We start from the raw sequence: 56,684 nt of genomic DNA, 5'->3' as shown, positions 1-56,684 counted from the left end.
GACCTCAGTCGAGAGGACGGTAGTTCACGCCGATGCGCTCGATGCGGGCCAGGTGGGGGCGGAGGCGGGTGAGGAATTCGTCGTACGACGACGTCCGCGGGGAGCCCCAGGCGCGTTCGGCGAAAGCGGACAGGCGCGGCAGGAGCATGTAGCCGACCTGCTGCTCGTCCGGCATGTACTCGGTCCAGATCTGGCACTGGGTGCCGACGATCAGGGCCGCCTCCTCCTCGGTGAGCGAGGCCGGGATCACCTCGAAGTCGTAGACCTTCTCCAGCGGGATGAAGTTGCCGATCGCGAGCGGCTCGGTCGCCGGGTCGCCCTGGTAGTAGTCGAAGTACACCGACTCGCACGGCGCCATCACGGTCTGGTGGCCGGCCTTCACCGCGACCTCACCGCGCTGAGCGCTCCGCCACGCCATGATGACCGCGTCCTTCGGGCAGTCGGTCTCGACCATCTCGTCCCAGCCGACCAGCCGGCGGCCCTCCTCGGCCAGCACCGACGCGACCTGCTCGGTGAACCAGCCCTGCAACTGCCCCGGCTCGGTCAGCCCGAGCTCGGCCTGCCGCTTCTGCGCCTCCTCCGAGACGCCCCACTGCACCGACGGGCACTCGTCGCCGCCGAGGTGGATGTACGGACTGGGGAAGATCTCCAGCACCTCGCGCAGCACGGTCTTGACGAACTCGACGGTCGCGTCGTTCACGTTCAGTACGTCGTCGCTGATGCCCCAGTACTGACGGACGGTCAGCTGGGTGTCCGGGTTGTTGCCGAGCTCCGGGTACGCCGCGATCGCGGCCTGCATGTGGCCCGGCAGGTCGATCTCCGGGACCACGGTGATGCCGCGCTCGGCGGCGTACGCGACGATCTCGCGCAGGTCGTCCTTGGTGTAGAAGCCGCCGTGCCGCTGCCCGTCGTACTCGAAGTCCTTCTGGCCGCGCGACATCTTTCCGACCATGGTCTCGTCCCGCCACGCGCCGATCTCGGTCAGCCGCGGGTAGGCCTCGATCTCGACCCGCCAGCCCTGGTCGTCGGTCAGGTGGAAGTGCAGCGTGTTGAGCCGGTGCAGGGCGAGCACGTCGATGACCTTGAGCACGAACTCCTTCGGCATGAAGTGCCGGGCGACGTCCAGCATCATGCCCCGCCAGGCGAACCGTGGCGCGTCGGCGATCCGCACCGCCGGCACCGCGACCTTGCCGTCCGCGGCCGGCTCGGCGGCGTCCAGCAGTTGCGCGTACGTCGACTCCGCGTGCCGGAGCGCGTCCTCCGAGCCGGCCGACAGGCGGGCACCGTCCGCGGTCACGTCGATCCGGTACTCGGTCTCGCCGAGGTTCTCGACCACGTCCCGGATGGCTTCGCCGGCGGGATCCCCGCTCACCCACTGGCCTTCGTCGACGGTGAGTTCACGCGGGGCAGGGACGATCGCGATGTCGGGCATCCGGAACTCCAAGGCAGGGGGTGGAATTACGTCAGGACGATTCTATAAGCGAGCATATCGAGCTGCCTTACCGGTCAGCTTGATGAGAAGGTGAGCCCGTGACCGCAGACACCAGACCCGCCGAGCTGCAACGAACGACGCTGCGGGTGCTCGTGGTGAGCAACGTCGTGGGTGGCGTGGCGGTCGCGAGTGGGTTCGCGGTCGCGGGATTGCTGGCCGAGAGCATCTCGGGGTCCACGTCGATGGCCGGACTGGCCGCGACGTCGACCACTCTGGGCGCCGCGATGCTCGCCGTACCGCTGGCTGGGCTGGCCAGGACGCGCGGCCGGCGGGTGTCGTTGGCGGTCGGCTACCTGATCGCTACAACCGGTGCGCTCCTGAGCATCGTGGCAGCCCAGATCGACTCGCTCGCACTGCTCCTGCTGGCCGGCTGTCTGTTCGGCAGCGGGTCCGCCTCCAACCTGCAGTCCCGGTACGCCGCCACCGACGCGGCGGACCCAGCACACGTCGCCCGCTCACTGTCTTTGGTCGTCTGGGCCACGACGATCGGCGTGGTCGTCGGGCCGAACCTCACCGGTGTCGGCGGCGCTGTGGGTACGTCGCTCGGAGTCATGGCACTCGCCGGCCCGTACATCTTCTCGGTCATCGCCTTCGCGATCAGTCTGGCCACGGTGTGGTTCGGGCTGCGGCGGCTGCACCAGAGCACCCCCAGAGCCAAGGTCGAACGGCAGCCACTCGCCTCCACGTTCCGGACCGTGATGTCGATCCCCCATGCTCGGCTGGGTTTGCTCTCCATCGCGGTCGCCCATGCGGTGATGGTCGGAGTCATGTCGATGACATCGGTGCACCTGCGCCACCACGGCGCTTCACTCACCATCGTCGGCTTCGTCATCAGCGGTCATGTGGCCGGCATGTACGCCCTCTCCCCCGTGATGGGCTGGATGGCGGACCGCCTCGGCCGCATCCCGACCATCGGCATCGGCCTGGCATTGCTTGCTTCAGCCATGACAGTGGCGGCGCTGGCTCCGGACGGCGCACACGGCCTGACCGCGGCCGCACTGGCCTTGCTGGGACTCGGTTGGTCGGCCTGTCTGGTCGCAGGCTCCACACTGCTCACCCGCTCGGTGCCGGCGGACATCCGCACGTCGGCTCAGGGCCTGTCCGACCTGACCATGGGTGCATTCGCCTCGATCGCCGGTACGGCAGCCGGCCCGATCCTCGCCGTACTCGGCTTCCACTGGCTCGCCGTCCTCTGCGGGATGCTCCTGATCCCGATCGCACTCCTGGCCGCCACGACCAGACCAGTGCCGGCAGCAACTAGTGTCTAGCGGTGTGAGCATCGCGGAAGGTGGGATTCCGAGTCCCAACATCTGGCATCACCCGAAGGTCTACGAGGTCGAGAACCGGGCCGTCGATCCTGGCGGGGTGATCGAGCCGGCCATGCGGGCGATCCGGGACTGGGGCGGCGCGACGCTGCTCGACATCGGATGCGGCACCGGGTTCCACCTGCCGACGTTCGCGGCGACCGCGGGCCGGGTCATCGGAGTCGAGCCGCATGGTGCACTGGCCGACGCGGCCAAGCGCCGTACCAAGGACCTGCCGAACGTCGAGGTCCGGCAGGGTACGGCGCAGCGGCTGCCGGTGCTGGACTCGACGATCGACGTGATGCACGCGCGCTGGGCGTACTTCTTCGGGCCGGGCTGCGAACCGGGGCTGGCCGAACTGGACCGGGTGATGCGGCACGGCGGGACCGCGTTCGTGATTGACAACGACGGGAGCCGGTCGACGTTCGGGCGCTGGTTCACCGAGTCGTACCCGAAGATCAAAGCGGCAGAGGTGGAGGCCTTCTGGACCGCGCGCGGCTGGCAGCGGACGCAACTCGACATGGGCTGGCGGTTCGAACGCCGGGAGGACCTCGAGGCGGTGATCCGGATCGAGTTCACGCCGGCCGACGCGGAGCGGATCATCGCATCGCATGCGGGGGTCGAGGTCGACTACGCGATCAACCTGTGGAGCCGGACCTTCTGAACCTCTTCTGAAACGACACCCGGACGGCCCTGCGAACCGACCTCCACTCCCCATAGGGTTGACGAACCACTCGACGGGTCTTCTGGGGAGGCGCCAGCCAGGGATGGACGGTCTGCTGCTCGAACAGGTCCCCGGCTTGCCGGAGAAGGTCCGGATCGACGTAGGCGAGCAGCGAGCGCTGGTGATGCCGTCGGCCGCTGCGGCACGCCGGCTGGTCGATGTACTGACCGGTGCGGACGATCCACCGGCCGATGCAGTCGTGAAGATCGGCGATCCGGTCCGGTTGGTGCCTGCCGAAGGGGGACTGCTGCCACACCTGACGGTGCTCGGCAACATCGTCCACGGCCACATCGTGAGGCACCGCGTGACCCGCAAGGCCGCGGAGGAGGAGAGCCTCGTCACCGCAGGAGACTGCGGACTGGACGACGTACTGGATCGCTATCCGCACGAGATCACCCCAGGCCGTCGCCGGCTGGCCGGTGTGGCCCGTGCACTCCGCGCACACCCGAGGCTGATCGTGCTGGAGGACGCAGCCGGCCTGCCGACGTGGGGATCGCTGCTCCGGCTTCACCACCCGCCCGAGGAACCACCCCCTGAGCTGTACGGAGCCGCAGTGCTGCTGATCACCACCGACTCCGGCCGTACGACGGGCTTCCGCGATGCCTAGTAGCCGCAGAGCGTTCCTGGGAGCCGCCGCGACGCTTATGGTCGCGGGCTGTTCGAACGACGTGCTGGGACTCCGGCGCAGTGTGCGGGTGGCGGTGAGTTGGAGCGGTCAGGAGCTGCACGCGTTCCACGACGTACTCGACGGTCTGGGCAAGCTGGACTATCCGGTGGAGGTCGTGCCGCTGGGCGACGACATCTCGACTGCGTTCGGGGCCCGCTCCGGGCGGCGGCCGGACATCGTGATGCTGCCGCAGCCCGGACTGGTCCCGCGCGAACGCAACGAGCGCAACGACCTCCAGGCCATCCCGGACGAGGTGGCGGACCCCGGCCGGGCACGACTCTGGAAAGACCTGCTCGTGTACGACGGCAAGACGTACGGCGTCCCGTTCAAGACGGCACACAAGTCAGCGGTCTGGTACCGGCCCTCGGTGTTCCGGGAGGTCGGTGTGGAGCCGCCACAGCTCTGGTCGGACTGGCTGACGCTGAACAAGACACTGTCGGATGCAGGTGTCCGGCCACTCTCGCTGGCCGCGGGCGATGGGTGGGTGCTCACCGACTTTCTCGAGAACGTCCTGCTGGGCATAGCGCCTGCCGTCTATGCAGGGCTGGCGACAGCGACGGAGCCGCGGCCGTCACGACGACCCGAGTTCGCCGCAGCCCTTCGTTTGCTGGGATCCATGTGGTCCGCTCCGGGTGCGCTGGCCGGCGGTGTGAAGCGCTCACTCGTGCAGCAGTTCCCGGACGCGATCGTCGAGGTGTTCGGCCATCGCCGTGCCGCCATGGTGTTGGCGTCCGACTTCGCTGAGCCGGTAGTGCGTTCGTTCGCGGCCGATCCGGACGACATCGGAGTGTTCACGTTCCCCGCACTCGCGCCGGGCGCCGCCGCGCCGGTCGTGGTCGGAGGCGACGTGATGGTGCTGCCGAAGCCTTCCAGCGACGACGCGGTCGATCTGGTCCGCCGCCTGTCCACACCGACCGCGGTGGACCCGTGGATCAGACAGGGCGGCTTCCTGGTCGACGGACGGGTGTCGGGCTACTCCCCCGAGCTGACCAGGCTGGCCGAACAACTGACCGCGCCGAACGGACTTCTCCAGTTCGACCTGTCCGACCAACTCGGACCCGTTGGTGGCATCAACGGACTGTGGCGAGTGCTCACCGACTTCCTGATCAGGATCGGCGATCGCGGCAGTGCCGTCGTACCGCGGGCTGTCGATGACGCGGTGAACGAACTGCGTGAGGTGGAGAGCTGATGGGCTTGCAGACGAACGGCCTGTCACTGGAGATCGTCGGCCGCGAGGTGAGCGGCCGTCCCGTGGCCGGCAAGCCGCGGCGACCGGCCGGACCGTATCTGTTGGGGCTCCCCGCACTGTTGCTCAGCTGCCTGCTGCTGATCCCGATCGGGGTGACTGTGGTGGCGGCGTTCCGGACCACCAGCGGCTTCGGGTTCGGCAACTTCGCGGTGATGGGCGACCCCGGCGCATTGCGTGCCGTAGGCAACAGTCTGGCCTGGGTGCTGGTCGCGTTCACGCTGGTCGTGGTCGGGTTCTTCCTTGCCCTGTTGAGTTATCGGCTGCCCGGCCTGACGTCGTTCCTGCAGCCTGCGCTGGTGATCCCATTTGCGGTGTCCGTGCTGGTGTCGGGCGCGACGTTCCGGTTGATCTTCGACCCGGCACCGGAGCGCGGCACGGTGACCGCGGTCTGGACGCGGCTGTTCGGCACGAGCCCGGTGTGGCTCGGCCCCGGCCTGTTCTGGCTCGTACTGGTGTCCGCCTTCGGCTGGACCTGGCTCGGGTACGTCGTCTCGCTGTTCCGCGCCGGCCTGGACGCGATACCGGACGACGTCACCCGCACGATCGCCGCCGAGGGTGTCACCGGCTGGCGACGACTGTTCGCGTTGGAGATCCCACTGCTCCGGCCGATCACCGGTGTAGTGACGCTGACCCTTGTCATCGCGGCGGTTCGGGTCTTCGACCTGGTCCTGATCGTCGTACCTGGTTCCATGCAAGGCTCCGCGGACGTGCTCGGCCTGAACTGGTGGCGTGCGAACGCGAATGGAGCCGACTCGGGGCGCACGGCGGCGCTGGGTGTGGTGCTGTTCGCGATCGTGGCAGCTGTCGCCGTGATCGGCGTACGCGGCCTGCGCCGACGCCGCTGGGCGATGCCGGTCTCTGTGGTGACTCCGGATCCGACGCTGGGCCGTCCGAAACCCAGCAAGCTGGTACGCCGCTTCGGGTGGATCGTCGGCTTCGCAGTCAGCCTGGTGTGGATCTTCCCTGCTGTGGTGCTGGTCGCCACTGCTCTCCACTCCCCACGCGAGGCCGGTCTGCACGGGTGGTGGTCGGTGTCCGGTCTCGGCTTCTCGTCGTTCAGTGCTGCCGCGAACATCGGGCTGTTCCGGGCCTTGCTGTCGACAGTCCTCATTGCCGGCGCAGCCACAGCAGTTCTCCTGGTGATCGCCGTACCGACGGCCTATCTGGTCGCGTGGGGCGGTCTACCGCAGTGGCTGGGCCGTGTGGTGATGGCCGTGTTCGTCGTACTCGCGGTGACCCCGGTTCAGATGTACGCCGCTCCGTTGCAGGATGCGATCGGTGCAGCGGGGTTGGCCGGGTCGCGGATCGCGTTGGCACTGGTCCATGCGGCCGCCGGTCTGCCGTTCGCTGTCCTGCTCCTGCGGTCCGCGTTCGCCTCTGCTCCACCGGCCCTGGTTTCTGAGGCATTGCTGGGTCCTGCGCGACAGAGCGCCGTACTGGCAACGGTGCAGCGGACCTATCGGCCGGCGTTGATCGCTGTGGCGGTGCTGGAGTTCGCACTGGTGTGGAACGACTTCATCGTCGGGTTCCTGATCAGTGGTCCTGGTACGACGCCGTTGTCGCTTGTGTTGTGGGGCGAGGCTCGGCAGTTCTCCGCGTCCAGCGGGACTGTCGCTGCTGCCGCTGTGGTCGCGTCTGTTGTGCCCGCCGTACTGATGCTGACGTTCTGGCAGAAAGTGGTGCGTGGACTGACCGCAGGGAGTCGGCCATGACACCTGGCGACCAGCAACCGAAGCCGGAGAACAAGCCGCGCCCCGGCAGGCGGCGGGGTGACTTCTTCGGGATCAGCGCACTCGCCTCGGCGTTGCTGTCCGGTCTTGCGGGCGAGCGGTTGTCGCAGAGTCTCGACAGCGGCGGCTGGGTCCGTGTGGTCGGCCTGTCGCTGACCTTCCTGTTCCTGCTCATCTGGGCGGCGTACTACGCGCCGACCGTGCTGGCGGCGTACAAGCGACGGCGGCAGGAGGCTGTCGCAGTCGTCGCGGCGCCGGAGCTGCGCGCAGCGGCGGAGGAGGCCGAGCAGTGGATGATCGCGCTCGGCTCCGACACCGGCGGTCTGGCGGCGGCCGAGTGGTACTCACTGAACGAGCCGCAACTGCGCGAACTCCTGCAGGCCGAGAAGCCACGCGAAGGCATCGCGGACGACTTCGCCCGGATCTGCGACGCACTGGAGGTCTGGTACCTGCGCCGGTCCGAGCCCCTCCCGTTGCTGGAGCTCAGCGAACTCCTGTCGGCCGTTGCCGAGGCATGCGGCCGCCGCGATCTCGCGGAACTCGCTGCGGCTCGCGAGGCGACGGCGTACCGACTGCTCGGTGATCTGGAGAGCGCGACCACACGGCTGGGCGTCTCGGACAACGTGGCGACCCACAGCCGGACCGCGGCGGCGCTGACGACTCGCCGGCAGGTCGAGCGGGCGCTGCTGCACCTGGCCCGCGCGGAACAGTCGCCGGCGGGCAACGACCGGGTCGAGGCGGTGCTGAACGCGCGGGACCGGTTGGACGACGCGCGCCTCAACCGGCCGGGCCCTGACCTGGCTGCCGAGGTGGCGATCCTCATCAACCGCGCGATCGTGAACCTGTACCAGCTGGAGCCGGAAGAGGCACTCGACCAGCTCCGGCCCGCCGTCGCACGTGCCCGCGCGGCCGGCGACATCAGCGGCCAGGCACACGCGTCCGAGCTCATGGGGGTAGCGGCCTGGATGCAACGCAGTCCGCACGAGGCCAAGCGGATGTGGCGACATGCGGAACACCTCTACTCGGAGATCGACGAAAGCGAAGGCCGCGCCCGGTGCCTGCAGCACCTCGGATCGGCCGAGGTCGTGGCCGGCCGGAAGAAGCAGGCCCGGGCGTTGCTCGAGCGAAGCGCCGACCTCCGGACGTCGGAGAGTGAACTGCTGACGAAGTACCTCGAAGCCGCGCAGGAGGACGGTCAGCCGCCCGAGGTCGACGACGACGGTGGGGCCGGGGTCACGGCCAGCCGGATCCGCCGGCTGCTCGACCGGGTCCGGGATCACTTCACGCTCAGCCGCTGACGTTTTGTCGGCGGGTTCGCCTAGGTTGTTCCGCATGGCGAAGGTGACGGGGACGACGAAGGCGAAGCCGCAGTTCGCGTGCACCGAGTGCGGGTGGACCTCGGCGCGCTGGATCGGACGCTGCGGTGAATGCCAAGCCTGGGGCACGGTCGCCGAGGTCGGCGCGCCGAAGGCCTCCCGGATCAGCGCCGGGCCGGTGTCGTCGCCGGCCATGCCGATCGCGAAGGTCTCGGTCATCGAGGCCGAGTCCCGCCCGACCGGCATCGCAGAGCTCGATCGCGTTCTCGGTGGCGGCGTCGTGCCGGGCGCCGTCATCCTGCTCGCCGGCGAGCCCGGGGTCGGCAAGTCGACGCTGCTGCTCGAGGTCGCCGCGCAGTCGGCCCGCCGCGGGCAGCGCACGCTCTACGTGTCGGGTGAGGAGTCGGCCGCCCAGGTGCGGCTGCGAGCCGGCCGGACCGATGCGCTGGTCGACGAGCTGTACCTCGCGGCCGAGACGGACCTGTCCGCGGTGGTCGGCCAGGTGGACGCGGTCGAGCCGACGTTCCTGGTGATCGACTCGGTGCAGACAATGGCGCATCCCGAGGTGGACGGCGCTCCCGGCGGCGTGACCCAGGTGCGTGAGGTCACCGGTGCGCTGGTGCGGCTGGCCAAGGAGCGGCACATCGCCGTCGTGCTCGTCGGCCACGTCACCAAGGACGGGGCAATCGCGGGCCCGCGGATGCTCGAGCACCTGGTCGACGTCGTCCTGGCCTTCGACGGCGACCGGCACTCCGGGTTCCGGATGGTGCGAGCGACGAAGAACCGGTTCGGTCCGTCCGACGAGGTCGGCTGCTTCGACATGGTCGACACCGGAATCGTCGAGGTGAGCGATCCGACCGGCCTGTTCGTCTCCGAGCACGCCGAGCCCGTCGCCGGGACGTGCGTGACCGTGATGATGGAGGGCCGCCGGCCGCTGCTGGCCGAGGTCCAGGCGCTGGTCGGCCCGTCCGCCGCGCCACAGCCGCGGCGGACCACCTCCGGACTCGAGTCGTCCCGGGTCGCGATGGTTCTCGCCGTCCTCGGCAACCGGGTCGGCCTCAAGCTGACCGACCAGGAGGTGTACGTCGCCACCGTCGGAGGCGTGAAGATCACCGAACCGGTGGCCGACCTGGCCGTCGCGATCGCGGTCGCGTCCTCGGTGATGGACCGCCCGATCCACCCCGGCCTGATCGCGATCGGCGAGGTCGGGCTGGCCGGTGAGGTGCGCCGCGTCGGCGGTCTGGAGAAGCGCCTCGCCGAGGCCGCCCGCCTCGGCTTCACCAAGGCGATCGTCCCCGCCGACGTCCCCAACCGCGGCAAGGATCTCAAGCCGATGGACATCCAGGCCAAGTACGGCCTGCGCACCTTCGCCGCCCCCGACCTCCCCTCCGCCCTCCTGGCCGCCGGCCTCACCTGACACCAACCCCGCGCGCTCTCCCTCTCTCCGTCGCCGCGCTTCCCGCCGGCCTGGGGACCACGCCACCCCGCGTGTCCGCAGACGGTCCACGTGTTCCCGGGCGTGCGGCTCCACGTTTCTCTGGGCGGGACCTCGGCGTACAGCTCGACAGGAGGTCTGTGCTCCGCGGGCGCGTGCTCCAACGGTGCCGTGTGCTCATCAGCCGGCATTCGTTGGACACCTCCTGTCGAGCTGTACGCCGCCAGCCACTGCGCGCTGGGCAGCGGGCCCGGCGCGGCCTCGCGCGCGATGGCGGACGCGGCGGCGGCCAGGACCTGGCGGGCAAGTCGGCGTGGAGGGGTGATAGGGGGTTGTGGGGCGGGGGTGTGTCCCTGCCCACAAGATCCGGTAAGGGATGAGACGCGGGCTGCCGGGGCGCGGTCGACGGAACGTAGTCTTGAGGCGCCCCCGCCGGGTTCAGTGCTGAACCTGGGATACCGCCCGGCGTTGCCGGATGACCTCAGGAGCACTCGAGATGACCGGATCCAGAGTTGTCGCGCTCGGCCACTATCAACCGGAGCGGGTGCTCACCAACGACGAGCTCGCCACCATGGTCGAGACCAGTGACGAATGGATCCAGAGCCGGGTCGGGATCCGCGAACGCCGGATCGCCGCGCCCGACGAGAGTGTCGACGAGATGGCCTGGCGTGCGGCCGACAAGGCCGTGGCCAACGCGGGCCTCGACAAGGACGAGATCGACTACGTCGTGGTCGCCACCTGTACGGCGATCGACCGTTCACCGAACATCGCCGCCAGGGTCGCGGCCCGCCTCGGCCTCGGCAACCCGGCCGCGATCGACGTGAACACCGCATGCTCCGGCTTCGCCTACGCACTGGCGATGGCCGACCAGGCCATCCGCGCCGGCGACGCGACGAAGGCGCTGGTGATCGGCGTGGAGAAGCTGAGCGACTGGACCGACTGGACCGACCGCACGACCTGCGTGCTGATCGGCGACGGTGCCGGCGCGGCCGTGGTGGTCGCGAGCGACGAGCGCGAGGTCGGTCCGGTGGTCTGGGGCTCGGTGCCGGAGATGTCGGACGCGGTCCGGATCGAGGGCCGCGAAGGCCCGTTCCAGCAGGAAGGCCTGAGCGTCTTCCGCTGGGCCACCACCCAGCTGCCCGAGATCGCCCAGCAGGTCTGCGCGAAGGCCGGGCTCAAGCCCGAGGATCTCGGCGGCGTGGTGCTGCACCAGGCCAACCTGCGCATCATCGAGCCGCTCGCGAAGCGACTCGGCGCGACCAACGCGGTGATCGCCAAGGACGTCGTCGAGTCCGGCAACACGTCCGCGGCGAGCATCCCGATCGCCCTGTCCAAGCTGGTCGAGAGGCGCGAGATCCCGTCCGGCGCGCCGGTGCTGCTGTTCGGTTTCGGCGGTGGTCTGTCGTACGCCGGCCAGGTCATCCGCTGCCCCTGACGCGGCAGACGCCGTACCGCGGAAGGTCGGGTTTCACGCGGGGAACCGGAACTGCACGGTCCGGATGCACGGGCGGCTGCACGCGCACGGGCGAACACCGTCGCGACCTGACCTGCCGAGCGACCGGTCGCCGGGTACTTCGGCGCGAACGCAGCGGCGTGACCGCATAGACTCAGGTTCCGTGGCTCCGAATTCCGACAAGAACAGCACCGGCGCCCGGATGCGCGCGACCCTCGCGGCGGTGGCACCGGGTACCGAACTGCGCGAAGGCCTGGAACGGATCCTGCGCGGGCGTACCGGCGCCCTGCTCGTCCTGGGTCACGACAAGACCGTCGACTCGATCTCGACCGGCGGCTTCGAGATCGAGGTCGAGTTCACCGCGACCGGGCTGCGTGAGCTGAGCAAGATGGACGGCGCGATCATCCTCGACCGCGACGCCACCCAGCTGATCCGCGCCGCCGTGCACCTGATGCCCGACCCGTCGATCCACACCGATGAGACCGGCACCCGGCACCGCACCGCCGACCGGGTCGCGCGGCAGACCGGGTTCCCGGTGATCTCGGTGTCGCAGTCGATGCACATCATCGCGCTGTACGTCGACGACCAGCGCTACGTGCTCGAGGACTCCGGCGCCATCCTGTCCCGCGCCAACCAGGCCCTGGCCACTCTGGAGCGATACAAGCTGCGTCTCGACGAGGTGTCCGGCACCCTGTCCGCACTGGAGATCGAGGACCTCGTCACGGTCCGGGATGTGGCCGCTGTCGCGCAGCGGCTGGAGATGGTCCGCCGGATCGCCACCGAGATCGACGGGTACGTCGTCGAGCTCGGGACCGACGGCCGGTTGCTCACCCTGCAGCTGAACGAGCTGGTCGCCGGTGTCGCCGGCGAACGTGAGCTCGTGGTTCGCGACTACCTGCCGCCGGCCGCGGGCCGCCGGCCCAAGACGGCCGACGACGTACTGCTCGAGCTGGATGCGGTCAGCCCCACGGATCTGCTCGACATCGGCCAGGTCGCCCGGGCCCTGCAGCTGGGTGGCGCCGAGCAGCTCGACGCCGCCGTCACCCCGCGCGGCTACCGCCTGCTGGCCAAGGTGCCGCGCCTGCCGGGCGCTGTCATCGACCGGCTGATCGATCACTTCGGCCACCTGCAGAAGTTGCTGGCGGCAAGTATCGACGACCTGCAGACGGTCGAGGGCGTCGGCGAGAACCGCGCCCGCACGGTCCGCGAGGGCCTGTCCCGGCTGGCCGAATCCAGCATCCTCGAACGCTACGTCTGACCATTTGCCACCAAGCGCCCCCCGGCTCGTGACCGAGCCCGGGGGCGCTTGCGTTTCCGGGATACGGCGAGTAATACTCCACACGGAACATTTCGCGCGGAACACTCCGGGTGGAGGACGATGGCCGACCTGACCCCGCTGGCGATCTCGGTGCTGGCGCTGCTCGAGGAGCGCCCGATGCACGCCTACGAGATGTACCAACTGCTGATCAGCCGGCACAACGACCGGATCGTCAAGGTCCGCCCCGGCTCGCTCTACCACACGGTCGAGCGACTGGCCGGGCAGAACCTCGTCCGCGCGATCGGCACCGAACGCGCCGGCAACCGCCCCGAACGGACGACGTACGAGATCACTCCGGAGGGCAGCGAAGCGCTGACCCGGCGGGTGGAACTTGGCATCGAGAAGTACGTCTACGAGTACCCGCTCTTCCCGGTGGTGCTGAGCGAGGCACACAACCTGGACGCCGAGGACGCGGTGCTGCGGTTCCGCCGCCGCGTCGAGGACCTGGATCGCTGGCTGGCCGATCTGGACGACGTGGTCGGCGCCGCACGGGCGGCGAAGGTGTACGAGCCGTACTGGATCGGCGGCGCCTACGTCCGCAGTCAGATCGCCGCGGAACGCGACTGGCTCGCCACCGTCATCGAACGTATCGAGAGCAAGGACTTGGAATGGCAACCCCGCAAGAAACTGTGAGGCCGGAGGTTCGGCCCTGGCCGGCGCTGTGGGCGCTGGTGCTCGGCTTCTTCATGATCCTGGTCGACTCGACCATCGTGTCGGTCGCGACCCCGGCGATCCTGGACGATCTCGGCACCGACGTCGGCAGCGTCCTCTGGGTGACCAGCGCCTACCTGCTGGCGTACGCCGTACCGCTGCTGGTGACCGGGCGGCTCGGCGACCGGGTCGGGCCGAAGAAGGTCTACCTGACCGGTCTGGCCCTGTTCACGCTGGCCTCGGTCTGGTGCGGTTTCACCACCACGATCGGGATGCTGATCGTGGCCCGGGTCTTCCAGGGTCTCGGCGCGTCGATGATGACGCCACAGACGATGGCGGTGATCACCCGGATCTTCCCGCCGGACCAGCGCGGCCGGGCGATGAGCCTGTGGGGCGCGACGGCCGGCGTGGCGACCCTGGTCGGCCCGATCCTGGGCGGCGTCCTGGTCGACGGTCTCGGCTGGCAGTGGATCTTCTTCGTGAACGCGCCGGTCGGGGTGGTCGGCTTCGTGCTGGCCATGCGGCTGGTGCCGAACCTGGAGACGCACCCGCACAAGTTCGACCTGATCGGTGTCGCGTTGAGCACGACCGGCCTGTTCTGCCTGGTGTTCGGGATCCAGGAGGGTCAGAAGTACGACTGGGGTCAGATCAAGGGACCGATCTCGGTCTGGTCGCTGATCATCACCGGGCTGGTGCTCCTGGCGGCCTTCGTCATCTGGCAGTCCCGCAACCGCGGTGAGCCGTTGCTGCCACTGGGCCTGTTCAAGGATCGCAACTTCTCACTGGCCAACATCGCGATCACCACGGTCGGGTTCGCGATCACCGCGATGGCGTTCCCGTTGATGCTGTACGCGCAGGCGGTCCGTGGCCTGAGCCCGACGAAGGCCGCGTTGCTGCTGGTCCCGATGGCGGTCATCTCCGGTGCGCTGGCGCCGTTCGTCGGCCGGCTGGTCGACCGGACGCCGCCACGGTTCATCGCGGGCTTCGGGCTGCTCTGCTGCTCGGTGTCGATGTTCTGGCTGAGCCTGGTGATCGAGCCGGACCTGCCGATCTGGGAGCTGCTGCTGCCGATCGCATTGCTGGGTGTCGCGAACGGCTTCATGTGGGCGCCGATCGGCAGCACCGCGACGCGGAACCTGCCGATGAACCAGGCCGGAGCCGGCGCGGGTGTCTACAACACGACGCGCCAGGTCGGTGCCGTCCTCGGCAGCGCGGGCATCGCCGTACTGATCGAGTCGCGACTGGCCCACAACCTGCCGGCCCTGCCAGGTGGTGCGCCTGCCGGCGAGGGTGCTGTTGCCGGAGGCAAGTTGCCGCCGGCGCTGGTGCAGGGATTCAGTGACTCGATGGCTCAGTCGCTGATCCTGCCGGGCGCCGTACTGCTGATCGGTCTGGTCGCGGCGCTGCTGTTCGTCAAGCCGTCGCACATGGCGCGGCCTGCCGACGTACCGGGATCAAACGATCTGGAAGGCCTGCGCGGATGACGGAGTGCCGTCGAAAACGGCGTTGACCACATAGGTACCGGGCTTGGCCACCGGCTGCCCCGGCAGGCAGCCGGGGCCGGACCGGTGGCCGTTCCACGCCACGGTACTGGTCGCTTGCTTGCCCTCGGCAACCACCAGGGTGGCGCGCTTGATCGCTTGCGCACAATGGGTCGTGGTCCAGATCAGGTCGTTCCCCGACGTCACCGTCACGGTCAGCCGACTGGGATCGACACTCGCCTTGCACCCGTCCGAGACCGCGTCGAGCCGGACCACGAAGTTCAGCACGGACCCGGAGACGATCCGTCGGGTCGCGGGCAGTACGTCGACGCGGAGGTCGGATCCTTCGCAGTTGGTGTCGCGCGGCGTCGGCGGCGGCGTGCTCCTGGCCGGCGTGTCGGTCGGTGTCGCCGTCGGTGTGGTGACCGGCGTCGGTGGCGGGGCGCTGCTTGGGTTCTGCTGCGGGCCGGACGCGGCCGAGTTCTGCGGATCGTCACCGCCACCGGAGAACAGCCGGAAGACCAGGATGAACAGCAGCACCAGAACGACGAGTACCAGTCCCCGGCGGAACCAGTACACGCTGGCGGGCAGATGCCCGACCGGACGGAGCAGGCTGCTCATGCTCGCACCCTAATATCGGCTCTGTGCTCGACCAGTCAGGCTCGCCGCTCACCGCCGCAGCTACCGCTCTGCACGAGCCGGTGCTGCGCTGGTACGACGCCAACGCCCGGGTGCTGCCGTGGCGGCAGCCCGACACCGGTCCGTGGGCGGTGATGGTCAGTGAGTTCATGCTGCAGCAGACACCGGTCAATCGGGTGCTGCCGGCGTACCACGCCTGGCTGGAGCGGTGGCCGAAGCCGGTGGACCTGGCTGTCGAGCCGCCAGGCGAGGCTGTGCGGGCCTGGGACCGGCTCGGGTACCCACGGCGTGCGCTGCGGCTCCACGCGGCGGCACAGGCGATTGTGGAGCGCCACGGCGGCGAAGTACCGGACGACCACGAAGCACTGCTCGCCCTCCCCGGTGTCGGCACCTACACGGCCGCAGCGATCGCGTCTTTCGCGTTCGGCCAGCGGCACGCGGTTGTCGACACGAACGTGCGCCGGGTGCTCGCGAGAACTCTCACCGGCGTCGCACAGCCGACCATCTCCCCCACTGCGGCCGACCAGCGGTTGGCAGCGACCGCACTGCCCGCAGACGAACCGACAGCGGCCCGCTGGGCAGTTGCCTCGATGGAGCTCGGCGCATTGATCTGCACAGCACGTACGCCGAAGTGCGGCGACTGCCCGATCCGCGACCGCTGCGCTTGGGTCCTCGCCGGCAGCCCGCCGTACGACGGTCCGCCGCGCAGAGGGCAGACCTACGGAGGTACCGATCGCCAAGTCCGCGGCCGGCTGCTGGCCGTCCTGCGGGCCGAGTCAGGCGCCGTACCGAAGAAGGCTCTGGACGTCTGCTGGCATGACGAGGTCCAACGTGAGCGCGCGCTGGACGGCCTCGTGGCCGATGGCCTGGTCGAGCCGCTCCCGCGCGCTCGCTACCGGTTGCCGAACTGAGCGACCGGTCACTCGAACTGAAAGGCCGGCCCGAGGTTCTCGGGCCGGCCTGGTGTTTCAGTTCTTCTTGCTGCCGGTGGTGGCTTGCTCGTCGTCGTCGGCCAGCAGGTCGAGCGGCATCGCCGGGCTGCCGGACAGCGTCGCCAGCATCTGGCGGACGTTGGTCAGCTGCGCGTTGATGCTGTCCCGGCGCTGCGTCGCGGCGGCGAGCTCGCGCTCGGACTCGGCCCGGATCCGCTCCGCCTTGTCCTTGGCGGCGGCAACGATCTCCTGAGCCTGCCGGTTCGCGTCGGCCAGCTGCTGCTGAGCCAGCCGCTCCGCCTCGGAGCGGGAGCGGTCGGCTTCGCGCTGCACCTGGGCGGCGCGGTCGGTGACGGCGGCCAGCTGCTGCTCGGCCAGCGCGGTCCGGGCGGCGAACTCCTGCTCGACCTTGCCCCGGCGCTCGGCCAGGGTGGTCTCGAAGGCGGCCGCGGCCTGAGCGGACTTGGCCCGCTCCTGCTCGTACAGCGCCTGGGCCTCGCTGCGGCGCGCGGTCGCGTCGCGCTCGGCCTCGTCACGCATGTCGTCGGCCTGGGTGCGCGCCTCCTCCAGGATGCGGGCAGCCTCGGCGTCGACCTCGCTCTTCCAGTCCAGGGAGTACTGCTCGGCCTCCTTGCGGACCTTCTTGGCGTGCGCCTCGGCGTCGGCGACGATCGCCTCGGCGTCGGTGCGGGCCCGGGTGACCAGGTCACGGGCCTCGTCGTCGGCCAGCGACAGGATCTTCGCCACCCGCTCACCGAACTCGGTGAAGGTGGGCGTCCGGTCCTTGTTGTCCTCCTGGGCGGAGATGACCGCCGACTCCGCGGCGTCCGTGCGCTGCTGCAACTCCTGGACGTGGCGCTGCAGCTGCTCGGACTGCTGCTGCAGCGCGGTCAGCGAGGTGGTCAGCTCACGGATGTGCTGGTCCACCTGGGCAGGCTCGTAGCCACGCAGAACGGTCCGGAACGGGGTTGGGCTTTCACTGCTCATGTCTTCTGATGCTCACTTCGGTGGGTGGGTGGATCACACATTGTCACTGACAAGGATCTGACTGTCACGTCCTCATCCTGATTCCCCCGTGGAACCCTCGCTGGATGACATTCCACCACCTGGACGGAATCCCGGTACAGCGAGTGCCTCGATCACACCCGAAAGCTGGGTGAGCTCCTTGGTGATCTCATCACGGCGCTGGTTCAGTGCCGCGACCCTCGCCTCGGCGTCGGCGAGAAGTTTTCGGGCCTGGGCACGCTGGTCGTCGGCATGCTCGCGGGCCTGCGCCTCGAGCTGCTGCGCTTCGGCGCGGGCCTTGCGGATCAGGTCGTGCGACTGGCGCTGCGCATCGGCCAGATCGTTGGCGGCCCGCTCCCGCAGTACCTGCGTGCTGGCCTGGGCCTCGGCCTCGCGGCGGATCGCCCGCTCGACGATCTCGCGGGCCTCGGTCTGTGCGTTGCCCTTCAGCTTGTCCGCCCGGTTCTGCGCCTGGGCGGTGAGCTTCTCCGCCTCGTGCTGGGCGCTCGCCAGCGTCGCCTCCGCCTGCTGGCTGGCCGTCGACAGCGTGGTCTCGGCCAGCGTGGTCAGCTCGGCGTTCTCCCTGGCGATGGCGTCCTGGGTCTGCTTCAGCCGGCTGGTCGTGCGACCGACCACGCGGCGCATGTGCGCCCGCTTCTGACGCAGTACGTCGGTCGCCTCGGCCTGGGCCTGCGCCCGGATCGACTCGGCCTCGGACTCGGCCGCACCGATCAGGTCGTCGACTGTCCTCTTGCTCCAGCTGGTCTGCCGCTCGGCCTCCGCGAGCGCCGCCTCGGCCGCCTTGTTGGCGTCCTCGACGATCCGCTGCGCCTCGGCCGCCGCCGTACGGCGATCAGCCTCGATCGAGTCGACGACCAGCTTGGCCTGCGCGCGGGCGTCGGCCATCAGCCGCTCGTTGCCGGCCGCGGCCGCGGCCTTGTGCTCGGCGATCTCGGCGACCGCCTCGGCCCGCAGCTTGTCGATCTCGAGCGAGATCGAGGCCAGCTTGGCCCGCTCGGTCTCCTCGAGCTCGGCGGTCCGCCGCTCCAGCTCGGCCCGGTTCTCACCGCGCAACCGCTCGATCTCCGCGTGCGCCTCGGCGATCTCGACCCGCGCCTTCTCCCGGGCGCCCTCGACCGCGAGCTCCACCGACGCTCGCAGCTCGCTCGCCTCGGTCTCGGCGCGGGCGATCAGGTCGGCTTCGTTGCGCACAGCCGCCTGCGAGACCAGCGCGGCCTGCTCTCCGGCGTCGGCAACAAGCTGCTGGGCCTCGCGACCGGCCCGCTCGATCGTCTGCTGTGCCGACTCCCGCGCCATCCGGGCGTCCTCGAGCAGTTCGTCGGCCTCTTCCTTCAGCCGCGCCGCCTCGGCCTCGGCGCCCGCGATCCGCCGGTCCGCCGCCGCCTGCGACTCGACCCGCAACCGGTCGGCCGCCGCCTGGGTCTCGGTCCGCAGCTGCTCGGCCGCAGCCTCGGACTCGGCCCGGCGCCTGGCCACTTCGTCTGCCACGGCGGCCCGGAGTTGTTCGGCCGCGCTCTCCGACTCCGCCTTCAGCCGCTGCGCGATCGAGTTCGCCTCGGCCCGGACCCGCTGCGCTTCACCGGTCGACTCGGCGTGCAGCTGCTGCGCTGCGGCCGCGGCATCCCGGCGTACTCGCTCCGCCTCGGCGGTCGACTCGGCGCGGAGTCGCTCGGCGGTGGCCTCCGCCTCGGCGCGGACCCGGTCGGCCTCGGCCTCGGACTCGTTCCGCAGCTGGTCGGCGGCCCGATCGGCGTCGTTCAGCAGGCGCTGCGCGGCGGCGTTCGCGTCGGTCCGCAGCTTCTGCGCCGCTGCCTCGGCGTCGGCCCGCAGCCGCTCGCTCTGGGCCCGGATCCGGCCGGCTTCCTCGCGGACGACGTCGTTCTCGTGCTCGGCCTGCTCGCGCAGGGTGTCCGCGATCCGCTGGGCTCGTTCGAGCACGCCTCCCGCTTGCCGCACGCCAAAGGAACCGGTGTCGGCGACCGGTTCCTGGGTCAGTGGCAGACGCGGCGCGTCCATGCGACGAGATGATTCCATCCCCGGCCCCCTTTCCGACAGTCCGGGTCCATCAGCGTGGTCACAGGGTTACAACGCGGTACATGGGTGGCGGGTAACTTCTTTTTCATGCCGCTGCGCGATCTTCCCACCGAATCGAAGGCCGCGGCGGCCCTTCTTCGTACCGATGAGATCACGCACCGCAGGACCATACGACGAACGGGGTGGCAGGGTGTAACGCTGGCGTGTCTCAGTGTGGCCACAGTGCTCTCGGTGCTCGTCCCGGCCCCGGTGGGCACAGGCTGTTACCTCTGGCGGGCGACCACCCAGCCGGTGAACGGCCGCGGTGCGGCCCTGGTGCTGCCGGTCGCGATGGTCCTGCTCGTGCTCGCGGATCGCTTGTCTGCGGACCGATTCCAGCTTCGCCGGCAGATCAGATGGACCGGTACGACGGCGATCGCGCTGGTCACCGTGGCGACCTGGACAGGCCTGGTCGCGCAGGGCCGCTCGGGGTGCACGACCTCACCGGCAGTGATCGGCACCATCGCCTGCGGGACCATCGCGACCGCGGTGGCGGCGCACTGGGTGATGCGCTCGCCTGCCCCGCCCGCACCCGTCGACGATGAGCCCGGCGAGGACGCCGAGGAACCTCTCAACCAGTCCGAATTGCGGGCAGTCTTTGTCCGACTGATGACCACTGTCGACAACTGGCCCTCGACCCGGCTCCAGCTGATACCGGTGCTCACCGGCGTCCTCGCCGTACTGCTGGTGGCCTCCACGGTCCTGTCCTGGCGTGAACTGCTCGACCCGGTGGCGCTCGGTCCGACGGCGGCCGAAGCTGGTCTAGCCCGGTCTCAACTCTGGGAGATCCCGTCGGCCCGGACATGGGCCGTCGCCATCTGTCTGCTCGCGGTCGCGACGTTGCTGTCGTCCGGTTTGGTACGTCGTACCTTGGCCGTTGGCACTGGGACAGCGGTGGTTGCCGGGGTCCTGTCGCACATGGTGTGGCTGCCACCGAAGCTGCCAAATGGTGTGGGCTACCGGGCCGGTCTGGGTGCTTGGACCGCGCTTGGACTCGGCTTGCTACTCGTTGCCGCAGGCATGGTGGGTGTCCGTGGCCTGCGAGTCGTTGCCGGTGCGGCAGTGGTCGGGCTGCTCGGCGGGCTGCTGCTTCCGTCGGCGACAGGAGCCGGGTATGCGCCCGAAACAGCTGCCGGGAAGCCGCACCGGTTGCTGGATCTGCACGGTGGCCAACTGGTCGACCGCCTTGGCATGCGGGTGTCCATCGGTACGCCGGATGCCTTGGATTCGTTGGCCGGGACGCTCGACGGGTCGCCAGGGCAATGGCTGCTGGGGCGGACCGGATCCGAGAGCTCGACGGTGTTCGCGTACCGGGACGGAGTCGCGCTGCCACAGGTGACGCTGAACCACGGCGCCACTCCGCCGGCACTGTGGGGCGTCGCCGACAACCGCATGGTCATGCTGGCCGGCGGAGCGCTCGGCAAGCCGTGGGCGATCCTGGCCGTGCCGCTCGACCTGGCACAGGCCGACGTGAGCCTCAGCCACAAGAACCAGAACGGCACGTACTACGTGACGCCGGGCGTGCAGATCCTTGCGACCGGCATCGGTCCCGCACTCAGCCACCGCAACTCGGACCGGTCGATCGTGGTGTCGGGTTCGACGACCACCTGGCAGATCCCCGCGAACCAGCTGCGACCGGGCATGGCGCTCAAGGACTTCGTGATCGACCCAGGTATCGGTGCACCAGGCAACGAGATCTCCAGCGGCCCGGACAGTACGACGGCCTGGCGTACGAGCGAGACCGGGTTGGCGATCATCCGGCCGGGCGGAAAACCGCAGCAGCTGACCGGGATCGCGCCGGCGGGCTGCGTGGTAAGCAGCGATGCGGCCAGCTCGTCCATGACCGTGGACGCGTTCGCGGTCGATGTGCGGGGCAACCTTTGGCTGGGTGGTGGTGCCCCGACGTCGGTGATCACTCCGGACGGCGTACTGCGGAAGCTGCCGGGTGGAGCGGACGGTGTCGAGAGCATCGAGGCCAAGCCGGACGGATCGGTGGTGCTCGGGGCGTCACCGGGTGGGGGCGGCCAGGTGCTGGTGATTCCTGATGCGGCGACGGCGGCCGCGGCGTACCCGGCTGCACCGCCGCCTGATCGCCGGTGTGATCGGCGTACGCCGGTTGCCGGGACGACGACGTACACGGCGACCGACGTGCCGGCGGTGCCTGTGGTGGATGGCCAGCCGGGCGCGGTCGGCGTGAGCTCTCAGCTGGCCCTGGACGCCGCTGGGAGGCTGGTTCGGGTTCGAGTGCCGTTGGCGGCGCGCGCGTGGGCTCCGGACGGTCAGGGCGGCGTGTGGTGGACCCTGCTCGATCAGCCGGGCGCGGAGACCGCCGTACATCTGGTGGACGGCCGGACGACGCGTGTGCACGATCCGCAGCCGGTGCAGGGTGATCAGAAGGCCGAGTTCGCCGGGGCCGCCGGGGATCGGCTGGTGACTGCGATCACTGCGAGCGTCTACAACCTCTACGGGCCGGGGAGCTCGGTACGTCGCGTCCAGGTGAAGGGCGCACTGCGGCCGGACGGGTTGGTGCAGTTGCCGTCCGGTGGGGTGGCGATGGTTCTGGGCGAGCGACTCGTGCTCGTCGGGCAGGACGGGCGGTCGGTCACGCTGCTCGGTGGTTCGACGACCGGGTGGCCCGTCTCGGCGACCGGCGTACCGGCGTTGCAGCGGACCGCCGACGGGACGTGGTTCGCCGGGCCCGACGGCAAGCTCTGGGGGTACGACGGCAGCCACCTCGTCCGCGTGGACGCGCCGGGACACGTCACGGTCGTCGCGGGGCCGACCCAAGGTGTCCCGCAGGCCGCCGATCACCTCACGGTCATCGGGTCGGCGCTCTACTTCCAGCTGGGCAACGATCTGATCCGCTTGGACGCCCCATGACCGGACTACCGGACGAGGACCTCCCCGGCCGTCTCGACGCGGCAGAAGACGAGCTGGCCAGTGCTGAGCATCGCTGGTTTGCTCGTGCCACGCTCTTCGCCGCACTGGCTACCGGGGTCGCTCTGCTGCTCCCGTGGACCTACAGCCGGCGCCTTGGCTTGTCCGTCTGGCAGCTCGGCATCGAGACCGAACCGGCTCTGGCCTTCACTTGGCTGGCCGGTCTGGCCACCACAGTCGTCGGACTGCTCCTGAAGCCCGGCCCCAAGTCCCAGGCAACCGCAGCCGTCACCACGATCATGACTCTGCTCTTCCTGGCCGCCACTTGGCAGGCCACCAACCCCGCCACGCCCACCGACACCTGGACAGCCCCCGGCCCTGCCGTGGCCCTCGCCACCTCGCTGACCTGGCTCCTCACCACGCTCCCCCAGTTCTTCACCCCGCGCTCCCGTCCGGCGACCTCATCCGCCCTTGCCCGAACGATCACCCGTCTCCGTCGTACCCGCTGATCTCACCTACCGCGGATGCCCCTCGGCGCCCGCCACGTTGCCGCGGATCAGCGGGAGCACAGAGATCGCCATGACGGCGGCCGCGACAAGCAGCATCGACCGGCTGCCCAGCCGGGCTCCACCGAGCCCGCCGACGAGACCGCCCACCGGGAACAGTGCATAGACCAGGAACCGTCGTACGGCGTTCACGCGCCCGAGCAGGTCCGGCGGGGTGACCAACTGGCGCATGGTCAGCTGGCCGATCGCGTACACGGCGCCGGACACCCCGCCGACGAACTGTCCGATCCCGACCAGCACAGCGGGGACCACGCCGAACGGCGCCATCAGCAGCGCGATCGCGGCCGCCGTCGTGAGGATCGCGACCATGACCGAGCGGCCGAATCCGAAGCGGGTGGCCGCCCAATTCGCCAGCAGCCCTCCCACCACCCCGCCCACGCCGGCGAGCATCGCAAGCAGGCCGACGAGTCCCGCGGAGAAGTGCAGCTCAGGCACGAGGGCCAGCACCAGCGACGAGTCCCGGATCGCCACCGCGAACGCCCCGATGCCGGACGACAGGCACAGCGCGACCAGGACCCGATCCTTCAGCACGTACGCCAGGCCGCTCCGGATGTCGCCGATGATCCCCCTGCGCCCACTGATCCTCGCTGCCACCAGCTCGGGCGACCGCAGGAACAGCAGCAGAACCCCGGAGCAGATGTACGACACGGCATCGACGGCGATCGCGACAGTGGCGCCAACGAGCTGGACCAGGCCACCGCCCAGCCCGTTCCCGGCGATGCCGGCCACCGAACCGTTGACCGAGATGGCACTGTTCCCCGCGCCCAGCATCGCGGACGGAAGCACCCGCGGCACCATCGACGCCGAGGCCAGGTCATTCACCACCGTCTGCGTCTGCACGAGGAGGACGACGCCGTACAGCACCGGCATCGACAACAGGTCGAACAGGCCGAGGACCGGTACGGCGCCCAGACAGATCGCGCGGCCGAAGTCGGTGAGAACCAGCACGGGCCGTTGCGGCCACCGATCGATCAGCGCGCCGGCCACCAAGCTGAACAGCACATGCGGTACGGCGTTCAGCGCCGTCAGGATGCCGACCTCCAGCGGTGACGCATGCAGCACCACCGCCGCCAGCAAGGGGATGGCCAGCACGGTCACCCCCGTGCCCAGCGCGGAGACCAGGTGCGCGCCCCAGAGCCGCCGGAAGTCCGGATACCCACGCAGCGCCGCCAACCATCGGGGCCCAGTCAGCTCACTCATGTCCCGTACGACGACGCGGCGCCGCGAATCGTCACCAGATCTGCTGCAAGAAAAATGCCGAGCGCGGCGAGCAAAGTGCTCGCCGCGCTCGGCTTGCTGGAGGGTAGGTCCCTCAGATCAGGTGTCCTGCAGACCTGAACTCCCACCGGCGGCCAGGTCGGTCAGCTCCAGGTCGGGGCTGCTCGCCTTCGGCGTACCGGTGAAGGTGAAGTACTCCGCCAGGCCGTCGGAGTTGACCGTGCCCTCGGGGGCCGCGTCGACCAGAACGATCTGGCCAGGGCGCACCTCTCCGAACAGGATCTTCTCCGCCAGCACGTCCTCGACGTCGCGCTGGAGTGCGCGGCGCAGCGGACGGGCGCCCAGGACCGGGTCGAAGCCACGCTTGGCGACCAGTTCCTTCGCCGCCGGGGTGAGCTCGATGCCCATGTCCTTGTCCTTGAGCCGCTCCTCCACCTGCCCGACCATCAGGTCGACGATCTTGATGATCTCGTCCGGGCCGTGCTGGTGGAACACCACGATCTCGTCGACGCGGTTCAGGAACTCGGGCCGGAAGTGCTGCTTGAGCTCCTCGGTGACCTTCGCCTTCATCTTCTCGTACGAACCCGAGGTGTCGCTGGCCTGCGAGAAGCCGAGGCTGACGGCCTTCGCGATGTCCTTCGTCCCGAGGTTCGTGGTCATGATGATGATGGTGTTCTTGAAGTCGACCACGCGGCCCTGGGCGTCGGTCAGACGACCCTCGTCCAGGATCTGCAGCAGCGAGTTGAAGATGTCCGGGTGGGCCTTCTCCACCTCGTCGAACAGCACCACGCTGAACGGCTTACGGCGCACCTTCTCGGTCAGCTGACCGCCCTCTTCGTACCCGACGTAGCCAGGCGGGGACCCGAACAACCGGGACGCCGTGTGCTTCTCGGAGTACTCCGACATGTCCAGGCTGATCAGTGCCGACTGGTCACCGAACAGGAACTCCGTCAGTGCCTTCGACAGCTCGGTCTTACCGACGCCGGACGGACCGGCGAAGATGAACGAGCCGCTCGGCCGGCGCGGGTCCTTCAGGCCTGCACGAGTACGCCGGATGGAGCGCGACACCGCCTTCACGGCGTCCTCCTGGCCGATGTACTTCTTGTGCAGCTCCTTCTCCATGTCGAGCAGCCGGGTCGACTCCTCCTCGGTCAGCTTGAAGACCGGGATCCCGGTGGCCGTGCTGAGCACCTCGGCGATCAGCTCCTCGTCCACCTCGGCGACGACGTCCATGTCGCCGGCCTTCCACTGCTTCTCCCGCTCGGACTTCGCGTTGATCAGCTTCTTCTCGTCGTCGCGAAGGCTCGCGGCGCGCTCGAAGTCCTGCGCGTCGATCGCCGACTCCTTCTCCCGGCGCACGTTCGCGATCTTCTCGTCGAACTCACGCAGGTCCGGCGGAGCCGTCATCCGGCGGATCCGCAGCCGGGCCCCGGCCTCGTCGATCAGGTCGATCGCCTTGTCCGGCAGGAACCGGTCGGAGATGTACCGGTCGGCCATCTGCGCGGCGTTCACCAGCGCGGCGTCAGTGATGGTCACCCGGTGGTGTGCCTCGTAGCGGTCCCGCAGGCCCTTGAGGATCTCGATCGTGTGGGCGATCGAGGGCTCGGCCACCTGGATCGGCTGGAACCGGCGCTCCAGCGCGGCGTCCTTCTCGACGTACTTGCGGTACTCGTCGAGGGTGGTGGCACCGATGGTCTGCAGTTCGCCGCGGGCCAGCATCGGCTTCAGGATGCTCGCCGCGTCGATCGCGCCCTCGGCCGCGCCGGCCCCGACGAGGGTGTGGATCTCGTCGATGAACAGCACGATGTCGCCGCGGGTGCGGATCTCCTTGAGCACCTTCTTCAGGCGTTCCTCGAAATCACCCCGATAGCGGGAACCCGCTACCAGTGCGCCCAGGTCGAGTGAGTAGATCTGCTTGTCCTTCAGCGTCTCCGGGACGTCACCACGGACGATCTGCTGGGCCAGACCCTCCACGATGGCGGTCTTGCCGACGCCCGGCTCACCGATCAGGACAGGGTTGTTCTTGGTCCGCCGGGACAGCACCTGCATGACCCGCTCGATCTCCATCTCGCGCCCGATCACCGGGTCGAGTTTCGATTCGCGGGCCGACTGGGTGTAGTTCCGGCCGAACTGGTCGAGCACCAGCGAGCTGCTGGGCGCACCCTCGGCGGCTGGGCCACCGGCGGACGCCGTCTCCTTGCCCTGGTACCCGCTCAGCAGCTGGATGACCTGCTGCCGGACCTTGTTGAGGTCCGCGCCGAGCTTGACCAGGACCTGCGCGGCGACACCCTCACCCTCGCGGATGAGGCCGAGCAGGATGTGCTCGGTGCCGATGTAGTTGTGGCCCAGTTGCAGGGCCTCGCGCAGGGAGAGCTCCAGCACCTTCTTGGCGCGGGGGGTGAACGGGATGTGCCCGCTCGGTGCCTGCTGCCCCTGGCCGATGATCTCTTCGACCTGGGAGCGGACAGCCTCGAGCGAGATACCCAGGCTCTCGAGAGCCTTGGCGGCGACACCCTCACCCTCGTGGATCAGGCCGAGCAGGATGTGCTCGGTCCCGATGTAGTTGTGGCTGAGCATCCTGGCCTCTTCCTGAGCCAGGACGACTACCCGACGGGCGCGGTCCGTAAATCGTTCAAACATCGCCAAAGCGCTCCTTGCCTCAGAGGAGTCGGACGTACCGTGTGGTCCGACCCCCGTACATGCATGCTAGTCCCCGGTGCCGACAGGCTCGCTCTGGGCGAACAAAAGAACACTGCTCGATCGACCACCCGGGAGGCATCACAAGGGAAGAACCCCGCGGCTCTCCAGCGTGTTCCCGTCCGGCCCCGATCCGACAGCGTGTTCGCCACCAGCGAATTCACCGAACTACCTGCCGGAGCAACCATCCGCTCCCGATCCCCGGTCACCGGGGCGTCCACACTGTGAAACAACCGGAATGCGGACGGTCCCGGCACCCTGGTGGGCGCCGGGACCGGCAGGTCCGTGGGAATTACTTGGCTTCGTTGTACGCCGCGCGTACCTCGGCGGAGATCCGGCCCCGCTCGCTCACCTCGTAGCCGTTCTCCTTGGCCCAGGCCCTGATGTCGGCGGAGTCCGACGCCGACCGGCCGCGGCCCCGTGCCCGACCGCCCGCGGCACCGCGGCGCCCGGACACCCGGCGCGCCGAGCCGACGTACCCGGCCATGGCGTCGCGCAGCTTGGCGGCATTCTTCTTCGACAGGTCGATCTCGTACGTCGTGCCGTCCAGCCCGAAGATCACGGTCTCGTCGGCCTTACCTCCGTCGAGATCGTCCTCGAGAACTACCTGCACCCTTTGCGCCATCGATGACAGTCCTTTCCGCGCCCGCCACCGGGCACAATCCCCCTGCCGAATTGTTCGCACCTGATTTGTACCGCACAAACCGCCTTCGTGTCATTCACCACCCGGAATGTTCCGGAAAGATGTGACCAAAACCTTCGGTTCGGTGAGGGACGGGCGACACTGTGCTCCGACGGTGACCTTCAGTATTCAGCCGGGCCGGTGGATCGTAACTCGAGCTGGACCGGAATCAATTGGACCCCGGGAATTGCATGGCCCGGAGGTTGTGCTATGCAACGAACCTCCGGGCCGGTTTCCTGAATCACTCGGGTGCGGGCGGAATCACTCCGGGCGCAGCAACGGGAACAGAATCGTCTCCCGGATACCGGCGCCGGTGAACAGCATCACCAGCCGGTCCAGGCCCATCCCCATCCCGCCGGCCGGCGGCATCCCGAACTCCATCGCACGCAGGAAGTCCTCGTCCAGCTCCATCGCCTCCGGGTCGCCGGCTGCGGCCAGCAACGACTGTGCCACCAGGCGTTCCCGCTGGATCACCGGATCGTTCAGTTCCGAGTAGGCGGTGCCCAGCTCGACGCCGTTCACGATCAGGTCCCAGGCCTCGACCAGTCCGGGAATTTCGCGGTGCGGCTTCGCCAGCGGCCGCGCCGACTCCGGATAGTCACGGACAAAGGTGGGCTGGATCAGCGTGTGCTCGACCAGCTTCTCGAACAACTCCACCGCGATCTCACCGGCATTCCAGCCCGGCTGCAGCTCGACGTCGTGCTGCTCGGCCAGCTTGGTCAGCGCGGCCACGTCGGTGGTCACGTCGACGGTCTCACCGACGGCTTCGGAGACGAGACCGAAAAGCGTCGCATGCCGGAACGGCTGCTCCAGATCGATGTCCGAACCGTCGCGCGCGGTGATCGTGGTCCGGCCGATCGCACGACCGGCGTTCCGCATCAGCTCGGCGAAGAGTTCGGCCATCGTGTCGTAATCGCCGTACGCCTCATACGCCTCGATCATCGAGAATTCCGCCGCATGGGTGGAGTCGAGTCCCTCGTTGCGGAACGTCCGGCCGATCTCGAAGACCCGGTCGACGCCGCCGATCATCGCCCGCTTGAGATCCAGCTCGAGCGCGATCCGCAGCTTCATCTCCTGGTCGAACGCGTTCAGGTGGGTCGAGAACGGCCGCGCCGCGGCGCCGCCGTTGGTCAGCTGCAGCACCGGCGTCTCGACCTCGATGAAGTCGTGCGCGTCGAAGGTCGCCCGCAGTGACTTCAGTACGGCGGCCTTGTTCCGGACCATCTCGCGCGCCTCCGGGCGGACGATCAGGTCGACGTACCGCAGCCGGACCCGGGCCTCCTCGTTCAGCGGCTTGTGCTCGTTCGGGAGCGGGCGCAGCGTCTTGGCGGCCATCTGCCAGCCGGTCGCCTGCACGGACAGCTCACCGCGACGGCTCGTGATCACCTCGCCCTGGACGGACAGCAGGTCGCCGATGTCGACCAGTTGCTTGAACCGGGCCAGCCCCTCGTCGCCGAGGTCGGCCACCGACAACATCACCTGGAGCTCGGTCCCGTCGCCCTCACGCAGCCGGACGAAGCACAGCTTGCCGGTGTTGCGGAGGAAGATGACCCGGCCGGCCACCGAGACCTGCTCGCCGGTCCGGGTGTCCGGCTCCAGCTCCTGTCCGTCGTACTTCGCCCGCAGGTCCTTCAGCAGGTGCGTCCGCGGCACCGAGATCGGGTACGGCTGCACTCCCTCCGCCAGCAGGCGGTCACGCTTCTCCCGGCGAACCCGCATCTGCTCGGGCAGGTCGTCCTGCCCGCTGTCGGGGTTCACCGGGTTCACGTGTGCGTCTGTCATGCCTAAAGGCTAGTGACTGACCGCCTCCACAACCGAATCCTTTGTTCGCACCAGCAGTACGGCGGCGATCGCAGCAGTCACCACGCCGGTGATCCCGCAGGTCACGAAGGTCATCCGGGTGCCGAGCGCCGCGCCGAGGAGACCACCCAGGGGAAGCGCGATCAGGCTGCAGCCCCGCACCGTGCCGCCCAACGCCGCGACGACCCGCCCGCGGACGTGTTCGGCCGTCCGGGTGACGATGAGGGTGCTGCAGGCGGCGTTGAGCATGCCGCTGCCGGCTCCGACCGCCAGGCAGCCGATGGCCAGCGTGACCACGTCGTGCGACAGACCCATGAGCACACACGAACCGCCGATGGCGGCCATCCCGGCCAGCAAGGCCCGGGAGCGGGACGCAGCTGTCACCAAGCGGCCACTGCCCCAGGCCCCGAGGATCGCTCCGGCTCCCTGGGCGGCCATCAGCCAGCCATAGCCCGACGCGCCGAGTCCGACCTCGTCGGTGACCAGGAACACCTCGACGACGTTGACCGCCTCACCCGTGAGCACGAAGACCCACAGACACGTCACCAGGATCCGGAGCAGCGAGTCGCCGAACAGACTGCGCAGACCGGCCATCAGCGCGCCGGGCTCCCGGACAGCGCCCGGCTCGGGGCGGCGGCGGGTGGTGACCAGCCGGGCGACCAGGCCCAGGACGAGGAAGGTGAGGGCGTCGATCAGGAGGGCGCCGCGGTCGCCGGACCAGCCCACGAGCACGCCACCGGCGGCGGAGCCGGTCAGGGTGGCGACGCCGATCAGCGCCTGGCTGGTGCCGGTGGACTTGCCGACCAGCTCGTCGCCGACGATGCGCGGGATGAGTGCACCCCAGGCAGGTCCGGCCACGGCTTGACCGACCTGGAGGACGCAGACCAGCGCCAGGGTCTCGGCCAGACCATGGCTGAAGGCCAGACCGATACCGGCGGCCGCCTGAAGCAGCGACGCCCAGACCAGGACTGTGCGGGAGTCGTGGCCGTCCACGATCCGGCCGGCGAACGGGATCATCGCGACGGTCGGTACGGCGAACGCCAGCAGCAGGGCCGTGATCGCGCCGGGTCCGCCGTCGTGGGACACGCGCAGCATCAGCGCGACCAGCGCCACCGAGTCACCCGCGTAGGACAGCGCGCGGGCGGGCAGCACCAGCCGGATGTCGGGGAAGGACCAGATCGAAGTCTGAAGTGATTGCTTCATAGTTGTGAAGTTACTGCTTCATATTCCGGATCGTCAAGGGATTGGCTACGCTGACCTCGTGGCCAAGAAGAAACGCGTGGTGATCACCGATCCGCGGGCGATCCGCGCCCTGGCGCACCCGGCCCGGCAGCGGGTCATCGACGAGCTCTACAACGGCAGGGTGCTGACCGCGACCGAGTGTGCGGAGCTGGCCGGGCTGACCCCGTCGGCGATGAGCTACCACCTACGGGCCCTGGAACGCTGGGGCATCATCGAGCGCGCCGAGGAGTCCGGCGACGGGCGGGAACGGCCCTGGCGGGCGCTGGCCGGCAGCCTGATGATCTCGTCGCAGGCGTCCAACGCGGGCCGGCTGGCCAGCCAGACGATCATGCGGACGACGGCGGACCGGGTGCTCGAGCAGTTCCAGGAGATGGCCGACGACGACCCCTGGGACGACGTGAGTTCGCTGAGCCGGTCCCGGCTGTGGCTCACCCATGAGGAGGCCAGGCAGTTCGGGAAGGAGCTCGTCGACCTGGTCGACCGCTACAAGAAGGGCCGGAGCCTGACCAGCCATCCGGCCGGTACCCGGATGATCAGCACCCTGCTGGCCGTCGTACCGACCGGGAAGCCGCCACAAGATAGCTGAACCGTTAGCTGCCTTCGCGCGTATCCAGGGGTACCTTCGAAAGAGAGGTCCTCTCCGCCGGCGGGTGGTCATATGGAGTCCTGGCTTTTGTGGTTGATCATCGCCGCTGTCCTCGGCACCGCCGAGTTGATGACGGCAACCCTCGATCTGCTGCTGCTCGCCGTCGCCGCGCTGGCCGCGGCCGGAGTCGCCGGTCTCGGCCTCGGGACCGGACTGCAACTCCTCGCGTTCGCCGTCACGGCCGGCGCGATGATCACGCTGGTCCGGCCGGTCGCGCGACGGCACCTGAGATCGCACCCGCAGCTGCGGACCGGCGTCGCGGCGCTGATCGGGCGCGAGGCCGTGGTGCTGACCCCGTGCGGCCGCGATCCCGGCCGGGTCAAGATCGGCGGCGAGGAGTGGAGTGCCCGGTCGTACGACCCGGACCTGCTCATCCCCGCGGGGACCCGGGTCGATGTCTTCGCCATCGAGGGGGCCACCGCCCTCGTCCATCCTCAGGAGGATCCATGGCCGAACTGATCATCGGGCTGGTCGTCGCCCTGCTCGCCGTCGTCCTGGTCCTTCGGACCGTCCGGATCGTGCCGCAGGCGCGAGCCACCAACGTCGAGCGGCTCGGGCGCTACCTGCGCACTCTCGAGCCCGGGCTGAACATCGTCATCCCCTTCATCGACCGGCCCCGACAGCTGATCGACCTGCGCGAGCAGGTGATCTCGTTCGAGCCGCGCTCGGTGATCACCGAGGACAACCTGGTGGTCGACATCGACACGGTGCTGTACGTCCAGGTCACCGATCCCCGGGCGGCGGCGTACGAGATCGCCAACTTCGAGCAGGCGATCGAGCAGCTCACCGTCACCACACTGCGCAACGTCATCGGCAGCCTGGACCTGGAGAAGGTACTGACCTCCCGCGAGCACATCAACTCCCAGCTCCGCGGCGTACTGGACGAGGCGTCGGGCAAATGGGGCATCCGGGTGAACCGGGTCGAGCTGAAGGCGATCGACCCGCCGCCGTCGATCAAGGAGTCGATGGAGAAGCAGATGCGGGCAGACCGGGAGAAGCGGGCCGCGATCCTGACAGCTGAGGGCCAGCGGCAGTCCCGGATCCTGACCGCGGAGGGCGACCGGCAGGCCGCGATCCTGCGGGCCGAGGGTCAGGCGAAGGCGATCGACACGGTGTTCGAGGCGATCCACCGCAACGACCCGGACCCGAAACTGCTGGCGTACCAGTACCTGCAGATGCTGCCCGAACTGGCCAAGGGCCCGGGCAACACGTTCTGGGTGATCCCGTCCGAGGTCACCACCGCGCTACAGAACGTCACCAAGGCGTTCAGCGGCTATCTCCCCGAAATTCCTCCCGACACCAACGGCCACAGCCCTGAGAACCCCCTGAAATAGTTGCCTCGTCCCGTAACCGGTTGACCCCGGATGTCACTATGGGTGCATGGGGGAACCGTTGCACGCGCTCGCGATCATGGTCCCGACCGGCGGGCTGGCGATCGTCGCGTACCTGGTGGTCGGCCTTGTCATCGGCGTCGAGAGCATGGGGGTTCCGTTACCCGGTGAGACGACGCTGATCGCGGCCGCGCTGCTGGCGTCGCAGGGCAACCTGCACCTCGAGTTCGTCATCGCCGCGGCGGCCACCGGCGCCATCGTCGGCGACTCGGTCGGGTACTACATCGGCCGGAAGGCGGGCCGGAACCTGTTCGAGCGGCTCGGCCGCCGGTTCCACCACTTCTCCGAGGACCGCATCGTCAAGGCCGAGAAGTGCTTCCACCGGTACGGCGTCTGGACGGTCTTCTTCGGCCGGTTCGTGGCACTGCTGCGCATCTTCGCCGGCCCGATGGCGGGCATGCTGCGGATGCCGTACCCCAAGTTCCTGGCCGCCAACGCGGCCGGCGGGATCGCCTGGGCGACCACGATCGGCATCGTCGCGTACAACATCGGCGACAACGCGGACAAGATCTTCGGCCAGTTGTCGGTCTGGGCCCTGGTCGTGCTCGCACTCGCCGCGGTCGCGGCGTACACCTACTACCGGATCCGCCGCCGGCATCGGGAGACCGCCGCGGTGCGGGAGCCGGAGTCAGCGGACGTATAGCAGGAGGTGCTGCGTGATCGTCCCGCTCATCGACCGGCCGTACATCGTCGCGGCCGGCAGCACGAACCGGTAGACGAAGTTCCCCGCCGAGCCCGCCCGGAACGTCCATGACGTACGGCCGTTGCGGATCGGCGTCGCCTTGACGCCGACCCACCGGCGCAGCACGCGGTTCCACACCTGCAGCGTCGCGGTCGAGCTCATGGCCGGCTTGATGATCGCGAACGCGGTGACGTTCGACCCGCGCTTCTTGACCGTCAGCCCGCCGGCGAACCCGGACGAGACGACCCGGACCACGTTGCGGACGTACGTCGGCCGGCTGGTCGACGTACTCGTGATCAGACCGGGCTTGGTGTAGTTCGGGACCGTGGCGGCGTACGGGCGGCTGCCACCGGTCGGAACCCCGATGTCGTAGTGCCCGCCGGCTGTCGTCCTACCGCGAGCCACCGGAGTCCAGTGGCCACCGGGAATCACCTGGGTGAGTACGACGATCGGCACCCCAGCCGGCGTGGCCCGCCGCTGGGTGCACGGCGTCTCCGGCTCGCACGCCACCTGTTGCAGGATGACCCGGCCGCGGGCGCGGATCGGGAGGCTGAACTGGGCCAGCCCTGGCATCGCCGCGCTGATCGAGCTGGTCAGGCCGAGCACCTGTCCACCGAGCCGGGTGCTCCACTCGTTCTGCGTCCGGACCTGGAACACGTACGGCGGTTTGATGCTGTTGATGACCTGGCGCGTCGACGTCGTCGCCGGGCCGACCGCTCGCAACTGCTCGCCGGGCTTGCCGACCATCGGCACGTACGTCTGGGTGCGCGGTCCCTTCACGTCGAGCGGGTCGTTCGGGGTGAAGTCCTGCGGCACCACGGGCACCGTCCACTGCATCAGCGCGCCCGATCGGCCCGCCGGTGCCGCCGTCGCCGCGCTGGGACCGACCGGTCCGTCGGTGTCGAAGACGGGCGAGCGCGCGAGTTTGCTGGTCACACCGCCCTGCGAGGTCCCAATGGCGACCGCCACCCGGTAGTTCCCGTCCGGTGGAAAGGCCGAGGTCGGGATGTCCCAGCTGTTCGCATCGCCGGCGCCGACGTACTTCACGTACGACGGACTCTCGCTGAGCACACCTTCGATCGTGATCCGGTTCGGGGCGTTGTCGTCCTTCCAGCTGACCTGGACCGCGGTCCGGCCGTCACCGGACCAGCCGACCGCCACGTCGGTGGGAACCGGATCCGAGGAGCAGGCGGTCAGCACTGCTGTGCCACACACCACCGCCAGCGCCGCGGCGAGCATCCGCCGCACTCCGACCACCTCGTCTCAGCTGCCTCACAACCGACCGCTGAACCATACCCAGATCAGCCCACCGAGTCCGTAGGGTCGTTGCCGGATCGGTATGCCGGCGGTCAGGGCGTGGCAGTGCCGTGGACGGCGAGTGCGTGCTTGCGGAAGGCCCGGCGGGACAGCATCGGGACGAAGGACCGGACCAGCCACGGGGTGTGACTGACGATCTCGGCCACCACCTCCGGGTCGCCCTCGTACTGCATCATCCCCAGCACCAGCGGGAGGTCCGGCTTCCGGAGTCCCTTGACACCTTTCTCGCCGAGCTGCAACCACTCCTCCTCGTGGCCTCACGCCGTTGCCACTGAGGCATTGCTGCGGCAAGTCGGGCAATAGCCGCGACCTCGTTGCCGGATCGGTACGCCGGACCTACCGTGAAGGAGCGACAAGGGGGGAACGAGCATGGCGTTCATCGACACACCGTCCAACCGCGACTTCTTCGAGAGCAACCGGGCTCCGGCGGGTCACATACCGAACTTCGTCACCACGTTCGCGGCCCGGCCGGCCGTGTACGACGCATGGAAACAGCTCAACTGCGCGATCAAGGAATCCATGGACCTGCGCCGCTACGAGTTGGCGACGCTGGCCGCCGCGACCGCGCTGAAGTCGAGCTACTGCAGCCTCGCGCACGGTCAGGTGCTGGCCGACAAGTTCTACACGTCCGAGGAGGTCGCGGCGCTGGTCGACGAGCCGCCCGCCGACCCGGTCGACCGTGCCGTGATGGCCTTCGCGCGCAAGGTCGCGCTGTCCGCGGACAGCATCACCCAGGCGGACGTGGACGAACTGAAGGCCGTCGGACTGACCGACACCGACGTTCTCGACGTCGTCCTCGCCGCGGCTGCCCGAGCCTTCTTCTCCAAGACCCTGGCAGCGACCGGCACCCCGCCCGACGCCGCCTTCAACACCCTTCCCGAGACCCTCCGCAAGGCCCTGACCGTCGGAGGGCCGATTCACTCGGGCTGATTGCCCGGGGAACCGCCGAGGTGGAAGTTGCTGGTGACGCCGGCGTACATGAGGTGGGTCACCAAGCCCTGCGCGGCGTGCGGCAGGTTGTGGCAGTGGTCCATCCAGATGCCCGGGTTGTCGGCGACGAACGCGACCTCGTAGGTCTCGTCGTCCTCGACGTTCAGTGAGTCCGTCCACCACGGGCTGCCGGTCGCGGCCGTGCCGTTGCGACTCAGTACGACGACGTGGTGGCCGTGCAGGTGCATCGGGTGGACCTGCCCGGACGTGTTCTTGATCGTCATCCGGACCACGTCGCCCTCGGTCACCACGAACATCGGCACATCCGGGAACTGCTGCCCGTTGATCGTCCACCACAGCCCTGGCTTCCCGTCGAAGAACCCGGGCCGCCGGCCGATGTTGTAGTGGAAATTCCGGTCGGCCTTCGCCGGATCGAACCCGAGCCTCTTCGGCGAGCCGTAACTCAACAGGTCGACCCGGTCACGCGGCTCGGTGCCGGTCGGCGCGTTACCGTCGCCGATCACCAGCGTGGTCGGACCACCACCCAGGCCGATCCGCACGGCTGAGCCCTGCGGCATCGTCACTTGCAGATCGATCCGGCCACCCGCAGTGACGAGCACGGTCTTGTTGCTCACTTCGGTCGGCGCGTTCACGTCGGTCCCGTCGACCGCCATCACCCGGTACGGCGCTCCGTCGACCCAGGCAGCCATCGGCCCGTTGTCGGTGTTGATGAGACGCACCCGGACCGTCGATCCCGGTGCCGCCACGCGGCGCTCGCCGTACCCGCCGTTGACGGTCCGGATCTTGTCGTACGTATGCACGGCGGCGATCACATCGGTCGTGCTCGGTTGCACGATCAGTACGCCGTACAGGCCCTTCTTCACCTGTTCGTGGGAGACCTGGTGCGAGTGGTACCAGTACGTGCCGGCGTCCTTCGCGACGAAGCGATAGACGAACGACTGGCCGGGGGCGACCGCGTCCTGGGTGACGCCGGCGACGCCGTCCTCGGCGGCCGGTACGTCGACTCCGTGCCAGTGCAGGGTGATCCCCTCGGGCACGGACTCGTTGTGCAGGGTCACCTGGATCAGATCGCCTTGTTTTGCGACGATCTGCGGTCCGGGAGACGTGTGGTTCAACGTGTACCCGTCCACCGGGCCGCGCCCGGGGATCTCGAACTTCTCCTTCCGGGCGGTCAGATCCACCGCCACGTCAGGCGCCCCGTCGGCCGGACCTTTGAGCGTGCTGACGTCCTGCCCGTGATGGGCGTTGACCACGGGGCCGCCGCCATAGTCGGCGTACCCCATGGTCATCGGGGAGAGGTCGTTCGGGACCAGGCTCCGCTGCCAGAAGAAGGCCAATGGTGCCAGCACGGCCAAGGTCGCGGCGACAGCGACCAGCAGCCGGCGCCGCTCGGCCAGCTTTGTTGCCAAAGGCATCTAGACGGCGGTTGTCGGCTCGGCGGCCGGCGCCGGTGCGGGGGCGGCGCGACGGGCCGCCACACCGGCGACGGCGAGCAGCGCGAACGCGTTCAGAGCATGCAGTGTCCCGATCACGGGCGCCACGCCGAACGACAGGAACGCGAGCACGATCTGCAGCGCGACCAGGCCGACCACGTAGAGCGCCCACCTGACTCCACCCTGGACCTTGGCGAAGAACGACACGATCAGCAGCAACAGCGCGATGATCGGGATGAACAGCATCCCGAACTGGCCGTGCAGCATGTGCCCGGCGTTGCCCTCGTAGTTCTTGTCGATGACCAGGCCGTCGTCCATGTCCTTGATCGCCGTGAACCAGCCGAGTGCGACGAACATTGCCTGCAGCACCACACCGATCGCAACGAGACCGGCGAGTACCCGATAAACGGACCTCATAGCTCTCCCCCAACCCCGATTTTCCCCTTGAACACATGGTGATCCCGGTCACCACAAGGGCACAAGGGCTCTGGCCCGATCGGGCAACTATTGGTTGTTGCGGGCAAACGCGTGCTGCAGGCCGTGCAGAGTGAGCAACGGTTCGTGACGAACCGGAGTGGTCAGTTCGCCGGCGAGTAAGGGGGCGAGGGCACCGGTCAGCACCACCGGAGTCGACGAATCAAGCGACTGCTCTGCACGGATCCGTCCCACCAAACCGTCGACCAGCGCCGCGAAGCCGTGAATCGCCCCCGACTGAAGGGCCTCGACGGTGTTCTTCGCGACGACTGCGCGTGGTCGGACGAGTTCAACTCGGCGCAACTGGGCGGCGGCCTGGCCGAGCGCGTCGGTCGCGGTTTCGATGCCTGGGGCAATCACTCCGCCGATGAACGCGCCGGCCGGGTTGACCACGTCGATGGTGGTCGCCGTACCGACGTCGACGACCAGGCAGGGCGCGCCGTACTGGTTGACCGCGGCAAGCGCGTTCGCGATCCGGTCGGTGCCGACCTCACGCGGGTTGTCCACCAGCACCGGCAGCCCGGTCTTCACGCCCGGCTCGACCACCACGCCCGGCACGTTCGGGTAGTAGCGCGCGACCACATCGCGGAGCTCGTGCAGCACATGCGGTACGGCGGAACACACAGCGACGCCGGACACGGGAGACTCCCCGGTCAGCAGTCCCTGCAGCAGGACCGCCCACTCGTCGGCCGTACGCCGGGGATCGGTGCCGACCCACCAGTGCCGCTTGACCGTGCCGTCGAGCACCAGGCCGACCAGCGTCCTGGTGTTTTCGACGGCGACGGCGAGGAGCATCAGGATTCCCGCAGGTCCAGCCCGATGTCGAGCACCGGCGCCGAGTGGGTCAGGGCGCCGACCGCGAAGTAGTCGACCCCGGTCTCGGCCACGGCCCGGGCCTGATCCAGCGTGAGTCCGCCGGAGGCCTCCAGCCGGGCCCGGCCGGCCACCTTCTCGACCGCCTCCCGCAACTGGGGGACCTCCATGTTGTCGAGCAGGATCAGCTCGGCACCGGACTCGACCGCGATCAGCGCGTCATCGACCGAGTCCACCTCGACCTCGACCGCGAGGTCGGGGTAGGCCTTGCGGACCAGACGGAACGCCTCCGCCACCCCGCCGGCCGCAACCACGTGGTTGTCCTTGATCAGCGCCGCGTCGGACAGGCCCATCCGGTGGTTCTTGCCGCCACCGCAGCGAACCGCGTACTTCTCCAGCGACCGCAGCAGCGGCATGGTCTTGCGGGTGTCGCGGATGATCACACCGGTCCCCTCGACCGCGTCGACCCACTGGCGGGTGAGGGTCGCAACACCAGACAGATGGCACAGCAGGTTGAGCGTCGTCCGCTCGGCGGTCAGCAACTGGCGCGTCTTGCCGCGGATCGTCATCAGTACGTCGCCCTTGCGCACCGACGCACCGTCACGGACCGAGTACTCGAGCTCGACCTCGTCCGGAGCGGCGACCTGCCGGATCACCAGCTCGGCGACCTCCAGCCCGGCCACCACGCCATCGGTACGCGCGACGAGTTCGGCGACCGAGATCTGGTCCGGGTCGACGGTCGCGACCGTGGTGACGTCGGCGCCACCGGCCAGGTCTTCCTCGATGGTGGCCCGCACCAGGTCACCGACCCACTGCCGGTCGACGGCTTCATCCATGGTGAGCATTCTCCTTGGTGTCATGCGGGACGAACGTCGTACGTGGTCTCGCGGTCTCGCCCTCGGGCGGGAGGGTCAGGTCCAGACTGCCCGACCAGTTCCGGTCGTCGCGATCCGGGTGGTCCTCACGCCAGTGAGAACCCCGGCTCTCCTCGCGCACGGTGGCCGCGGCGATCAGTGCGGACGCCACCGTGACCAGGTTGGTCGCCTCCCATCCCGGCGTACCCGGCTCGCCGGCCGGCTGCTCGATCACCTTGGCGAGGGTCGCACCGGCCTCCGACAGTCCGCGTGCACTACGGATGACACCGGCACCGACGGTCATCACCCGCTGCACCTCGTCGACTACGTCCGCGCCGACCAGACCGGGGACACGGCTGTCGGCGACCGGCTCACGCAGCGGCGGGAGGCCGTCGGAGAGGTGGGCAGCGATCCGGCGAGCGAAGACAAGCCCTTCGAGCAGGGAGTTCGAGGCCAGCCGGTTGGCGCCGTGGACACCGGTGCATGCGACCTCACCGCAGGCGTACAGCCCCGGCATCGACGTCTGGCCGTCCAGGTCGGTCCACACACCACCGGACGAGTAATGGCAGGCCGGCGCGACCGGGATCAGCTCACGCACCGGGTCGATGCCGTGCGATCGGCAGGAAGCCAGGATGGTCGGGAAGCGGACCCGCCACTTCTCGTCGCCGAAGTGGCGTGCGTCCAGGTAGACATGATCCTTGCCGGTGGCAAACATCTGCCGCATGATCGCCTTCGCCACGATGTCGCGCGGGGCGAGGTCGGCCAGCTCGTGCTGACCCTGCATGAACCGATGGCCCTCGTGATCGACCAGGAACGCACCCTCGCCGCGGACCGCCTCGGACACCAGCGGCTGCTGGCCTTTCGCGCTCTTGCCCAGCCACAGCACGGTCGGGTGGAACTGCACGAACTCGAGATCACGCACCTTGGCGCCGGCCCGCAACGCCAGCGCCATGCCGTCGCCCGTGGACACGCTCGGGTTGGTCGTGGCGGCGTACAACTGGCCGATACCGCCCGACGCCAGGATCACGACTCGGCTGCGGATCGCGCCGACGCCGTCCAGTTGGCCCTCACCCATGACGTGCAGGGTGACTCCGGCGACGCCACCGTCCGCAGCGGTCAGCAAGTCGATGACGAGGGCGTGCTCGATCAGCCGGATGTCGTCGGCCCGCTTCACCGCGGCGACCAGCGCCCGCTCGATCTCCGCGCCGGTCGCGTCTCCGCCGGCGTGCGCGATGCGGTTGCGGTGATGCCCGCCCTCCCGCGTCAGCGACAGGTCCCCATCGGCCAGGGTGTCGAACCGCGCGCCCAGCTCGATCAGGTCTCGCACCGCGTCCGGTCCCTCGGTCACCAGCGCCCGTACGGCGTCCGGATCGCACAGTCCGGCGCCCGCGACCAGGGTGTCCTGCAGATGATCCTCGGGCGAATCCTCCGGGCTGAGCGCGGCGGCGATACCGCCCTGGGCCCACTGGGTCGAGCCGGAGGCGACGACATCCTTGGTCACCACCAGGACAGTGCCGAGCTCACGGGCTTTCAGTGCGGCGGTCAGTCCGGCGATGCCGGAACCGATCACCACCACGTCGACGGTGTCTGTCCAACCGGGTTCGGGCGCAGACAACCGTTGCGGGACAGCAGGAGCGGTCATCCAGCGACCGTATCAATCGATTTCACCTGAGCGTGATGGAAATGTTGTCAATGAGACGGGTCAGGCCGACGCGGGCGGCGATCAGCATGCGGGCCTCGCCGGGGCCGATCACCGGGCCGAGATCCGGTGCGCGCAAGGCGAGATAATCGATCTTCACCGACGGCACCGCCTCCAGTTCGGCCTGGGCGGCGGCCATCACGGCGTCCGGACCGTTCATTCCGGCCTTCGCACCCGCGGTCAGCGCGCGGTACAGGACCAGCGCTTCGTCACGCTCGGTCTCGTCCAGGTAGCGGTTGCGTGAGGACAAGGCGAGACCGTCGGGCTCGCGCACGGTCGGCACCGGCACGATGTCGACGTCCCAGTCGAGGTCGCACACCATCTCGCGGATCAGCGTGAGCTGCTGATAGTCCTTCTCGCCGAACAGTGCCAGGTCGGGCGCCGTCAGGTGCAGCATCTTCGCCACCACTGTCAGTACGCCGGCGAAGTGGCCCGGCCGGACCATGCCCTCGAGTTCGTCGGCCAGCGGGCCGGGATGCACGGTGATGGACGGCTCGTTCGGATACAGCTCGTCGCGGGACGGATTGAAGACCAGGTCGACGCCTTCGTTCTTGGCGACCGCCAGATCGCTGGCCAGCGTGCGCGGATAGCGGTCGAAGTCCTCAGCCGGCCCGAACTGCAACGGGTTCACGAAGATCGTCAGCACCACACTGCCCTCGGGCCCGACCCGCTCGCGTGCCTCGGCCAGGAGCGCCGCGTGCCCCTCGTGCAGGGCCCCCATCGTCATCACCACCGCCCGGGGCCGGACCGCCGCTGCCGCCCGCAGTTCGGCCTTCGTCTGGGTAAGTCTCATCGCGGTGCCTCCCCTGTCCCATACCGCTCCAGCACCTCATCCGGGTTGCCTGCCCGGTGCCCCTTCAGCACTTCGTAGAACGCTTCCGCCGTCTCCGGGGACAACCGTCCGTCCGCTGCCGCCAACTCCACCGTCGCCCTGGCCAGTTCGGCGTACGTGCCTACCGTCCGGTCCGGGAGTACGGCCAGATGAGCTGCCACCGTGTCGACATCGCCCCGGGCAATCGGCCCGGTGAGCGCATGATGACCGGATCGCAGCGTGTTGTCGAGGGTTGCGGTCACCAATGGCCGAAGCGTTGCGGCCGGATCCGCGACGCCTGCTTCCCGCAGTACGGCGAGGGCCTGGGTAAGCAACGTTGTCAGGTGGTTCGCGCCATGCACGAGACCCGCGTGATACAGAGCGCGGTTCTCCTCCGCCACCCACTGCACTTGCGCACCGAGCAGCTTCACCAACCGCTCGACCATCGGCCGGGCCGCGTCCGGAGCGGTCGCCGTGAACAGCACGTCGTCCAGGCTGACCGGGTCGTCCCCGGTGAACGTCATCGGCGGATGGAGCGAGACCGGAGTCGCCGGCAGACCCTGCAGCGGCGTGAGCCCGTGCGTGCCGGACAGATGGACGACGTACTGATCGCTGGTCAAGGGCAGTCCGGCGGCGACCTCACGGATCAGGTCGTCGGGTACGGCGACCAGGACCACGTCGGCGCGTTCGCTGACCTCACCGGGAGTCAGCACCGGTACATGCGGGAGGAACCGGGCGGCGCGTTCACGTGACGCGCGCGACCGTGCGGTGACGCCGACCAGGGGATGTCCGGCGGCCGCCAAGGCTGCTCCCACGGCGGTCCCGGCCCGGCCGGCTCCGATCAAGCCGATCCGTTCCATCTTCACTCTTTTCGTTCCAGTCCCGCGGCGGGGTACCAGACGATCCACTGGCCAGCCTAGGTGATGAGACGATGCGGTGGTGAGCGATGACTGGGCCGCGCGGCGCGGATTGACGGCGATTCTGATCACAGTTCCCGAGTTGGCGGCGTACACGGACCGCTGGCGTTCGGTGTCCCGCTCGATGCTTCGGCCGCAGGTCTCGCTGACCGAGCTCATCCCACCGCACGTCAGTGTGCTGGTGCCGTGGGTCGCCGAGCCCGCAGACGCCGATGTGGAGCGGCTGAGCTCTGTGCTGGCGAAAGTCGAGCCCTTCGAGCTGAGCTTCCCGACGGCGGGACAGTTCCCGAACGGAACGGCGTGGCTGCGGCCGGAGCCGTTCAACACTGTGCGTTCCCTGGTGCTGACGGTCTACGAGGCGTTCCCCGAGTGCCCGCCGTACGGCGGCGAGTTCCTGGACCCGCATCCGCACCTCACCATCGCGTCGTCCACCGAGGGCGGCCCGACTGTCGTTGCCGAAGCCCAGGCCGCGCTCGCCGAGGAGGCGGCGCCTGTCGTGCAGCTCACCGAGGTCGGACTGTGGCGGGAGGGCGCGGACAGCGTCTGGCGCCAGTTCGGTGCGGTCCCGCTGGGTGCATGACGACATTCCGGGAAGGCTGGCACACGGCGCTCTATGGACCGGGCGGGTTCTACCGGCGCGCACGGCCGGCTGCGCACTTCCGCACGTCGGTGCACGCGTCAGAGCTCTTCGGACAGGCCATCGCCCGGCTCGCTCGCGAGGTCGGCGCCGACGAGGTCGTCGACATCGGTGCGGGCTCCGGCGAACTGGGCAAGGTCGTCCGCACCGAAGGGCTCTCCGTCCTGGACATCGAACTGGACGACGAACTGCCGGCGTCCCTGAGCGGTCTGGTCATCGCCAACGAATGGCTGGACAACATCCCCTGCGACGTCGCCGAGCTCGACGAGGACGGCGTACCGCGGTACCTGCTGGCCGACCTCTCCCTCGGCAATGTTGTCGACGGCAACGATCTCGCCTGGCTGCACACCTGGTGGCCCCTCCATGAACCAGGCGACCGCGCCGAGATCGGCACCACTCGCGACCAAGCCTGGGCAGACATCCTGCACCGCCTCACCGACGGCACAGTCGCCGTGGCGATCGACTACGGCCATCTCCGCGCCAGCCGTCCGCCGTACGGCACCGTGACCGGCTTCCGCGACGGCCGCGAGTGCGACCCGTTGCTGGACGGCTCCTGCGACGTGACAGCCCATGTGGCCCTGGACTCGCTCGGAGGCTCCCTGCTGCTCCAGAGAGACGCTCTCAAGGCCCTCGGAGTGAGTGCGACCCGTCCGAGCCTGGAGCTGGCTCAGACGGACCCGCTGCGCTACCTGTCCGAGTTGTCGTCGGTCGGCGAGGCCGCTGAGCTGCTGGACCCGTCCGGGCTCGGTGGCTTCGGCTGGGTCTGGACGGCGAACGGCGACGACACCGTACGGCGCGCTTCGCGGGCCCTGTCCGCCTGATTCTGAAGCAGCGCTGCAGCCTCGGACTGATCGCGGTGGAGGGCTACGGCATCGGTTGGGCCGAGGGGTGTGTCTACGTGGACGTTGGCCAGGCCCAGGCGGCGCTGGAGGGGGCCCTGTTGCAGTCGCACGGACTGGGTCTTGTGGTGCAGCACGATTGACGTACGGCGGCTGACCCAGCCGCGGATCGTGACGAGCACCTGGTCGTCGGCGCCGTACGCCAGGTAGCGCCAGCCGATGGGGCGCAGCCACTTGGCGCGTTCCGGGGCGCGATGCATGTCGATGCGAGACAAGTCGAAGCCGGGCAGGACCCGTGCGAGTACGCCGGCCACCTCGACCCGCTCGCCGACCGGCAGCAGCTGCGCGCCCTCGCGGTCGTTGTCGCCCTCGTCCTTGTTGCCCGCCACACCGGCGATGTCCAGCTCCACGCGAGACCAGCCCAGCAGACGCCAGATGAGCGGCTCGGTGATCAGCAGGCCCTGCACCCGGCCGGGCGGCACGGTCTGCCGCTGGACGTCGAACAGGCCGCGCTTGGTGCGCAGACCGTGGTCGCTCTCCGAGAGGGTGAAGCCGTGGTTGCCGACGACCTGCTTCCAGATCGGCTGCACCACACCGAGTAGGAGCGGCACAGCGGCGAACAGACCGATGTGGAAGTTCAGCACGGTCGCTGCGGCGATCAACCAGACCAGACCACCCGCGCTGGCAAGGACTGTGGACGACAGCAGGGTCGCACCGAGCAGACGGCCGGTCGGGACCACCAGCAACGGCTCCAACTCGACCGGGGCGGTCTGCTGTTCGGCGACCTGCTGACCCTTGGCCCTCACCAGCAGTGTGGTGCGCAGCCTGCCGGCCTCCTCGTACGCGAAGTAGCTGAGCTTGCCGTCGCTCTTGCCGCCGCCCGCGACGTCCATCCGCAGCTCGGCCATCCCGAAGAGGCGGGCGACGAACGGCTGCGCCACATCGATCGCCTGGATCCGGTCGAACCGGATGATCCGGGTACGCCGGAACAGGAACCCGCTGTCGACCCGGATCGCATCGTCGGTGAGCTGCCACTTGGTGAACCACCAGGACAGTGCGCCCAGCAGGATGCCGCCGACCAGCACCGCGGCCAGTCCGATGCCTGCGATGGTCAGATTGCTCCGCAGACCCTCGTTGTTGACCAGCGCGAACGCCGCGACGACGAAGTACCCCCAGCCCTTCACGAACGGCGTGAGGGGGTGGAGGCGGGCGCCGGTCTGCTCAGTCACCGGCGGTCGTAATCCCGCTGTCTGCTGCCCGGGCGGGCCGGGCGTCGGCTCGGTCACAGGCCCCACGCCTGGGCCTGGCCGAGCGCGGAGAGGCGATCACGGAGTCGACCGGCCTCGTCCGGATGCAGGCCGGGGATCTTGGCGTCCGTCGCCGGCGTGGCCGTGTGCAGCTCCACCGTGGCGATCCCGTACGCCCGCTCCAGCGGTCCCGCGGCCACGTCCACGAACTGCATCCGCCCGTACGGGACCACCACCAGCTCGCGGAACATGATCCCGTGGCTGACCAGCAGTTCGTCCTCACGCTCGGCGTACTTCCAGGACCGCTGGTTGCGCCCGATCAGGACCCACGCCCAGACGAACCCGGCCGCCGCCACCAGCAGTGCCAGGACGCCGTACAGCCAGCCCACGGTCATCCCGAGCACGATCAGCAGCACGACTCCGGCCACGCCGGCGGTGATCCCCGCGTTCAGCCGGCGGACCGCGGCCAGCTTCGGCGAGACCGGCGTCCAGCTGACATCCGAGGGTGCGAAGAGGTCATCCACGTACCCAGCCTGTCACGATAGAGGGCATGAGTACCGAACGAGTCGTGGGAATCGGCGCTGGAGCGGCTGGATTCGACCCTGCGTACGAGCGGGGTGGGACCGGGAGCGGCTCGGAGCTGGCGACCACCGACATGGTGCTCAACATCGGGCCGCAGCACCCCGCGACGCACGGCGTACTGCGGCTGCGGCTGACCCTGGACGGCGAGCGGATCGTCGGCTGCGAGCCGATCATCGGCTACATGCACCGCGGCGCGGAGAAGCTGTTCGAGGTGCGCGACTACCGGCAGATCATCGTGCTGGCGAACCGGCACGACTGGTTGTCCGCGTTCGCCAACGAACTCGGCGTCGTCTTCGCGGTGGAGCGGATGATGGGTCTCGAGGTGCCGGTCCGCGCGGTCTGGCTGCGCACCCTGCTGGCCGAGCTGAACCGGATCCTGAACCACCTGATGTTCCTCGGCTCGTACCCGCTCGAGCTCGGCGCGATCACCCCGGTCTTCTACGCGTTCCGCGAGCGGGAGACGCTGCAGGCGGTGATGGAGGAGCTGTCCGGCGGCCGGATGCACTACATGTTCAACCGCGTCGGCGGCCTGAAGGAGGACCTCCCGTACGGCTGGCTCGGCCGCGCGTCGGCCGCCTCGGTCGCGGTCCGCAAGCGGCTGCCCGACATCGAGGACATCATCCTCGGCAACGAGATCTTCCGCGCCCGCACCGTCGGCGTCGGCAAGCTCGCGCCCGAGCTGATCGCGCAGTACGGCGTCTCCGGCCCGATCTCCCGCGCCTCCGGCGTCGACGCCGACCTCCGCCGCGACGAGCCCTACCTCGCGTACGACGAACTACTGCAGGACGGCGTACTCCGGGTCGTCACCCGGCCGGAGGGCGACTGCTTCGCGCGGTTCTCGGTCCTGCTGGAGCAGGTGAAGGTGTCGCTGGACCTTGTCGACGCGTGCATCGACAAGCTGTCGTCTCTGCCGGCCGGGCCGGTCAACGTGCGGCTGCCGAAGATCCTGAAGGTGCCGGAGGGCCAGACGTACGCCTGGACCGAGAGCCCGCTCGGCATCAACGGCTACTACCTGGTGTCCCGCGGCGACAAGACACCGTGGCGGCTCAAGCTGCGCTCGGCCAGCTTCAACAACATCTCCGCCCTGCCCGCGCTGCTCCCGGGCACCGTGATCCCGGACATGATCGCCATCCTCGGCAGCATGTTCTTCGTGGTCGGCGACATCGACAAGTAGTCAGAAGGCGCGGTCCGCGACCGGCGGCCGGTGGGCGTCGGCGATCAGCATGCGCAACTCGTCCAGAGGTAGTGGCTTGCCGGGATCGGCGTTCCCTCCGGCGCGCTGCTGCGGCGTACTCGCCTGGTTCAGGTACGGCGTGACGTACGCCGGCGTCTCCGTCTCGAACCGCCAGCTCTCGGTCAATGGACCGACATCCAGTACGTCGAATCCCAGCGCCTGGATCAGCGCGGTGGCCGAGGCCTTGGCGTCGGCATCGTTCCCGGCGATCGGCAACGCGCTGCGATCGGGCGACCCACTCGGCCGTGCCAGCGTCACGATGTTCGCAGCGCTGATGTTGTTGAAGGCCTTCACTGTGTGTGACTCGGGCAGGTGCTCCTGCAGCAACGCGGCCGTGGTCACCGCCTCGCTGTCCAGTCGCGCGATCCGCCCGTCGCGGTGCGGGTAGTAGTTCATCGTGTCGATCACGACCTTCCCGGCCAGCGGTTCGGCCGGGAGCTCGGCGTACCGGCCGAGTGGGATCGTGACGACCACCCAGTCCCCCGCCCCGGACGCCTCGGCGACGGTCCCCGCGCGGACGCCGAGCTCCTCGGCCTTGTCCCGCAGACTCTCCGGCCCGCGCGAGTTGGCCAGCACCACCTCGATGCCCGCGGCAACCGCCAGCTTCGCCAGCGCCGTCCCGATGTTGCCGCTCCCGATGATCCCGAGTGTCGCCATGGTTGCTCCTCATCGCTTAATATGTACTTCTCAAACATACATATTAGGCGAAGGAGTGGCGATGGCAGATCTGCGGTTCAGCACCGCGATGCAGGCACTGCTGCTGCTCGCCGACGCCGCCCGCAAGGGCACCCCGCTCGTCAGCTCGGCGCAGCTGGCCGACTGCTTGCGGACCAACCCGAGCTTCGTCCGGTCTCTGCTGATCCCGCTCTTCCAGGCCGGCCTGATCGAGACGGTGCGCGGCCGCAACGGCGGCGTACAGCTGGCCAAGGACGCCGCCTGGATCACGCTGCTGGACGTGCACCAGGCGAGTGTGTGCGGGAAGCCGATGTGGTTGTCGCGACCGGACGAGCGCAGCGACAACCCGGCCGCGATTCGAGTCCAGGCGTACTTCGACCGGCTGAACGAGGAGGCCGCCGTCGCGGTGGCCGGCGTACTGCGCCGCCAGACCCTGGCCGGCGCGCTCGAGGCATGCCTGGATCAGCCGACGGACTGAGCGATCAGGGCGAGCAGCGGGTCGGCGAGGGCTGCGGAGACGGCGAACGTGCCGCGGGATTCGGGGGCGTGGTGCGAGCCGTCGAGGTCGAGTACGACGACGCCGGCCTCGCGGCAGATGGCGACTCCGGCCATGGTGTCCCAGGGTTTGTTGGAGAACATGATCGTCGCGTCGAAGTGGCCGGCTGCGGTCCAGGTCAGCGCGGTGGCCGCCGTACCGATCATCCGGATCCGCTGGGCTCGCGGGTAGAGAAGCTGGGTCAGCGCGAGCCGCTCGGCGTTCACCCGATCGGCGTCCGGCCCGACCGCATAGTCGCCCACGGCAACCAACGCGTCACTCAGGTCCGCGCACTCGCTGCCGCGGATGGGCTTTCCGTTGCAGGTCGCACCGTGGCCCTCGGCCGCGGCGTACCTGGTCCCGAGCGCGGGATGGTCGATCACGCCTGCCACCGCCCGTCCCTCGTGGATCAGCCCGAGCGAGATCCCCCACAGCGGTACGCCGTGGATGAAGTTCACCGTCCCGTCGATCGGATCGAGCACCCACCGGGTCCCGTCCGTCGCGCCACCCTCCTCCTCGCCGAGTACGCCGATCTCCGGCGTCTCCCGCTCGAGGAACGCACGCACCTCCCGCTCCACCGCGAAGTCCACCTCGGACGCCATGTCCCGATCACCCTTGGACGTGAGCACCCCAGGCGCGCGGGAGTCGGTCACCGCCCGCCCACGATCAACAGCAGCTTCGGCAACCTTCAGCAGTTCAGCGAGATCCACACCCCAGAACCTACGCGGGATGACCGGCTCCCGGCTCCTCCCGGTCCACCACCCGGTCGGTCAGGCGATCCCCGGCGCCCTCCGCCGGCGCCGCAAGGCCGCCGCGGCGGCGACCGCACCGATCGCCAACGCCCCAGCACCCGCCGCCTGCCCGATCTTGATCGGGCAACCCGACGCGCACTGCGGGATCGGATAGGGCTGCCCGGGATTCAGCTCGTGCGTCGCGTTGGCGGCGACGTACGCCTCCGTCGCCGGGAACGGCCAGCCCTCCGCATTCAGCAGCCGGTACCAGTCCTCGTCCTCCCACGCCTTCCGCCGGCACGTCACATTCACCGACGCCGACTCGAACGGCGGCGGGCCCAACTGCCCGATCGGCAGATGATCCTCGTTGAAGACCGTGACGTGCCCGTTCGGGTCGTTCATCGTCACCGCCGGATAGTTCGCATCCAGCCCCATAGCCATCCCTCCCCACACCGAAGTATGAGCCGGGAGGTCTGTCTCAGGAAGCGGCCAGGCCCCGGAGTTTGAGGTCGACGACGGTGGGGGCGTCGGCCTGGGAGTGTTTGTCGCCGGCGGCAACGACCGTGGCGACCTCCTGGTCGATCTTGTCCAGGCGCTGGTCGATCTTGTCGAGCCGGCGCTGCATCAGGTCGACGAACTCGGCGTTCTCGACCACCCGCGCGCTGGTGATCCGGGAGTACTCCTGCGCCACCTGGGCGCGTTCGTCGGAATGGGCCAGCCGCTCGACCAGCAATTGATGGCGGAACAGCACCGAGGCGGCGATCGCGATCACGACGGCGCCCGCGGCGGCAGCCCGGAGAATCCAGGCATTCTGGGAGAAGAGCGCGATACTCACGCCCAGGCAGACAAAGATCAGCAGACCGTTGGCAACGGTGAGAACTGTGGTCCTGGTTCGACGGCGGCTACCCCTTGACCCCATGGACCGACATGTTAAGGGGTCTCGTCCGGGTCCTCGGGAATACGACACGCGCGTTCGAGCAACAATCCGGCCGTGACGACCAGCACTGAGACCACCGCCGCGGCACCGGCCATGATCACTCGGTTGCGCGGCCCCGAAGCACTCACCGCGTCGAGGAAGCTTAACGCGAACCCTGCGTAAACCCCGGTGCACAACGCGCCGACGAAAGCGCTCGCCTTCGCGAGCAGCAGCAGGAACACCGCCCGCGACGGCTCGATCCGTTCGCGCCGGACCTGGATCCGCTGGTGGGTGTTGCGGGCCGCCATGAACAGCAGCGCGGCCAGGAACGTCCAGGCGATCAGAGTCAGCCAGGAGACCGCGGGCGCGACCCCACCGCTGGACTCGATCGCCTTGACCATGGTCACCCCGATCGCCGCCCCGAGGACGGCGATCGCGATCAGCAACCGGCGTGAGGTCGGCCGGACCGAGCCCGGGCGCGGCGGCTCTTTGCCGGGCGCCTGGTTGGGCTCTGGACCGCCGGATGCCACTACTGGAGCTCGATGTCGAGCTTGGTCACGCCCTCGGTGCCGACCTTTGCGAGCAGTTCGGCGACCGAGCCTCGCCCGGGCAGCACCGCGTCCCGCTCGATGTCGAGCCACGGCGCCAGGACGAACGCCCGCTCGTGCGCCCGCGGGTGCGGGAGGGTCAGCTCCTCGGACTCGATCTCCTTGGTGCCGTAGGTGATCAGGTCGACGTCCAGCGTCCGCGGTGCACCCGGCACGCTGCGCTCCCGGCCGAACGCCTGCTCGATCGCGTGCGCGCGGTCGAGCAACAGGTCCACGGCGAGGGTGCTGTCGGCGAGCAGTACGACGTTGAGGTACGGGCCGGACTCGCCGGGCCCGCCGATCGGCTGGGTCTCGTAGATCGGGGAGACCTCGACCACCACGACGTCCGGGGTGTCCCGAAGCGCATCGACCGCGCCCTGCAGGTTCGCCTCACGGTCGCCGAGATTGCTCCCGAGCGACAGGATCACCTGACGGATCGGCTTGAGGCCACCGCTCAGGGTGTCCGCGTCGATGACGTGGGGACTTGGGGTCTCAGTCACGAGGATTCTCCGGCTCTGCGCTGCACGGTCAGGACAACGTCGTCGAACGGCACCGTGATCGGCGCCGAGGGTTTGTGGATGGTCACCGCGGTCGCTGTCACCCGCCGGTCGGCGAGGCACAGATCCGCGATGCGCTGGGCGAGGGTCTCGATCAGGTCCACCGGATCGGTCTCGATCGCGTGGTGCACCCGCTCGGCCACCACCCCGTAGTTCACGGTGTCGGCCAGGTCGTCGGAAGCCGCGGCGGGCCGGGTGTCCAGCTCCAGCCGGACGTCCACGACGAACTCCTGCCCGTCGGCCCGCTCGTGCTCGAACACCCCGTGGCGCCCGAAACCTCGGATGCCACGGATCTCGATCACGTCAGGCAAGGACGACGCGGGACCGCTCATTCCGCCTCCTCCTGTCGGCCCCCAGACGACGACAGTACCGGTGAGGCATGGTGGATCCACAACCGCCAGCCGGAGGAAGTTTTGCGAAAGACGTTCGTGGCCAGCGCCTTACCGCCCGCGAACCCTTCCTCCGGGGCGCCCTCACCGGACGACAGGACATTTTCCGTACACGTGACGTAGGCCACGTCTTCATCCACCCGGACCTGGACATCGGTCAGAAAGAACTGGATGTACGGCGTATTGGCGAAGATCATCGCCCAGGCGCGCATCATCTCGGCGTACCCCGAGATCGCCGCGTTGCCGGGATGGATGCAGACCGGATCGGGATCCGGCAGCCAGACCGCCGCCATCAGATCCAGGTCGCCGGCCTCGAACGCGTTGTAGAACGCGGTGTTCGCGTTCAGCACGACGTCCTCCACCGTCGCACCGCGCGCACCGTCTCCTCCTGCGCTCCGGCGCGGACCGCCCGGTCCGTCCGTCATACCGTTCCCCATCTCTTCGCCACCCGGACCGCGTCCGCGCTCGGCGCCACCGCGTGGGCCCGGACACACCAGGCTCCCGCGGCGGCGGCCAGGGCGGATACAGCCGCGCTCGCATCGTCTCGTCGTACGGCCGGTCTGGGTTCACCGGTCTGCTCGTCGGCGAGCAGCCTACCGAGGAACGCCTTCCGGGACGCACCGATGAGCAACGGCCGGCCCAGTACGCCGAATTCCCGTAATCGGCGAAGAACTTCCCAGTTGTGGTCCGCGTTCTTCGCGAACCCGAGACCGGGATCCAGTGCGACCCTGCCCAGATCCACGCCGGCGGACCGGATCGCGTCGACGCGTTGACCGAGCTCCGCAATCACCTCGGCGACCACATCGTCGTACTCGGCCCTGTTCTGCATGTCGATCGAGTGTCCACGCCAATGCATGCAGACATACGGCGTACGACGCTCCGCCACCAGAGGAAGCATCTCCGGATCGGCCTGGCCGCCGGACACGTCGTTGATCATCACCGCGCCCGCGTCGAGGGCGAGGGCGGCGACGCCGGCCCGCATGGTGTCGACCGAGATCAGCGCACCGTCGGCCGCGAGCGCCTCGATCACCGGCAGCACCCGGCGGAGCTCCTCCTCGGGCGCGGGCCGCGCGGCGCCCGGCCGGGTCGACTCGCCGCCGACGTCGAGCAGGTCGGCACCGTCGGCCAGCAACTCCCGCCCGTGCTTGATCGCCGCGGCCGGCTCGAACCACTCGCCGCCGTCGGAAAAGGAATCCGGGGTCACGTTGACAACACCCATCACGAGACACCGGTCCAGGACCGGCAGCCCGTCGACGTGCACCCGCAAACCGTCACTCACCAGACCACCGTAGTGGCCGTCACCCCCAGCCGCGGAACCAGCCGGGCATCAGCCGCCTCAGCTCAGCACGAGGCGCGACTGGGTCGCCTGCAGGGCCTCGCCGATCGGCTGCGAGTACGACTCGTTGGTCTGACCGGTCTTCTCCAGGCACTGGCCGTTGATCAGGGCCGCACCGCTGGTGATGCCCTGCGCGTAGTTGCCGGTCATGTTGGCCCCGCCGGAGTCGCCGGCCTCGACGCACGCGGTGTGCTGGAACAGACCCTTGACGATCCTGTTGCTGCCGTAGTTGACCGTTACGTTGCGGGCGACGATCCGGCCGCAGGTCCAGCCGGTGCTCTTGCCCGACTTGCACAGCGTGGATCCGACGGTGGCGTTGGCGATCCCCTTGACCGACACGTTGCCGGCGCCCCAGCCGTCGACGTACCCCTGCTGGTCCCAGCCCTCGATCACGCCGACGCTGCCGAAGTCGTTGCCCGGGAAGCTCGACGTGCGGGTATTGCCGAGCACGTACCCGTTCCGGGAGAACGACGGCTTGCCGGCGGTGCAGTGGCCCGCGGTGAGGAAGATCTGGGTGCCCTTGGTGGTGCGGGCGTTGAAGCCGAGGGAGCAGACGTACCCGGTGTTCTTGTCCACCTGGAGGCCGCCGCGCAGGCCGAAGTCGTCCGCGGTGGTGGTCACCCGGCCGGGCGCGGACCGGATCGTCACGCGGTCGCCGTTCGCCTTGGCGCGGTCAACGAAGCGCTGGGTGATCAGGTCGTGCGCGCCTCGGGGGACGGTGACGACCACGGTGCCCGAGACGGGATCGACGTACCAGGACCGGACCTTGCCGGCGCCGGAGCCGCCGGCCAGCCGGTTCAGCTCGGACTGGACCGCGTTGAGTTGGTCAGCGGTGAAGCGGACCAGCCGCGGGATCGCACCCGCCGCGCGGACCAGGTCAGCGGTGGCGAGATCGGACACGGCGACGACCAGCTCACCGGCCTCGTCGTAGTAGCTGCCGACTGCCCGCGACCCGAGCTCGGTCTCGACGGCGTCGGCGACCAGCGGAGACTTGGCGGTCAACTCTGCGGGCTTCACCCCCGACGACTCCGAGTCCGCCGTGGCCCAGTTCGCCGCGACCAGCCCGGCGGCCGTCAGTACGACGGCACCGGCGAGTGCGGCGCCGACCCGGAAACGCCCCGACATCCTTGTCCTCCTCACGCCGGCATCCGGTCCTCGTCGACCGAACGCCACTACGGAAAGTAAACGTTCAGCGACAGAATGTCCACAGATATCGGCTTCCAATCTCCAACGAAACACCGCCCGCGAAGGCTACGGCCGCCCGTGAGCGGCGTGCATATGGACAGGAGGTGTCCGGCCAACAGGTAGTGCAGCTGAGCGCATGCTGCGTTCTGTGTACGGCGTACCGCAGGTGCACTACCTGTCGATCTGTACACCACCGTTCGACGCGCACCGCAGTCCCGGCCGTGACCTCGGCGCGGCAACCGGTGGGAGGCGGCGCAGGAGCCAGTGGATTGGGTCAGCCGACGATCAGGCTCATGGCCTCGGCTCGGGTGACCGGGTTGCGGAGTTGGCCGCGGACCGCCGACGTGATGGTCTTGGCGCCCGGTTTGCGGACGCCGCGCATGGTCATGCACAGGTGCTCGCACTCGATCACCACGATCACGCCCCGCGGCTCGAGCAGTTCGACCAGCGAGTCGGCGACCTGCGTGGTCAGCCGCTCCTGGACCTGCGGGCGCTTGGCGTAGACATCGACCAGACGGGCCAGCTTGGACAGCCCGGTGATCCGGCCGTCGCGGCTCGGGATGTAGCCGACGTTGGCCACTCCGGTGAACGGGACCAGGTGGTGCTCACACAGGCTCCAGACCTCGATGCCCTTCACCAGAACCATCTCGTCGTGGCCGATGTCGAACGTCGTCGTGAGCACGTCCTCGGCCCGCTGACCCAGTCCGCCGGTGATCTCGGCGTACGAGCGCGCCACCCGGGCCGGAGTGTCCAGCAGGCCTTCGCGGTCCGGGTCCTCGCCGATCGCGATCAGCAACTCCCGGACGGCCCGCTCGGCCCGTGCATGGTCGAACTTCGGTGACGTCATTCAGCCACCTTAAACAGCACGAGCCGCCACCCGGACGGGTGGCGGCTGCTGCTGAACTTCAGCTCAGTCCTTCGGCGACGGTGGGGTCGGGCCGCTGCCGTAGCTCGGCGGCTTGACGGCCTCGTCCGGGCCGACCGCACCGCCCGGCAGGACGTCGGACAGCGAGCCGTTCTGCTCGCCGCGGGTCGGCACCGGCATCACCGGCGGCTGGTCCGACGGCACCCGGGTGGACGAACCCGTCCAGGCCGGCCGCCGCTCGCGCTTCTGCACCGGCGCGAAGACCCGGGCGATCTCGTGCTTGTCGAGCGTCTCCTTCTCCAGCAGCTCCTCGACCAGGTGGTCCAGCACCGCGCGGTTCTCGACCAGGATGTCGAACGCCTCCTGGTGTGCGTTCAGGATCAGCTTGCCGACCTCCTCGTCGACCGCCGCGGCGATCTCCTCGGAGTAGTTGCGCTGGCTGCCCAGGTCGCGGCCCAGGAACGGCTCGCCGCTGTCCTGGCCGAACTTGATCGCGCCGAGCCGCTCGGTCATGCCGTACTGCGTGACCATCGCGCGAGCCAGTGCGGTCGCCTTCTCGATGTCGTTGCTGGCGCCGGTGGTCGGGTCGTGGAAGACCATCTCCTCGGCCGCACGGCCACCGAGCATGTAAGCCAGCTTGTCCAGCATCTCGGACCGGGTGGTCGAGTACTTGTCCTCGTCCGGCATCACCATCGTGTAGCCGAGCGCCCGGCCACGCGGCAGGATCGTCACCTTCTGCACCGGGTCGGAGTGCGGCAGCGAGGCGGCGACCAGGGCGTGTCCGCCCTCGTGGTACGCCGTCAGCACCTTCTCCTTGTCCGACATCAGCCGGCTGCGGCGCTGCGGACCGGCGATGACGCGGTCGATCGCCTCGTCCAGACCACGGTTGTCGATCACCTGCTGGTTGTTCCGGGCGGTGAGTAGGGCGGCCTCGTTCAGCACGTTGGCCAGGTCCGCACCGGTGAAGCCCGGCGTACGACGGGCGACCGCCGTCAGGTCCACATCCGGCGCCATCGGCTTGCCACGTGCGTGCACCCTCAGGATCTGCTCGCGACCCGGCAGGTCCGGCGCGTCGACGGCGATCTGCCGGTCGAAGCGGCCCGGCCGCAGCAGCGCCGGGTCGAGCACGTCGGGCCGGTTGGTGGCCGCGATCAGGATCACACCGCCGCGGACGTCGAAGCCGTCCATCTCGACCAGCAACTGGTTCAGCGTCTGCTCGCGCTCGTCGTGACCACCGCCGAGGCCCGCACCACGGTGCCGGCCGACGGCGTCGATCTCGTCGATGAACACGATCGCCGGGGCGTTCGTCTTGGCCTGCTCGAACAGGTCACGGACCCGGGAGGCGCCGACACCGACGAACATCTCGACGAAGTCCGAACCGGAGATCGAGTAGAACGGCACGCCTGCCTCACCGGCGACCGCACGGGCCAGCAGGGTCTTACCGGTACCAGGCTGGCCGTAGAGCAGCACGCCCTTCGGGATCTTCGCCCCGACCGCCTGGAACTTCCCTGGTTCTTGCAGGAACTCCTTGATCTCGCCAAGTTCCTCGATCGCCTCGTCGCAGCCGGCCACGTCCGCGAACGTCGTCTTCGGGGTGTCCTTGGTGATCAGCTTGGCCTTCGACTTCGCGAAGCTCATCACCCGCGAGCCGCCGCCCTGCATCGAGTTCATCAAGAAGATGAACACGACCGCGATCAGCAGGAACGGGATCAGCGTGGAGAACACCTGGCCGATGAAGCTCGGCTTCGGGTTCTCGACGTCGTACCGCTCGATCTTGCCGTCCTGGAACAGGCTCTGCAGGTCGTTGCC

At 69.1% G+C, this 56,684-nt stretch carries 54 protein-coding genes and 1 pseudogene (1 of these 55 cut by a window edge); 23 read left to right on the top strand and 32 right to left on the bottom strand.

Features of this window, described 5'->3' with window-relative positions; all coding sequences use genetic code 11:
• Positions 1-4: 4 nt before the first annotated feature.
• Positions 5-1,432 carry a beta-N-acetylhexosaminidase gene (locus OG817_RS41580; RefSeq protein WP_406050500.1) on the bottom strand — a complete coding sequence of 476 codons (1,428 nt, stop codon included), beginning with the start codon at positions 1,430-1,432 and terminating at the stop codon, positions 5-7.
• A gap of 98 nt (positions 1,433-1,530) precedes the next feature.
• Between OG817_RS41580 and OG817_RS41575 the strand changes: the two genes are divergently transcribed.
• From OG817_RS41575 to OG817_RS41525, 11 genes are all read left to right on the top strand, one after another.
• Positions 1,531-2,760, top strand: a complete 1,230-nt coding sequence (locus tag OG817_RS41575) for an MFS transporter (RefSeq protein ID WP_406050498.1) — start codon at positions 1,531-1,533, stop codon at positions 2,758-2,760.
• Positions 2,761-2,764: 4 nt separating this feature from the next.
• On the top strand, positions 2,765-3,460 hold the full coding sequence (locus OG817_RS41570; RefSeq protein WP_406050496.1) for a class I SAM-dependent methyltransferase: 696 nt from the start codon (positions 2,765-2,767) through the stop codon (positions 3,458-3,460).
• A gap of 103 nt (positions 3,461-3,563) precedes the next feature.
• Positions 3,564-4,127, top strand: a complete 564-nt coding sequence (locus tag OG817_RS41565; protein ID WP_406050495.1) for a hypothetical protein — start codon at positions 3,564-3,566, stop codon at positions 4,125-4,127.
• 94 nt (positions 4,128-4,221) lie between these two features.
• Positions 4,222-5,376 (top strand): ABC transporter substrate-binding protein, encoded by a 1,155-nt coding sequence (locus OG817_RS41560; protein WP_406050494.1) that lies wholly within the window; start codon positions 4,222-4,224, stop codon positions 5,374-5,376.
• On the top strand, positions 5,376-7,148 hold the full coding sequence (locus OG817_RS41555; protein WP_406050492.1) for a sugar ABC transporter permease: 1,773 nt from the start codon (positions 5,376-5,378) through the stop codon (positions 7,146-7,148). The genes OG817_RS41560 and OG817_RS41555 overlap by 1 nt, the downstream gene beginning before the upstream one ends.
• A complete protein-coding gene (locus OG817_RS41550) occupies positions 7,145-8,464 on the top strand; it encodes a hypothetical protein (RefSeq protein WP_406050490.1) in 1,320 nt (439 codons plus the stop codon). The genes OG817_RS41555 and OG817_RS41550 overlap by 4 nt, the downstream gene beginning before the upstream one ends.
• 34 nt (positions 8,465-8,498) lie before the next feature.
• Positions 8,499-9,899 (top strand): DNA repair protein RadA, encoded by a 1,401-nt coding sequence (gene radA, locus OG817_RS41545; RefSeq protein WP_406050489.1) that lies wholly within the window; start codon positions 8,499-8,501, stop codon positions 9,897-9,899.
• 514 nt (positions 9,900-10,413) lie between these two features.
• Positions 10,414-11,352, top strand: a complete 939-nt coding sequence (locus OG817_RS41540; RefSeq protein WP_406050487.1) for a beta-ketoacyl-ACP synthase III — start codon at positions 10,414-10,416, stop codon at positions 11,350-11,352.
• Between the two features lie 220 nt (positions 11,353-11,572).
• Complete coding sequence (gene disA / locus OG817_RS41535) at positions 11,573-12,628, top strand: DNA integrity scanning diadenylate cyclase DisA (protein ID WP_393381159.1); 1,056 nt, start codon at positions 11,573-11,575, stop codon at positions 12,626-12,628.
• Positions 12,629-12,748: 120 nt separating this feature from the next.
• Positions 12,749-13,321 carry a PadR family transcriptional regulator gene (locus OG817_RS41530; RefSeq protein WP_406050486.1) on the top strand — a complete coding sequence of 191 codons (573 nt, stop codon included), beginning with the start codon at positions 12,749-12,751 and terminating at the stop codon, positions 13,319-13,321.
• The gene (locus tag OG817_RS41525) at positions 13,297-14,823 is read left to right on the top strand and encodes a DHA2 family efflux MFS transporter permease subunit (RefSeq protein ID WP_396392597.1); all 1,527 of its coding nucleotides are present in this window, start codon (positions 13,297-13,299) and stop codon (positions 14,821-14,823) included. Before OG817_RS41530 ends, OG817_RS41525 begins: the two co-directional genes overlap by 25 nt.
• On the opposite strand, the gene OG817_RS41520 is transcribed toward OG817_RS41525, so the two are convergent.
• On the bottom strand, positions 14,794-15,441 hold the full coding sequence (locus tag OG817_RS41520; RefSeq protein ID WP_406050484.1) for a hypothetical protein: 648 nt from the start codon (positions 15,439-15,441) through the stop codon (positions 14,794-14,796). The two genes, OG817_RS41525 and OG817_RS41520, sit on opposite strands and share 30 nt — an antisense overlap.
• A gap of 23 nt (positions 15,442-15,464) precedes the next feature.
• Here OG817_RS41520 and OG817_RS41515 point away from each other — a divergent pair, with 23 nt between their 5' ends.
• Positions 15,465-16,370, top strand: a complete 906-nt coding sequence (locus OG817_RS41515; RefSeq protein WP_406050483.1) for an A/G-specific adenine glycosylase — start codon at positions 15,465-15,467, stop codon at positions 16,368-16,370.
• A 57-nt stretch (positions 16,371-16,427) separates the two neighbouring features.
• On the opposite strand, the gene OG817_RS41510 is transcribed toward OG817_RS41515, so the two are convergent.
• Positions 16,428-17,378 carry a DivIVA domain-containing protein gene (locus OG817_RS41510; RefSeq protein WP_131360044.1) on the bottom strand — a complete coding sequence of 317 codons (951 nt, stop codon included), beginning with the start codon at positions 17,376-17,378 and terminating at the stop codon, positions 16,428-16,430.
• 72 nt (positions 17,379-17,450) lie between these two features.
• Positions 17,451-19,433, bottom strand: coding sequence for a kinetoplast-associated-like protein (locus OG817_RS41505; RefSeq protein ID WP_406050481.1), 1,983 nt, complete (start codon positions 19,431-19,433; stop codon positions 17,451-17,453).
• 249 nt (positions 19,434-19,682) lie between these two features.
• Here OG817_RS41505 and OG817_RS41500 point away from each other — a divergent pair, with 249 nt between their 5' ends.
• Both OG817_RS41500 and OG817_RS41495 read left to right on the top strand, forming a co-directional pair.
• Positions 19,683-22,370 carry a hypothetical protein gene (locus OG817_RS41500; protein WP_406050479.1) on the top strand — a complete coding sequence of 896 codons (2,688 nt, stop codon included), beginning with the start codon at positions 19,683-19,685 and terminating at the stop codon, positions 22,368-22,370.
• The gene (locus tag OG817_RS41495) at positions 22,367-22,876 is read left to right on the top strand and encodes a hypothetical protein (protein WP_406050478.1); all 510 of its coding nucleotides are present in this window, start codon (positions 22,367-22,369) and stop codon (positions 22,874-22,876) included. The genes OG817_RS41500 and OG817_RS41495 overlap by 4 nt, the downstream gene beginning before the upstream one ends.
• 6 nt (positions 22,877-22,882) lie before the next feature.
• On the opposite strand, the gene OG817_RS41490 is transcribed toward OG817_RS41495, so the two are convergent.
• The 5 genes from OG817_RS41490 to OG817_RS41470 all read right to left on the bottom strand — a co-directional run bounded on the left by OG817_RS41490 (position 22,883) and on the right by OG817_RS41470 (position 30,533).
• Positions 22,883-24,133 carry an MFS transporter gene (locus OG817_RS41490; RefSeq protein WP_406050477.1) on the bottom strand — a complete coding sequence of 417 codons (1,251 nt, stop codon included), beginning with the start codon at positions 24,131-24,133 and terminating at the stop codon, positions 22,883-22,885.
• 117 nt (positions 24,134-24,250) lie between these two features.
• Positions 24,251-26,791: an ATP-dependent Clp protease ATP-binding subunit gene (locus tag OG817_RS41485; RefSeq protein WP_360449803.1), complete on the bottom strand. Its 2,541-nt coding sequence runs from the start codon at positions 26,789-26,791 to the stop codon at positions 24,251-24,253.
• Positions 26,792-27,140: 349 nt separating this feature from the next.
• The gene (locus tag OG817_RS41480) at positions 27,141-27,473 is read right to left on the bottom strand and encodes an Lsr2 family protein (protein WP_406050475.1); all 333 of its coding nucleotides are present in this window, start codon (positions 27,471-27,473) and stop codon (positions 27,141-27,143) included.
• 318 nt (positions 27,474-27,791) lie between these two features.
• Entirely contained in the window at positions 27,792-29,312 is a 1,521-nt protein-coding gene (gene lysS / locus OG817_RS41475; RefSeq protein WP_360449808.1) for a lysine--tRNA ligase, read from the bottom strand.
• A gap of 9 nt (positions 29,313-29,321) precedes the next feature.
• Entirely contained in the window at positions 29,322-30,533 is a 1,212-nt protein-coding gene (locus OG817_RS41470) for an MFS transporter (RefSeq protein ID WP_406050473.1), read from the bottom strand.
• 58 nt (positions 30,534-30,591) lie between these two features.
• Here OG817_RS41470 and OG817_RS41465 point away from each other — a divergent pair, with 58 nt between their 5' ends.
• The 4 genes from OG817_RS41465 to OG817_RS41450 all read left to right on the top strand — a co-directional run bounded on the left by OG817_RS41465 (position 30,592) and on the right by OG817_RS41450 (position 33,252).
• Positions 30,592-31,158, top strand: coding sequence for an ArsR/SmtB family transcription factor (locus OG817_RS41465; RefSeq protein ID WP_396392610.1), 567 nt, complete (start codon positions 30,592-30,594; stop codon positions 31,156-31,158).
• Between the two features lie 72 nt (positions 31,159-31,230).
• The gene (locus tag OG817_RS41460; RefSeq protein WP_396392611.1) at positions 31,231-31,677 is read left to right on the top strand and encodes an NfeD family protein; all 447 of its coding nucleotides are present in this window, start codon (positions 31,231-31,233) and stop codon (positions 31,675-31,677) included.
• Entirely contained in the window at positions 31,665-32,552 is an 888-nt protein-coding gene (locus OG817_RS41455) for an SPFH domain-containing protein (RefSeq protein WP_406050471.1), read from the top strand. Before OG817_RS41460 ends, OG817_RS41455 begins: the two co-directional genes overlap by 13 nt.
• A 46-nt stretch (positions 32,553-32,598) precedes the next feature.
• A complete protein-coding gene (locus tag OG817_RS41450; RefSeq protein WP_406050469.1) occupies positions 32,599-33,252 on the top strand; it encodes a DedA family protein in 654 nt (217 codons plus the stop codon).
• Here OG817_RS41450 and OG817_RS41445 read toward each other — a convergent pair.
• Complete coding sequence (locus tag OG817_RS41445) at positions 33,238-34,530, bottom strand: hypothetical protein (RefSeq protein ID WP_406057627.1); 1,293 nt, start codon at positions 34,528-34,530, stop codon at positions 33,238-33,240. The genes OG817_RS41450 and OG817_RS41445 overlap by 15 nt on opposite strands.
• A gap of 110 nt (positions 34,531-34,640) precedes the next feature.
• On the bottom strand, positions 34,641-34,847 hold the full coding sequence (locus OG817_RS41440; RefSeq protein ID WP_406050468.1) for a hypothetical protein: 207 nt from the start codon (positions 34,845-34,847) through the stop codon (positions 34,641-34,643).
• 130 nt (positions 34,848-34,977) lie between these two features.
• On the opposite strand from OG817_RS41440, the gene OG817_RS41435 reads away from it, so the two are divergent.
• The gene (locus OG817_RS41435; protein ID WP_406050466.1) at positions 34,978-35,538 is read left to right on the top strand and encodes a carboxymuconolactone decarboxylase family protein; all 561 of its coding nucleotides are present in this window, start codon (positions 34,978-34,980) and stop codon (positions 35,536-35,538) included.
• Here OG817_RS41435 and OG817_RS41430 read toward each other — a convergent pair.
• The 7 genes from OG817_RS41430 to OG817_RS41400 form a co-directional block, all read right to left on the bottom strand.
• Positions 35,526-36,974, bottom strand: a complete 1,449-nt coding sequence (locus OG817_RS41430) for a multicopper oxidase family protein (protein WP_406050465.1) — start codon at positions 36,972-36,974, stop codon at positions 35,526-35,528. The two genes, OG817_RS41435 and OG817_RS41430, sit on opposite strands and share 13 nt — an antisense overlap.
• Positions 36,975-37,409 (bottom strand): hypothetical protein, encoded by a 435-nt coding sequence (locus OG817_RS41425; protein WP_406050464.1) that lies wholly within the window; start codon positions 37,407-37,409, stop codon positions 36,975-36,977.
• Between the two features lie 87 nt (positions 37,410-37,496).
• On the bottom strand, positions 37,497-38,261 hold the full coding sequence (locus OG817_RS41420; protein WP_406050463.1) for a type III pantothenate kinase: 765 nt from the start codon (positions 38,259-38,261) through the stop codon (positions 37,497-37,499).
• A complete protein-coding gene (nadC, locus tag OG817_RS41415; RefSeq protein ID WP_406050461.1) occupies positions 38,261-39,115 on the bottom strand; it encodes a carboxylating nicotinate-nucleotide diphosphorylase in 855 nt (284 codons plus the stop codon). Before nadC ends, OG817_RS41420 begins: the two co-directional genes overlap by 1 nt.
• Positions 39,108-40,775, bottom strand: coding sequence for an L-aspartate oxidase (locus OG817_RS41410; RefSeq protein WP_406050459.1), 1,668 nt, complete (start codon positions 40,773-40,775; stop codon positions 39,108-39,110). Before OG817_RS41410 ends, nadC begins: the two co-directional genes overlap by 8 nt.
• A 22-nt stretch (positions 40,776-40,797) precedes the next feature.
• The gene (panC, locus tag OG817_RS41405; protein ID WP_360449845.1) at positions 40,798-41,625 is read right to left on the bottom strand and encodes a pantoate--beta-alanine ligase; all 828 of its coding nucleotides are present in this window, start codon (positions 41,623-41,625) and stop codon (positions 40,798-40,800) included.
• Positions 41,622-42,503, bottom strand: a complete 882-nt coding sequence (locus tag OG817_RS41400) for a Rossmann-like and DUF2520 domain-containing protein (protein WP_406050456.1) — start codon at positions 42,501-42,503, stop codon at positions 41,622-41,624. The genes panC and OG817_RS41400 overlap by 4 nt, the downstream gene beginning before the upstream one ends.
• 79 nt (positions 42,504-42,582) lie before the next feature.
• Here OG817_RS41400 and OG817_RS41395 point away from each other — a divergent pair, with 79 nt between their 5' ends.
• Positions 42,583-43,140 (top strand): 2'-5' RNA ligase family protein, encoded by a 558-nt coding sequence (locus tag OG817_RS41395; protein WP_406050455.1) that lies wholly within the window; start codon positions 42,583-42,585, stop codon positions 43,138-43,140.
• The gene (locus OG817_RS41390) at positions 43,137-44,018 is read left to right on the top strand and encodes an SAM-dependent methyltransferase (RefSeq protein ID WP_406050454.1); all 882 of its coding nucleotides are present in this window, start codon (positions 43,137-43,139) and stop codon (positions 44,016-44,018) included. Before OG817_RS41395 ends, OG817_RS41390 begins: the two co-directional genes overlap by 4 nt.
• 17 nt (positions 44,019-44,035) lie before the next feature.
• Here the strand turns inward: OG817_RS41390 and OG817_RS41385 are convergent.
• Both OG817_RS41385 and OG817_RS41380 read right to left on the bottom strand, forming a co-directional pair.
• Positions 44,036-45,121, bottom strand: a pseudogene (locus tag OG817_RS41385) (PH domain-containing protein); the annotation flags it as partial.
• Positions 45,122-45,318: 197 nt separating this feature from the next.
• The gene (locus OG817_RS41380; protein WP_396392623.1) at positions 45,319-45,807 is read right to left on the bottom strand and encodes a PH domain-containing protein; all 489 of its coding nucleotides are present in this window, start codon (positions 45,805-45,807) and stop codon (positions 45,319-45,321) included.
• A gap of 26 nt (positions 45,808-45,833) precedes the next feature.
• Here OG817_RS41380 and OG817_RS41375 point away from each other — a divergent pair, with 26 nt between their 5' ends.
• Positions 45,834-47,039 (top strand): NADH-quinone oxidoreductase subunit D, encoded by a 1,206-nt coding sequence (locus OG817_RS41375; RefSeq protein ID WP_406050452.1) that lies wholly within the window; start codon positions 45,834-45,836, stop codon positions 47,037-47,039.
• Here OG817_RS41375 and OG817_RS41370 read toward each other — a convergent pair whose 3' ends face one another.
• Positions 47,040-47,756 (bottom strand): NADPH-dependent F420 reductase, encoded by a 717-nt coding sequence (locus tag OG817_RS41370; protein ID WP_406050450.1) that lies wholly within the window; start codon positions 47,754-47,756, stop codon positions 47,040-47,042.
• A gap of 61 nt (positions 47,757-47,817) precedes the next feature.
• Between OG817_RS41370 and OG817_RS41365 the strand changes: the two genes are divergently transcribed.
• Positions 47,818-48,252, top strand: coding sequence for an Rrf2 family transcriptional regulator (locus OG817_RS41365; protein ID WP_406050448.1), 435 nt, complete (start codon positions 47,818-47,820; stop codon positions 48,250-48,252).
• On the opposite strand, the gene OG817_RS41360 is transcribed toward OG817_RS41365, so the two are convergent.
• The 11 genes from OG817_RS41360 to ftsH all read right to left on the bottom strand — a co-directional run.
• Positions 48,237-49,019 (bottom strand): inositol monophosphatase family protein, encoded by a 783-nt coding sequence (locus OG817_RS41360; RefSeq protein WP_406050446.1) that lies wholly within the window; start codon positions 49,017-49,019, stop codon positions 48,237-48,239. The genes OG817_RS41365 and OG817_RS41360 overlap by 16 nt on opposite strands.
• A 60-nt stretch (positions 49,020-49,079) precedes the next feature.
• Positions 49,080-49,475, bottom strand: coding sequence for a hypothetical protein (locus OG817_RS41355; RefSeq protein ID WP_406050445.1), 396 nt, complete (start codon positions 49,473-49,475; stop codon positions 49,080-49,082).
• Between the two features lie 43 nt (positions 49,476-49,518).
• On the bottom strand, positions 49,519-49,875 hold the full coding sequence (locus OG817_RS41350) for a hypothetical protein (protein WP_396392630.1): 357 nt from the start codon (positions 49,873-49,875) through the stop codon (positions 49,519-49,521).
• 95 nt (positions 49,876-49,970) lie between these two features.
• Positions 49,971-50,486, bottom strand: coding sequence for a DUF3180 domain-containing protein (locus tag OG817_RS41345; protein WP_131512554.1), 516 nt, complete (start codon positions 50,484-50,486; stop codon positions 49,971-49,973).
• Positions 50,486-51,043 carry a 2-amino-4-hydroxy-6-hydroxymethyldihydropteridine diphosphokinase gene (gene folK, locus OG817_RS41340; RefSeq protein WP_396392631.1) on the bottom strand — a complete coding sequence of 186 codons (558 nt, stop codon included), beginning with the start codon at positions 51,041-51,043 and terminating at the stop codon, positions 50,486-50,488. The genes OG817_RS41345 and folK overlap by 1 nt, the downstream gene beginning before the upstream one ends.
• Entirely contained in the window at positions 51,040-51,432 is a 393-nt protein-coding gene (gene folB / locus OG817_RS41335) for a dihydroneopterin aldolase (RefSeq protein ID WP_360449872.1), read from the bottom strand. The genes folK and folB overlap by 4 nt, the downstream gene beginning before the upstream one ends.
• A complete protein-coding gene (locus OG817_RS41330; RefSeq protein WP_360449875.1) occupies positions 51,429-51,914 on the bottom strand; it encodes a nuclear transport factor 2 family protein in 486 nt (161 codons plus the stop codon). The genes folB and OG817_RS41330 overlap by 4 nt, the downstream gene beginning before the upstream one ends.
• Positions 51,911-52,708 carry a dihydropteroate synthase gene (gene folP / locus OG817_RS41325; RefSeq protein ID WP_406057625.1) on the bottom strand — a complete coding sequence of 266 codons (798 nt, stop codon included), beginning with the start codon at positions 52,706-52,708 and terminating at the stop codon, positions 51,911-51,913. The genes OG817_RS41330 and folP overlap by 4 nt, the downstream gene beginning before the upstream one ends.
• 117 nt (positions 52,709-52,825) lie before the next feature.
• Positions 52,826-53,950 carry a S1 family peptidase gene (locus OG817_RS41320; RefSeq protein ID WP_406050443.1) on the bottom strand — a complete coding sequence of 375 codons (1,125 nt, stop codon included), beginning with the start codon at positions 53,948-53,950 and terminating at the stop codon, positions 52,826-52,828.
• A gap of 334 nt (positions 53,951-54,284) precedes the next feature.
• The gene (folE, locus tag OG817_RS41315; protein WP_406050442.1) at positions 54,285-54,857 is read right to left on the bottom strand and encodes a GTP cyclohydrolase I FolE; all 573 of its coding nucleotides are present in this window, start codon (positions 54,855-54,857) and stop codon (positions 54,285-54,287) included.
• A 63-nt stretch (positions 54,858-54,920) separates the two neighbouring features.
• Positions 54,921-56,684, bottom strand: partial view of an ATP-dependent zinc metalloprotease FtsH gene (gene ftsH / locus OG817_RS41310; RefSeq protein WP_396392634.1) — the 3' portion only. 273 nt of this gene lie beyond the right edge of the window; 1,764 of the gene's 2,037 nt are visible here — the last part of the coding sequence; the start codon falls outside the window, past its right edge — the gene reads right to left on this strand; it ends in the stop codon at positions 54,921-54,923.

This window comes from Kribbella sp. NBC_00889 (genome assembly GCF_045207705.1).
Classification (GTDB): domain Bacteria; phylum Actinomycetota; class Actinomycetes; order Propionibacteriales; family Kribbellaceae; genus Kribbella.
This window is presented reverse-complemented; position numbering and strand designations above follow the sequence as displayed.

Excerpts from the sequence above, each read along its gene's own strand:
- OG817_RS41580 (WP_406050500.1), bottom strand. The coding sequence starts at position 1,432 with ATGCCCGACATCGCGATCGTCCCTGCCCCGCGTGAACTCACCGTCGAC.
- OG817_RS41565 (WP_406050495.1), top strand. The coding sequence starts at position 3,564 with ATGGACGGTCTGCTGCTCGAACAGGTCCCCGGCTTGCCGGAGAAGGTC.
- OG817_RS41555 (WP_406050492.1), top strand. The coding sequence starts at position 5,376 with ATGGGCTTGCAGACGAACGGCCTGTCACTGGAGATCGTCGGCCGCGAG.
- OG817_RS41550 (WP_406050490.1), top strand. The coding sequence starts at position 7,145 with ATGACACCTGGCGACCAGCAACCGAAGCCGGAGAACAAGCCGCGCCCC.
- radA (WP_406050489.1), top strand. The coding sequence starts at position 8,499 with ATGGCGAAGGTGACGGGGACGACGAAGGCGAAGCCGCAGTTCGCGTGC.
- OG817_RS41540 (WP_406050487.1), top strand. The coding sequence starts at position 10,414 with ATGACCGGATCCAGAGTTGTCGCGCTCGGCCACTATCAACCGGAGCGG.
- disA (WP_393381159.1), top strand. The coding sequence starts at position 11,573 with ATGCGCGCGACCCTCGCGGCGGTGGCACCGGGTACCGAACTGCGCGAA.
- OG817_RS41530 (WP_406050486.1), top strand. The coding sequence starts at position 12,749 with ATGGCCGACCTGACCCCGCTGGCGATCTCGGTGCTGGCGCTGCTCGAG.
- OG817_RS41525 (WP_396392597.1), top strand. The coding sequence starts at position 13,297 with ATGGCAACCCCGCAAGAAACTGTGAGGCCGGAGGTTCGGCCCTGGCCG.
- OG817_RS41520 (WP_406050484.1), bottom strand. The coding sequence starts at position 15,441 with ATGAGCAGCCTGCTCCGTCCGGTCGGGCATCTGCCCGCCAGCGTGTAC.
- OG817_RS41510 (WP_131360044.1), bottom strand. The coding sequence starts at position 17,378 with ATGAGCAGTGAAAGCCCAACCCCGTTCCGGACCGTTCTGCGTGGCTAC.
- OG817_RS41505 (WP_406050481.1), bottom strand. The coding sequence starts at position 19,433 with ATGGACGCGCCGCGTCTGCCACTGACCCAGGAACCGGTCGCCGACACC.
- OG817_RS41495 (WP_406050478.1), top strand. The coding sequence starts at position 22,367 with ATGACCGGACTACCGGACGAGGACCTCCCCGGCCGTCTCGACGCGGCA.
- OG817_RS41490 (WP_406050477.1), bottom strand. The coding sequence starts at position 24,133 with ATGAGTGAGCTGACTGGGCCCCGATGGTTGGCGGCGCTGCGTGGGTAT.
- OG817_RS41485 (WP_360449803.1), bottom strand. The coding sequence starts at position 26,791 with ATGTTTGAACGATTTACGGACCGCGCCCGTCGGGTAGTCGTCCTGGCT.
- OG817_RS41480 (WP_406050475.1), bottom strand. The coding sequence starts at position 27,473 with ATGGCGCAAAGGGTGCAGGTAGTTCTCGAGGACGATCTCGACGGAGGT.
- lysS (WP_360449808.1), bottom strand. The coding sequence starts at position 29,312 with ATGACAGACGCACACGTGAACCCGGTGAACCCCGACAGCGGGCAGGAC.
- OG817_RS41470 (WP_406050473.1), bottom strand. The coding sequence starts at position 30,533 with ATGAAGCAATCACTTCAGACTTCGATCTGGTCCTTCCCCGACATCCGG.
- OG817_RS41460 (WP_396392611.1), top strand. The coding sequence starts at position 31,231 with ATGGAGTCCTGGCTTTTGTGGTTGATCATCGCCGCTGTCCTCGGCACC.
- OG817_RS41455 (WP_406050471.1), top strand. The coding sequence starts at position 31,665 with ATGGCCGAACTGATCATCGGGCTGGTCGTCGCCCTGCTCGCCGTCGTC.
- OG817_RS41450 (WP_406050469.1), top strand. The coding sequence starts at position 32,599 with ATGGGGGAACCGTTGCACGCGCTCGCGATCATGGTCCCGACCGGCGGG.
- OG817_RS41445 (WP_406057627.1), bottom strand. The coding sequence starts at position 34,530 with ATGCTCGCCGCGGCGCTGGCGGTGGTGTGTGGCACAGCAGTGCTGACC.
- OG817_RS41435 (WP_406050466.1), top strand. The coding sequence starts at position 34,978 with ATGGCGTTCATCGACACACCGTCCAACCGCGACTTCTTCGAGAGCAAC.
- OG817_RS41430 (WP_406050465.1), bottom strand. The coding sequence starts at position 36,974 with ATGCCTTTGGCAACAAAGCTGGCCGAGCGGCGCCGGCTGCTGGTCGCT.
- OG817_RS41425 (WP_406050464.1), bottom strand. The coding sequence starts at position 37,409 with ATGAGGTCCGTTTATCGGGTACTCGCCGGTCTCGTTGCGATCGGTGTG.
- OG817_RS41420 (WP_406050463.1), bottom strand. The coding sequence starts at position 38,261 with ATGCTCCTCGCCGTCGCCGTCGAAAACACCAGGACGCTGGTCGGCCTG.
- nadC (WP_406050461.1), bottom strand. The coding sequence starts at position 39,115 with ATGGATGAAGCCGTCGACCGGCAGTGGGTCGGTGACCTGGTGCGGGCC.
- OG817_RS41410 (WP_406050459.1), bottom strand. The coding sequence starts at position 40,775 with ATGACCGCTCCTGCTGTCCCGCAACGGTTGTCTGCGCCCGAACCCGGT.
- panC (WP_360449845.1), bottom strand. The coding sequence starts at position 41,625 with ATGAGACTTACCCAGACGAAGGCCGAACTGCGGGCGGCAGCGGCGGTC.
- OG817_RS41400 (WP_406050456.1), bottom strand. The coding sequence starts at position 42,503 with ATGGAACGGATCGGCTTGATCGGAGCCGGCCGGGCCGGGACCGCCGTG.
- OG817_RS41390 (WP_406050454.1), top strand. The coding sequence starts at position 43,137 with ATGACGACATTCCGGGAAGGCTGGCACACGGCGCTCTATGGACCGGGC.
- OG817_RS41375 (WP_406050452.1), top strand. The coding sequence starts at position 45,834 with ATGAGTACCGAACGAGTCGTGGGAATCGGCGCTGGAGCGGCTGGATTC.
- OG817_RS41370 (WP_406050450.1), bottom strand. The coding sequence starts at position 47,756 with ATGGCGACACTCGGGATCATCGGGAGCGGCAACATCGGGACGGCGCTG.
- OG817_RS41365 (WP_406050448.1), top strand. The coding sequence starts at position 47,818 with ATGGCAGATCTGCGGTTCAGCACCGCGATGCAGGCACTGCTGCTGCTC.
- OG817_RS41355 (WP_406050445.1), bottom strand. The coding sequence starts at position 49,475 with ATGGGGCTGGATGCGAACTATCCGGCGGTGACGATGAACGACCCGAAC.
- folB (WP_360449872.1), bottom strand. The coding sequence starts at position 51,432 with ATGAGCGGTCCCGCGTCGTCCTTGCCTGACGTGATCGAGATCCGTGGC.
- OG817_RS41330 (WP_360449875.1), bottom strand. The coding sequence starts at position 51,914 with ATGACGGACGGACCGGGCGGTCCGCGCCGGAGCGCAGGAGGAGACGGT.
- folP (WP_406057625.1), bottom strand. The coding sequence starts at position 52,708 with ATGGGTGTTGTCAACGTGACCCCGGATTCCTTTTCCGACGGCGGCGAG.
- OG817_RS41320 (WP_406050443.1), bottom strand. The coding sequence starts at position 53,950 with ATGTCGGGGCGTTTCCGGGTCGGCGCCGCACTCGCCGGTGCCGTCGTA.
- folE (WP_406050442.1), bottom strand. The coding sequence starts at position 54,857 with ATGACGTCACCGAAGTTCGACCATGCACGGGCCGAGCGGGCCGTCCGG.